Origin of the sequence: Streptomyces sp. NBC_01520 (genome assembly GCF_045040375.1) — a bacterium.
Taxonomy (GTDB): Bacteria; Actinomycetota; Actinomycetes; order Streptomycetales; family Streptomycetaceae; genus Streptomyces.
This window is the reverse complement of the sequence record NZ_CP109404.1, coordinates 6013355-6070393: the sequence shown is the minus strand read 5'-3', so window position 1 is coordinate 6070393 and position 57039 is coordinate 6013355. Positions and strand designations below refer to the sequence as shown.

The window sequence follows — 57039 nt, the reverse complement described above, 5'->3', positions numbered from 1 at the left end:
GACGGTCCGCAAGGTACCAGTCACCTTGACGATCTGGCGGTCCGTGCATTCGGAGATCCGCGTGCAGCCCGACGCGTGCGTGTCCTCCTGCAGCTCCTCGGACTCCAGGTCCTCCTGGGAGCTGGACAGCCGGTCGAGCATGCGACGGAAGCGGCCGGACGGCCGCGAAGCCTTGCCGGCCTTCTCGAATCGGGGAACAGCGCTCATACCCGAAGGGTACCGGTCTCCTGTGATAAGGGGTGTCACCCGAACGGAGGACCCGAGTGGCCGGGGGAAGCGGGTCAGCCGCGCTCGAAGCGGTACCCCATGCCGGGTTCGGTCACGAAGTGCCGGGGGTGCGCGGGATCGGCCTCCAGCTTGCGGCGCAGCTGCGCCATGTAGACCCGGAGGTAGTTCGTCTCGGTGCCGTAGGACGGGCCCCAGACCTCCTGGAGCAGCTGCTTCTGGCTGACGAGCCGGCCCGCGTTGCGGACCAGCACCTCCAGGAGGTGCCACTCCGTGGGGGTGAGCCGCACGTCGCGGCCCTCCCGGTGGACCTTCTTCGCCGCGAGGTCCACCGTGAACGCCTCGGTCTCGACGATCACGAGGTCGTCGGCGCCGTCCGGGCCGACCGGTTCGGCCCGGCGTACGGCGGCCCGCAGCCGGGCCAGGAGCTCGTCCATGCCGAACGGCTTGGTGACGTAGTCGTCGGCGCCGGCGTCCAGGGCTTCGACCTTCTCGTCGGAGGTGTGCCGGGCGGAGAGCACGAGGATCGGTACGCGGGTCCAGCCGCGCAGCCCCTTGATCACCTCGACGCCGTCCATGTCGGGCAGGCCGAGGTCCAGGACGACGACGTCGGGGTGCCGGGCGGCGGCGAGCTGCAGGGCGGTCGCGCCGTCGGGTGCGGCGTCCACCTCGTACCTGCGCGCCTTCAGGTTGATCACGAGGGCGCGTACGATCTGCGGCTCGTCGTCGACCACAAGCACCCGGGTCATCGCGGTCCTGCCTTTCCGGAGGGTGTGTACGGGGTGGGGGTGTGCCCCTGGGACCTCATGAGATGTCCTGCTCGGGCGGCCCGGGGCCGTCCCGCACCTGTCCGGGTATGGCCTTGAGCGTGAGGACCATGGTGAGACCGCCCCCGGGGGTGTCCTCGGCGCCCAGCGTGCCTCCCATGGAGTCCACGAAGCCGCGGGCGACGGCGAGGCCGAGGCCGACCCCGGCGCCGCGCGGGGCGTCGCCGTACCGCTGGAAGGGCTCGAAGATACGCTCCTTGCCCTCGTCGGGGACGCCACGGCCCCGGTCGGCCACCCGCAGCTCGACGCGTTCGCCGAGCGTGCTGGCGGCGACGGTGACTCGTTCCCCGCGGGGGCTGTACTTGACGGCGTTCTCGACGATGTTGGCGACGGCCCGTTCCAGCAGGCCGGGGTCGACGGCGACCATCGGCAGCGTCTCGGGGATGTCGAGGTCGACGCTGCCCTCGGGGACGCCGCCGAGGGCCATCGGGACGACCTCGTCGAGGTCGATCTCGCGGATCAGCGGGGTGACGGTGCCGGTCTGCAGGCGGGACATGTCGAGCAGGTTGCCGACCAGGTGGTCCAGGCGGTCGGCACCGTCCTCGATGCCCGCGAGGAGCTCGGCCTCGTCCTCCTCGGACCAGGAGACGTCGTCGGAGCGCAGCGAGCTGACGGCGGCCTTGATAGCGGCGAGGGGGGTGCGCAGGTCGTGGCTGACGGCGGCGAGCAGCGCGGTCCTGATCCGGTTGCCCTCGGCGAGCCGGCGGGCGGTCTCCGCCTCCCCCACCAGGCGCTGCCGGTCGAGCACGACGGCGGCCTGCGCGGCGAAGGCGCCGAGCACCCGGCGGTCCTCGGCGGGCAGCACCCGTCCGGACAGCGCCAGCGCCATGTGGTCGCCGACGGGCATGTCCACGTCCGCGTCGTCGGGCCTGGCCACCGGCGCGGGCCCGACGGATCCGGCGCAGGTCCACGGATCGACGTCGCTCTGCCGCTCCAGCAGCGCGACGGACTCCATGCCGAACGTCTCCCGGACCCGCTCCAGCAGGGCGTCCAGGGCCGTCTCGCCGCGCAGGACGCTCCCGGCCAGGGCGGAGAGTATCTCCGACTCGGCGCGCAGTCTGGCGGCCTGGTGGGTACGCCGGGCCGCCAGGTCGACGACGGAGGCGACCGCGACCGCCACCGCGAAGAAGATCACGATGGCGACGAAGTTCTCCGGGTCCTGCACGGTGAGGGTGTGGGTGGGCGGGGTGAACCAGTAGTTGAGGAGCATGGAGCCGACGGCCGCGGAGGCCAGAGCGGGGGCCAGCCCGCCGAGCAACGCCGCGGTGACGGTCATGAACAGGAAGAGCAGTACGTCGTTGGCGAGCCCCGGCCCGTTCTCCATGCCGTGCAGGAGCAGCGTGAGGAGTACCGGTCCGCCGACGCCCACCGCCCAGCCCCAGATGATCCGGGTGCGGCCGAGCCGGGCGCCCCGGGCGATGGGCAGCCCGCGTCCCTTGGCGACCGCCTCGTGCGTGACGATGTGGACGTCCAGGTCGGGGCCGGACTCGCGGGCGACGGTGGCGCCGACGCCCGGTCCGTAGATGTACTGCCAGGTCTTGCGACGGCTGGAGCCGAGGACGACCTGGGTGGCGTTGACGCCCCGGGCGAAGGCGAGGAGCGCCGAGGGTATGTCGTCGCCGATGACGTGGTGGAACGTCCCGCCCAGGTCCTCGACGAGGGTGCGCTGGACGGCGAGCTCCTTGGGCGACGCGGAGGTCAGTCCGTCGCTGCGGGCGATGTACACGGCGAGGATCTCGCTGCCGGAGCCCTTGGCGGCCATCCGGGACGCGCGGCGGATGAGCGTACGGCCCTCGGGGCCGCCGGTCAGTCCGACGACGATGCGTTCGCGGGCCTGCCAGGTGGTGCGGATGTCGTGCTCGCCGCGGTACTGCTGGAGGTATTCGTCTACACGGTCGGCGACCCAGAGCAGGGCCAGTTCGCGCAGGGCGGTGAGGTTGCCGGGGCGGAAGTAGTTGGACAGGGCCGCGTCCACCTTGTCGGACCGGTAGATGTTGCCGTGGGCCATGCGGCGGCGCAGCGCCTGGGGCGACATGTCGACAAGCTCGATCTGGTCGGCCCTGCGGGCGACCTCGTCGGGGATCGTCTCCTGCTGCCGTACACCCGTTATCGACTCGACCACGTCGCCGAGGGACTCCAGGTGCTGGATGTTGACGGTGGAGATCACGTCGATGCCCGCCCGCAGCAGCTCCTCGACGTCCTGCCAGCGCTTGGCGTTGCGGGACCCGGGCACATTGGTGTGGGCCAGCTCGTCCACGAGGGCCACAGCGGGCGCCCGCTCCAGGACCGCGTCGACGTCCATCTCGGAGAAGACGGTGGAGCGGTATCGGATGTCGCGTCGGCGGATCTGCTCCAGACCGTGCAGCAGGACCTCGGTGCGGTGCCGTTCGTAGTGCTCCACGAACGCGACGACGCAGTCCGTGCCCCGTTCAACCCGGCGGTGGGCCTCGGACAGCATCGCGTACGTCTTGCCGACGCCGGGTGCCGCACCCAGGTAGATCCGAAGCTTGCCGCGCGCCATGGCCCCATTGTCTTCTCTGAACCGGCCGCCGCCGATCGGGGAGCCGTCCCCCCGAAGCTACCCCGAGAATTTCCGGCATCCGGGCCGCAGGGATGTGCCCGGGGTCCGTATTGACGGGATTCTGACGCGACTCAGCAGGTCACACCTGTTCGACGATGTGCCCGTCGCTCAGCTCCAGGACCCGGTCGGCGAAGCCGAGCAGATGCGGGTCGTGGGTGGCTACGAGGACGGTGACGCCCTCGCTGCGGACCACGGCGCGCAGCAGTTCCATGACGGCGAGGCCGGTCTCCGCGTCGAGCTGCCCGGTGGGCTCGTCGGCGATCAGGAGGGCGGGCCGGTTGGCGAGCGCGCGGGCGATGGCGACGCGCTGCTGCTGGCCGCCGGAGAGCTCTCCGGGGCGCTGTTGCGCGTGGTCGCCCAGGCCCACCAGGGAGAGCAGCAGCGCGACCCGGTCCTCGCGCTCACGCGGGTCGGCCTTGCGCAGCCGCATGGGTACGCCGATGTTCTCCGCCGCGGTCAGGATCGGGATCAGGCCGAACGACTGGAAGATGAAGCCGATCCGGTCCCTGCGCAGCTCCAGCAGCCCGTCCTCGCCGAGCCCGGAGAGCTCGGTGCCGCCGACGGTGATCCGGCCGCGGTCCGGGATGTCGAGACCGCCGACCAGGTTGAGCAGCGTTGTCTTGCCGGAGCCCGACCGGCCCTTGAGCGCCACGAGCTCGCCCCGGGGAATCTCGAAGGAGACCCCGCGCAGGGCGTGCACGGCGGCGGCGCCGGTCCCGTACGAGCGGTGCAGGTCCTCGACCCGCACCATCGGCCCGTCGGCCGGGCTTTCGGCCAGGGCCGTGCCGCTCTGTCCGCCGGTGCTCTGTGTCATCGCTCTCCCCCGTGCGTACGCCGCCTCGCGCGGCGCCTTTCGGCCGCCGCCAGTATGTGCATGAGGCACGCGCCGGGGCAACGGCCCCGGGGGCCGTGACGGCCGCCGGTGCCTGGTCCTCGAACGGCGGTGGGCCGTACCCCCGTGAGGGTACGGCCCACCGGCCGGAACGTACCGCCGCGCGCGGTCAGCGCACCTCGGTGATCTCGGGTCCGCGCTGGAGCTGGCCCATGCCACCGGAGAACTTCGAGTTCTCCTGGTCCTCCTGCTGCACACCCTCGGGCACCATCTGGGCGTCGTTGGGGAGCTTGAGGACGATCGGGTCGCGCGGAGCCATCGGGCCGTCGCCACGGACCACCACGGTGTCCCGGAAGATCGTCTCCAGCAGTCCGGCGGCCTCCGGCTGCACGGCGCCCTGACCGGAGATCACACCGCGCAGGAACCAGCGCGGCCCGTCGACCCCGATGAAGCGCACGAGCTGGACGCCGTTCGTCCCGTCGGGGAGCTGTACGGGGACCTGGGCGCGCAGCTCCCAGCCCAGCGGACCCTCGACCTCGTCGATGATCCCGCCCTGCTGGGTGATGCCCGAGGCGATCTCCTCGCGCACCTCGCCCCAGATGCCCTCCTTCTTGGGAGCGGCGAAGGCCTGCAGCTGGACCGCGCTGTCACGCAGCACGACGGTCGCCGCGACGATCGCGTCGCCGGCCACCTCCACCCGCAGCTCCATGCCCTCGACCCCGGGCACGAAGATGCCGCCCAGGTCCACCCGGCCCTCGCCGGGCTGGGAGACCTCGGAGATGTCCCACGGCCCGTCCGGCCGGGGGGCCGGGGGGAGGTTCGTCCGGCGCGAGCCGCTGTCCGCGGCCCCGTCGGTACCGTCGAGCTCGTCGGCGACCTGCTCGGCCTCGCGCGTCTCGTCCGCCTTGTCCTCGGCGGAACCACTGTTCTTGCGACGTCCGAACACGTCACTGTCCTTCCCGGTCGGATACGACCGAAGCGTAGCTGTTCCCACCCTGGGTGTTACCGCCCGTGACGCCATCCACCGCGGCATGACCGCCCGTGGACCCGAAGCCACCCTCGGCCCGCGCCGAACCGGGGAGTTCCGCCACCTCGTGGAAGCGGATCTTCTCGACCTGCTGGACGACCAGTTGGGCAATCCGGTCGAACCGCTCGAACCGCACGGTCTCGCGTGGGTCGAGATTGACCACGATTACCTTGATCTCCCCACGGTACCCGGCATCAACCGTCCCGGGGGCATTCACGAGGGCCACTCCGCAGCGGGCCGCGAGGCCTGAGCGGGGGTGCACGAAGGCCGCGTACCCGTCGGGCAGTGCGATCGACACCCCGGTGGGGAGCACCGCCCGTTCGCCGGGGGCGAGCTCGGCCGCCTCGGTGGTCACCAGATCGGCACCGGCGTCGCCCGGGTGCCCGTACGCCGGAATCGGCACGTCCGGATCGACACGGCGGATCAGTACGTCGACGGGGTGGCGCATCAGGGGTTCACCTCGAAGGCGCGGGCACGCCTGACCTGGTCCGGGTCCGACATCGCGGCCTCGATCTCCTCGGGCCGGCCGTTCTCGATGAAGTGGTCCACCTTGACCTCGATGAAGAGAGCTTCGGCACGGACCGCGACGGGCCCCTCCGGGCCTCCGGTCCGGCCGGTCGCCCGGCAGTAGATCTTCCGCCGGTGCACCGCGGTGACCTCGGCCTCCAGGAAGAGCACCGTGTCGACCGGTACCGGCCGGACGTAGTCGGTCTCCAGGCGGCCGGTCACGGCGATCACCCGCAGCAGCCAGCTCAGCGCACCGAGCGTCTCGTCCATCGCCGTGGCCAGGACACCGCCGTGCGCGAGTCCCGGAGCGCCCTGGTGGGCGGGCTTCACGGTGAACTCCGCGGTGACGCTCACACCCTCTCCGGCGCGTGCCTGGAGGTGCAGCCCGTGCGGCTGTCCGCTGCCGCAGCCGAAACAGTGTTCGTAGTGCGAGCCGAGGAGCTCACCGGGTGCCGGGGCGTCGGGATGCCTGACCGGCCCCACGGCGTCGGCCGGGGGTGTCAGACGTGTAGATGTTCCACTCACAGGCGCAGACCTTACCCGCGCTGCCGACCGCGGGTCGCGCCGTGCCAAGCTTGGTTTCATGCAGCCTTCCGCACCGCCCTTCGACGAACGTCTCACCGCACCCCGTTCGTGGTGGTTCATCGCCTTCGGGGTCGGCGTCGCCTGTGCCCTGATGCTCCTGCCGCTCGGCGTCCTGCCCATGCTCGGAGGCCTGGCGGGCGGCACGGTGGCGTCGGCCCTGGCCGTGAGTTCGTACGGCTCCGCGCGCATCCGGGTCGTGGCGGGCACCCTCGTCGCGGGCGACGCGCGGATCCCGCTCTCGGCGCTCGGTGACGCCGAGGTGCTGGACGGGGAGGAGGCGCGTGCCTGGCGCTCGCACAAGGCGGACGCCCGCGCGTTCATGGTGCTGCGCAGCTACATCCCGACGGCGGTGCGGGTGAAGGTCACGGATCCGGCCGACCCGACACCGTACGTCTATCTGTCGACCCGGGAGCCGCAGACCCTGGTGGCGGCGCTCGCGGCCGTGCCTGCCTGACCCCTCAGCGGCCGGGGCCGTCGAGCCCCTTGGGCAGTTCCTCCGCGGGTACCACGGGCTGTTCCAGCGGCGGGAGCTCCGGGAGCCTGTCCCAGTCGACCCGATGGCGCCGCAGGTCGTTCCTGACCCGGTCGGCGAGCTTTCTGGTGTCCCTGCGGTTCATCATCGCGCCGACCGCGGCGCCGATCATGAACGGGATGAGATTCGGCAGGTCGCGCACCATGCGCTTCATGATCTGCTGGCGCAGCTCACGCTTCATCTGCCCGCCGAGCGCGGCGTTCAGGGTGGCGGGGCGCGAGACATCGATGCCGCGCTCCTCGGTCCAGGACGTCAGATACGCGGTGCTGCGCTGCCCGATGTTGCCCGGCGGGCGCCGGCCGTAGACCTCGTGGAGCTCGGCGACGAGCTTCATCTCGATGACCGCCACGCCGGTGATCTCGGCGGCCAGCTCGGCGAGCATGGCCGGGGGTACGGGCATCATGGCCGCTGCCCCGATGCCCGCGCCGACGGTCGCGGTGGCGTTGCACGCGCCCGCGACGAGCTTGTCGGCGAGCTCTTCGGGGCCGAGTCCCGGGAACTGCTTCCGCAGGGTCGCGAGGTCGCGCACAGGGATGCGGGGAGCCACGTCGATGATCCGGTCGGCCAGCTGGCCGACGACGGTTCCGGCGCTCTCCCCGCCCTTGCGTACGCCTCGTTTCAATGTGCGCAGACGGCCTGACCCCGTCGATTCCGTCGGGCCGTCCTGCCCGGGCCCCGGTGAAGGGCCCGCTGTCCGGACTGCTTCGAGCGAGGCCGGACGGCCCCGCTCGTCGTCAGATGCACCGGAGGCCGGCAGGGCGGCCTGATGCTCGGCAGTGGGGCTCGCGCCCTCTGCCGGGCCCGTGCCGCCCTGATGCGCCCCCGACGCCTTCGTGCGCCGCAAGCGCCGCTTCCGGAACGGTGTGTCGCCTGCCACGGCCGGCCGGCCTCAGTCGCAGTCGCGGCAGATGGGCTGGCCGTTCTTCTCGCGCGCCAGCTGGCTCCGGTGGTGAACCAGGAAGCAGCTCATGCAGGTGAACTCATCGGCCTGCTTGGGCAGGACCCGCACGGCCAGCTCTTCGTTGGACAGGTCTGCGCCGGGCAGCTCCAGTCCTTCTGCCGCGTCGAACTCGTCCACGTCGACGGCGGATGCCGTCTTGTCGCTCCGACGAGCCTTGAGCTCTTCGAGGCTGTCCTGATCGACGTCGTCGTCGGTCTTCCGTGGGGTGTCGTAATCCGTTGCCATGTCGCTCTCCCCCTCATGGGTTGCTGCGGTGTCTCAGCGCACGTAACGCGTGAGAGGCCGGACTTGTGCCCGACCTGAGGCGGAGATTTTGCCTCACATCAAGGTCTGTTACTCAATCGACACCCAACCGGACCTCTCGAGAGCGATCAGCTTGGGTGGCGATGGGGACCGTACACGGTCCGATCGCCGTGCTTTCACGGGCGCCACCCCGTGTACTTCCCGTGATAATGCCCCCTGGAAACCCGGACGTTTACCGGCTTTCGGGCAGAGCCGTGATCACGGAGAGTAGAGAGACCCAAAATCGCTCCTGTGATCGATCACACAGGGACAGAACGGAAACAGGCCTCGCAATTTCCGCCCAAAGCGAACAGAGCGATCCAATGCGGCTTCACAGGCGAAGCCTCTCAGACCGGCAGGGTGACGCGCATCACGAGACCACCACCCTCGCGGGGCTCCGCGATGATACGGCCTCCGTGCGCCCGCGCGACGGACCGCGCGATCGACAGGCCGAGCCCCACACCCTTGTCGCTGCCTGTGCGTTCCGTACGCAGCCGCCTGAACGGCTCGAAGATGTTGTCGATCTCGTAGGCGGGCACCACAGGACCTGTGTTCGATACCACCAGGAGCGCCTGCCCCGGCTGGATCTCCGTGTCGACCTCCACCCAGCCGTCGTCCGGCACGTTGTAGCGCACGGCGTTCTGCACGAGGTTCAGCGCGATCCGTTCCAGGAGGACGCCGTTGCCCTGCACGACGGCGGGTACGCGCTCCCCGCGCACCTCCACACCCTTCGCCGCCGCCTCCGCGCGGGCCTGGTCGATGGCGCGGTCGGCGACCTCCGCCAGGTCGACAGGCTTGCGTTCGACGATCTGGTTGTCGCTGCGGGCGAGCAGCAGCAGGCCCTCGACCAGCTGCTCGCTGCGCTCGTTGGTCGCCAGGAGCGTCTTGCCGAGCTGCTGGAGCTCCGGCGGGGCCTCCGGGTCGGAGAGGTGGACCTCCAGCAGCGTGCGGTTGATCGCGAGCGGTGTGCGCAGCTCGTGCGAAGCGTTGCCCACGAACCGCTGCTGGGCCGTGAAGGCCCGTTCCAGACGGTCCAGCATCTCGTCGAAGGTGTCGGCGAGCTCCTTGAGCTCGTCGTCCGGGCCGTCCAGCTCGATCCGGCGGGACAGGTCCGTGCCGGCCACCCTGCGGGCGGTGCGGTTGATCCGGCCCAGCGGGGACAGGACGCGGCCCGCCATGGCGTAGCCGAACGCGAAGGCGATGATGCTGAGGCCCACGAGGGCGAGCAGCGCCCTGTTGAGCAGGCTGTCCAGGGCGTGCTGCCGCTGGGCGGCGGTGCAGTCCTTGATCATCTCGTTGAGCTGGCCGTTGGTCTGCGCGGAGCCGAGCTGCGGACAGGTGTCGCTGGAGATCCGCACGCTCGTCCCGGAGACCTGGAAGACGAGGCCGCCGGCGTCGTTGAGTGCCTGCGCGGCCAGCATGTAGATGATCGAGAGCAGCAGGATGCCCGCGATCAGGAACATGCCGCCGTACAGCAGCGTGAGCCGTATCCGGATGGTCGGACGCAGCCAGGGGTAGGGGGCCTCCTGCTGTTTGGGCTCCCAGGTGGGCTTCGGGGGCACGGGCACCGGCCCCGGGGACGCTGCCATCAGGTCCTCAGATCCGGTAGCCGGAGCCGGGGACGGTGACGATGACGGGAGGCTCGCCGAGCTTCCGTCGCAGGGTCATGACCGTGACCCGCACCACGTTCGTGAAGGGGTCGGTGTTCTCGTCCCAGGCCTTCTCCAGCAGCTGCTCGGCCGAGACGACCGCGCCCTCGCTGCGCATCAGGACCTCCAGTACGGCGAATTCCTTCGGGGCGAGCTGGATCTCCTGCTCGTTCCGGAAGACCTCACGGCGGTTGGGGTCGAGCTTGATGCCGGCCCGCTCCAGCACGGGCGGCAGCGCGACCGTGGTGCGGCGCCCCAGGGCCCGCACCCGGGCGGTCAGCTCGCTGAAGGCGAAGGGCTTGGGCAGATAGTCGTCCGCACCGAGCTCCAGGCCCTCGACCCGGTCGCTGACGTCACCGGAAGCGGTGAGCATGAGCACCCGGGTGGGCATGCCGAGCTCGACGATCTTCCGGCAGACGTCGTCACCGTGCACCAGCGGGAGGTCCCGGTCCAGCACGACGACGTCGTAGTCGTTGACCCCGACGCGCTCCAGAGCCGCGGCTCCGTCGTAGACGACGTCGACGGCCATGGCCTCCCGGCGCAGTCCGGTGGCCACCGCATCGGCGAGCAGTTGCTCGTCCTCGACGACGAGTACGCGCACGGCGCAGTCCTTCCCTAGATCTCCAGAAATACGGCGAGCGGCCCCCGTTGTGGCCGCTCGCTGCACGTCAGCGGCACCGACTGTGCGCGTCCATCCTGCCCGTAACGCACATAAACCGGCGGTAAGACGACGCGGGCCGGACTGCGGCTCCGGGGAAACCATCGGATTCCCGGGCCAGTTGAGGTTTCTCCCGTACCCGGCCAGGGGAGGACGATTTCACACCCGCGATCACGCCATGCCTGTGGCGTACCACAGCCCGCTCTGCTCCCAGAGGGACTGCGTGATCACCCGCCCTCCGGTCACCGGCCGGGGGAATCCGGGCACACCCCCGTGCCACCGACCCACGATGAGGGGGCGCTTCATGGACGCTTTCACCGCAGGTCTGCTGCAACGAATCAAGACCACCGAATCCGATCTCACGAGGGCTCGTGAGACGGGCGACGACTTCCTCGCGGATGTCGAGCAGGGAGAGCTGGACGACCTGCACCGTCTCGCCGCCGAGCACGGCGTCGAAATCGGCGCCACAAGCGTCTGAGCCGCCAGGAGAGGGCCCAGGGTGCCGGTACCGGCACCCTGGGCCCTCTTCGCGTTCCGTGGGCTCTCAGCCCCCGCCAGGGACTCGGGAGCGGGGTCAGTCGTGCCAGGCCCCTAGGTCTTCCAGGATCACCTGCAGGGGCTCGAAGACCCCCGGCGACGCGGCGACGGTCAGGTCCCGGTCCGCGGGGCGTCCGGGGCGGCCTCCGGTGAGCGCGCCGGCCTCCCGGGCGATGAGGTCGCCGGCGGCCAGGTCCCACGGGTGGAGTCCGCGTTCGTAGTAGCCGTCGAGCCGCCCCGCGGCCACGTCGCAGAGGTCGACCGCGGCCGATCCGCCGCGCCGGATGTCGCGCAGGCGCGGGATCAGCCGCTGGGCTACGGCCGCCTGGTGGGTGCGTACCTCGGTGACGTAGTTGAAGCCGGTCGACACGAGGGCCTCGGCGAGCGGTGGTGCGGGGCGGCAGTGCAGCGCCTCCCCGTTCCCGTACGCTCCGCCGCCGAGCACCGCGTGGAACGTCTCGCGGCGCATCGGGGCCTCGACCACGCCGACGACCCGCTCGCCGTCGCGCTCGGCGGCGATGGAGACGGCCCAGGTCGGCAGCCCGTAGAGGTAGTTCACCGTGCCGTCGAGCGGGTCGATGACCCACCGGACACCGCTGGTGCCCTCGGAGCTGGCCCCCTCCTCGCCGAGGAAGCCGTCGCCCGGCCGGCGCCCGGCCAGGAAGCCCGTGATCAGCTTCTCCGCCCGGATGTCCATCTCGGTGACGACGTCGATGGGGCTGGACTTCGTCGCGTGCACCCCCAGGTCGGCGGGGCGGCCGTCGCGCAGCAGGGCTCCGGCCCGGCGGGCCGCTTCCAGGGCGAGGTCGAGCAGTTCGGTCAGGAAGGGATCGGTCACAACGCTCCAGGGTGAGGGTTCACGGGCTGACCAGGGTCCTTCGTTCGGATCGGCCCTGCATGGTCCGAACGGGAGGCCTGAGCGGGAGGCCTAGGCGTACGGGCTGTCGGCGCCCGCGGCGGCGGGCTTGAGGGCCCTGGCCTGACAGCAGCCGACCGGGCAGAGGTCGTGGGAGGGGCCGAGCTCTCCCAGGGCGCACCGTCGCGCCGGGAGGCCCTGTTCGGTGGCGGCGCGTTCCAGGAGGAGCTCGCGCACGGCCGCGGCGAACCGGGGGTCCGCGCCGACCGTCGCGGACCGGCGTACCGGCAGTCCCAGCTCCGCGGCCTTCTCGGTGGCCTCCGTGTCGAGGTCGTAGAGGACCTCCATGTGGTCCGAGACGAAGCCGATGGGGGCCATGACGACCGCCGGGACGCCGTCGGCGTGGAGGGCCTCCAGGTGGTCGCAGATGTCGGGCTCCAGCCACGGGATGTGCGGGGCGCCGCTGCGCGACTGGTAGACGAGCTGCCACGGGTAGGTGGTGCCGGTCTCCTCGCGCACGGCCTCGACGATCACCCGGGCGACGTCGAGGTGCTCGGCCACGTAGGAGCCGCCGTCGCCGTGCGTCTCCTCGGGACCCGAGGTGTCGGCCGCCGCGGTGGGGATGGAATGCGTGGTGAACGCGAGGTGCGCGCCCGCCCTTGCGTCCTCGGGGAGGTCTGCCAGCGAGGCCAGCACGCCGTCCACCATGGGCCGTACGAAGCCGGGGTGGTTGAAGTAGTGGCGCAGCTTGTCCACCCGTGGGACCGGCAGCCCCTCGGCCTCCAGGGCGGACAGCGACTCCGCGAGGTTCTCGCGGTACTGGCGGCAGCCCGAGTACGAGGCGTAGGCGCTGGTGGCGAGGACGGCGATCCGGCGGCGCCCGTCCGTGATCATCTCGCGGAGGGTGTCGGTGAGGTACGGAGCCCAGTTCCGGTTGCCCCAGTACACCGGCAGGTCGAGGCCGTGGTCCGCGAAGTCCTTGCGCAGCGCGTCGAGCAGCGCCCGGTTCTGCGCGTTGATCGGGCTGACCCCGCCGAAGAGGAAGTAGTGCTTGCCGACCTCCTTCAGCCGTTCTTCGGGGATGCCCCGGCCGCGTGTCACGTTCGCCAGGAACGGGACCACGTCGTCCGGGCCTTCGGGACCGCCGAAGGAGAGCAGCAGGAGGGCGTCGTAGGGAGCGGGATCGCGCAGATCGGACATGTACCCGATCCTGCCACTCGCCTCCGGCGGTCCGGCAACCGACATCGGCGCGGTCCGGCAACCGATGCCGGCGCGGTCCGGGGCACCCCCGCCGCCCGTAAGCTGTATCGGCCACCTGCACACCTGACAGGTTTCACCGGAGTCCTCGTGCCCAGCCCCTACCGCGCCGTCTTCGCCGCCCCCGGAACCCGGGCGTTCTCGGCGGCCGGATGCCGCTGTCCATGATGGGGATCGGTGTGGTGACGATGGTGTCCCAGATCACCGGCCGCTACGGGCTGACGGGTGCGCTCTCCGCGACGCTCGCCATGGCCGCCGCGGTGATGGGGCCGCAGATCTCCCGGCTGGTCGACCGTTACGGGCAGCGCCGTGTGCTGCGCCCCGCCGCCCTGCTCCCGGCCGCGGCGGTCGCGGGCCTGCTGATCTGCGCCCAGCAGCGACTGCCGGACTGGACCCTGTTCGTCTTCGCCGCCGGCGCGGGCTGCGTCCCGAGCATGGGGTCGATGGTGCGGGCCTCGCTGGGCGGAGATCTGCCGGGGCACGGGCCGTCAGCTGCACACCGCGTACGCCTGGGAGTCGATCGCCGACGAGGTGTGCTTCATCTTCGGCCCGATCATCTCCATCGGCCTGTCCACCGCCTGGTTTCCGGAGGCCGGGCCGCTGATCGCCGTCGTGTTCCTGCTGATCGGCGTGTTCTGGCTGACGGCCCAGCGTGCCACCGAGCCTCGTCCGCACCCGAAGAAGCACCACTCCGGCGGTTCGGCGCTGCGCTCGACCGGCCTCCAGGTGCTGGTGGTCACCTTCGTCGCGACCGGCGCGATCTTCGGCGCGGTCGCCGTGGTGACGGTGGCCTTCGCCGAGGAGCAGGGCCACAAAGCGGCGGCCAGCCTGGTGCTGGCGGTCTACGCCCTGGGGTCCTGCCTCGCGGGTGCCGTCTTCGGTCTGCTGCACCTCAAGGGGAAGCCGTCCACCAGATGGCTGCTGGGGGTCTGCGCGATGGCCGTGAGTATGATCCCCCTCCAAATGGCCGGGAGCCTGCCGTTCCTGGCCGTGGCGCTCTTTGTCGCGGGTCTCGCCATCGCACCGACGATGGTCACCACCATGGCCCTCGTCGAGCAGCACGTACCGCGCACCCAGCTGACCGAGGGCATGACCTGGACCAGTACCGGACTCTCGGTCGGGGTGGCGCTCGGCTCCTCCGCCGCCGGCTGGGTGGTCGACGCCTCCGGAGCCGAGGCGGGGTACGTGGTGCCCGTCGCGGCCGGAGCGCTCGCGGCCGCGGTGGCGTTCCTGGGGTATCGCCGGCTCACCGGGCCGGTTCCTACGGGAGGGCGCGGGGAAGATGACCGAGACCTACGCACGGACCACGAGCACGTGGCGTAACTGGGCGGGCAACGTCACCGCCCGGCCCGTACGGACCGTGTCCCCCGCCTCCGTCGACGAGCTCGCCGAGGTGCTCCGCAGGGCCGGGGAGGACGGCCTGAAGGTCAAGCCGGCCGGCACCGGTCATTCGTTCACCGCGACCGCGGCCACCGACGGTGTGCTCATACGTCCGGACCTGCTCACCGGCATCCGGGACATCGACCGTACGGCGATGACGGTGACCGTCGAGGCCGGCACCCCGCTGAAGCGGCTCAACGCCGCACTCGCGCGGGAGGGACTGTCGCTCACCAACATGGGCGACATCATGGAGCAGACGGTCGCCGGGGCCACCTCCACGGGTACCCACGGCACCGGCCGCGACTCGGCGTCGATATCCGCGCAGATCCGTGCGCTGGAGCTGGTCACCGCCGACGGCACGGTCCTGCGCTGCTCCCCGGACGAGAATCCCGATGTCTTCGCCGCCGCCCGGATCGGGCTCGGGGCGCTCGGCGTGATCAGCGCGATCACCTTCGCCGTGGAACCGGTCTTCCTGCTGACTGCGCGTGAGGAACCGATGTCCTTCGACCGGGTCACGGCCGACTTCGATCAGCTGGTCGCCGAGAACGAGCACTTCGAGTTCTACTGGTTCCCCCACACCGGCAACTGCAACACCAAGCGCAACAACCGCAGCGCGGGCCCCGCGGCCCCGCCCGGCAGGATCAGCGGCTGGATCGACGACGAGCTCCTCTCCAACGGGGTCTTCCAGGTCGCGTGTTCGGTCGGCCGTGCCGTCCCCCGGACCGTCCCGGCCATCGCCAGGATCTCCAGCCGCGCGCTGTCGGCCCGCACGTACACCGACATCCCCTACAAGGTCTTCACCAGCCCCCGGCGGGTGCGCTTCGTCGAGATGGAGTACGCCCTGCCGCGCGAGTCCGCGGTCGAGGCGCTGCGCGAGGTCAGGGCCATGGTCGAGCGCTCGCCGCTGCGGGTGGGCTTCCCGGTGGAGGTCCGCACGGCACCCGCGGACGACGTCGCGCTCTCCACGGCCTCGGGCCGGGAGAGTGCGTACATCGCGGTGCACATGTACCGGGGCACGCCGTACCAGGCGTACTTCACCGCGGTCGAGCGGATCATGACGGGGTACGAGGGCCGTCCGCACTGGGGGAAGATCCACACCCGGGACGCCGGCTACCTGGCCGGGGCGTACCCGAGGTTCGGTGAGTTCACCGCCGTACGCGACCGGCTCGACCCGGACCGGCTGTTCGCCAACGACTACCTGCGCCGGGTGCTCGGCGACTGAGCCGGGGTGCCCGGTCCGGGCACCCCGCCCCGGTCACCGAGCGGTGTCCGTCTCCGCCGTGGCCCCGTCCTGCTGCTGCGTCGGCGCTTCGCCGGTCGGGTCCGGTGCGGCCGGCACGCCTTCCTCGGGCGCCGTCGGCGTGGCGGTCGGATCGGGCGAGGAGGCGCTGCCGGAGGGTGTGGGGGCGGGCTCGTCCGTCGACGCACCGCCCGTGCCGGTGTCCGGTGTCGCGCTCGTCCCGGCAGCCGGGTCGGTCCCGGGGGCCGTCCCCGTGCCGCTGCCGGACGGGACCTCCTGATCGTCGTCCCGTTCCTGGTCGGTGCCGGACGAGGGCGTGGGGTCCGCCGTTCCGGCATCCCGGTCGCCGCGCACGACGGAGCCGACGGTCGTCGCCCCGCTGCCGCTGCCGCTGAGGCCGTTGCCGGAGACCAGTTCGTACGTGGTGATGCCGGTCATCGACACGGCGAAGACCGCGGCTGCGGCCAGGGCCGAGCGCTTCCAGCCCCGGATACGGGTGCCGTGCGTGTGCCCGTCGGAGTAGACGTCGTCGGACGGGCCGGAGCCGGGCAACCGCATCCGCTCGGGGTCGGGCCTCAGGAGCCGCGTCCGCTCCGGGCCGGATTCCTTCGCGCGCAGGAGCCGCGTCCGCTCGGGGCCGGATTCCGCCGTGTGCAGGAGCTGCGTCCGCTCCGGGTCCGGCCGCAGCAGTCGCGTCCGTCCGGGGTCCGGTTCCGCCGTACGCAGGACCGTCGTGGCGCCGTCGTCCGGTGGGGTCGCCGCCGCAGGGGCCTCCGTTCCCTCCCGGCCGCTCCGCTCCGCCGCAGCCGTCTCCCGTGTGTGCACGGTCACCTGACGGCCGCCCGGATGCTTCACCTGGACGGTGACCTCGCGGATCTGCTCCCCCGTGCGCCGGAAGAAGTGCTGGAAGACCGATCCCCCGCAGGTGGCCACCACGCTCATCACACCAGCACCGGCGATCGTGCCGTACACACCCAGCTGCGAGGCCATCACCGCTGCCGCGACGGCCGCGACGGCGCTGCCCGCGACCTGCGGGAGACTCAGATCTATGCGCCTTTCCTTGTGTTCCGCATCATTTCGCGGCTTCTGAACCATTACCAGCCCTTGCTCGACAACCACCCCACCTTGCACCAGGAAGGGACATATGAGCGAAGCGAATAGTTCCGTTCCTGGAGATTCTGTGAAGCAGCACACGCATTGAGGGCATATCGCGGGCAACTGGGTAACCCGACTCCCGTGTCCGGCGAGAACTTCGGCGGCGCGCCGGTCCACCCCGGTGGCCCGAATGGAGTACTGTGGCGAGCCCTGGGGCCGGACTCCCACATGAGTATCCGGGCTTGACGGGAGGGGGCCGAAGGCGGCACTCGAACCGGCGGCACCGCGGCATCGCACGGGCGTCTGCGAGATGGAGTGACCAGCCAGGTCAGCCTCCGTCGCGCGGCAGGCGACCGGGTCGGCGCGGCGATCCAGGGCCAATGCCCGACACGCCGGGTAACTTGGCAAGGTTGTGACAGGCTGAACCCGGGCAGGTCACACTCGACTAGCGGAAGCAGCGACGCACGTGACGTCGGCAGGCACCACCCGGGAGGTTCCCATGCCCGAACTGCGTGTCGTGGCCGTCTCAAACGACGGCACACGACTGGTGCTCAAGGCTGCGGACAGCACGGAGTACACGCTTCCGATCGATGAGCGGCTGCGCGCCGCCGTGCGCAACGACCGCGCCCGGCTCGGCCAGATCGAGATCGAGGTGGAGAGCCACCTCCGCCCCCGCGACATCCAGGCCCGGATACGAGCCGGTGCCTCCGCGGAGGAGGTCGCCCAGTTCGCCGGGATCCCGGTGGACCGTGTGCGCCGCTTCGAGGGCCCCGTGCTCGCGGAGCGTGCCTTCATGGCCGAGCGGGCCCGGAAGACTCCTGTGCGCCGTCCCGGCGAGAACACCGGCCCCCAGCTCGGCGAGGCGGTGCAGGAGCGACTCCTGCTGCGCGGCGCCGACCGGGAGACCGTCCAGTGGGACTCCTGGCGCCGGGACGACGGCACCTGGGAAGTCCTCCTCGTCTATCGGGTCGCGGGCGAACCGCACTCGGCGAGCTGGACGTACGACCCACCGCGCCGCCTGGTCCAGGCCGTGGACGAGGAAGCCCGTTCGCTGATCGGTGAGACCGACGACGTCACCGCTCCGGAGCCGAGCTTCCCGTTCGTGCCCCGGATCGCCCGGCTGCCGCGCGACCGGCCGCTGGACCGCGCGCTCGATCGCCAGATCGAGCGCCCCGCTCCCCCGGCACCGGAACCGGAGGAGCGCATCGGCGGCGTGTCGGCCGTCGAGCGCGACTCGCTGACCAGCCTCCTGGAGGCGGTGCCGAGCTTCCGCGGCGACATGGTCGTGCCCGAGCGGCCGACCCAGCCCGAGCCGCCCGCGATCGAGCCCGCGTCCCAGGATCCCGAGGTCGACGAGCCCTCGGCTCCGGCGGCCTCGGCGGGCGCCGGTTCCGCGTACGCGGACGTCCTGATGCCCCGTGCGGTGGCCGGCCACCGCGACCGGCTGACCGGTACGACGGACCGGCAGGCAGAGGCGGACGGCGTCCGTCCGGGACGGCGGGCGGCCGTGCCCAGCTGGGACGAGATCGTCTTCGGCACACGCCGGAAGAAGCAGGACTGAGGACCGGTCCGGATGGCCGTGGCATGGCGAGGGCCCGTACGCCGCTGCGTACGGGCCCTCGCCCCGTCCGGGTCCGCGGTGCGTTACCGAGGGTCCGGGCCGGTGGCGACGGGGCGGGACTCGTCCGAGGACCATTCCGACCAGGAGCCCGCGTACAGGGCCGCACGGTGTCCGGCGATCTCCAGTGCCAGCACCTGGTGGGCGCCCGAGACACCCGAGCCGCAGTAGACTCCGACCTCCGTGTCGCCGTCGGCTCCCAGGGCGGAGAACCGGGAGGCCAGCGCGTCGGCGGGAAGGAAGCGTCCGTCCTCGGCGACGTTCAGGGCGGTGGGGGCGGAGACCGCTCCCGGGATGTGGCCGCCCACCCGGTCGATCGGCTCCACGTCACCCCGGTAGCGCTCCGCGGCCCGCGCGTCGAGCAGCAGACCGGAGTCGGCCAGCGCGGCGGCCCCGTCGGCGTCCAGCAGGGGAACCGCTCCCGGAACCGGCCGGAAGTCGCCCTCGGCGGGTTCCGGCGTCTTCGTGTCGAGCTCGCCGGCCCACGCCCCGAGACCGCCGTCCAGCACCCTGACATCGGGGTGCCCCGTCCAGCGCAGCAGCCACCAGGCACGGGCCGCGGCCCAGCCCTGTCCGCCGTCGTAGACCACCACCGGAGTGTCCCGGGAGACCCCGGCCCGCCGCATGACGGCCCCGAAGGTCTCCAGGTCCGGCAGGGGGTGGCGGCCGCCGCTGCCCGCCGGGCCCGCGAGCTCCGTGTCGAGGTCGACGAACACCGCGCCGGGGAGGTGTCCGGCGTCGTAGTCGGGGCGGCCGTGCGGACCGCCCAGCTGCCAGCGGATGTCCAGGAGTACCGGCGGACGCGCTCCTGCCGACTCGCTCGCATATTCGGATGCGGTGATGATGGGCTTCATAGCTGCCATCTTCGCGCACGGGCGGCCCCCGCGGCGCGCGAATCCGAAAGGGATGTACCGCACCAAACCCGGCTTCCTGGCGACCGGTACGCCGAAACGCGGCGCGGCCGGGGTGCCTGGGGAGCCCTGTGGTGCGAGCATCTGCACGGAGCGCACACGACCGTATCCGTACCGCTGTACGGCGCACCGGCCCCTCTCCCCCTTTACGGCCGGCTCCCGCCCCCGTACGGCCGCCCCGATGGCACGAGGAGAGAGAAGAAGATGACCGAGGCTGCCACCCGGCGCACGCCCGGCGCACCGTGCTGGGTGAGTCTGATCGTGCACGGCCTGACCGCGACCCAGGATTTCTACGGCCAGTTGTTCGGCTGGGAGTTCCGGCCGGGCCCCGAGCAGTTGGGGCCGTACGTCCGTGCCCTGCTGCGCGGGAAGGATGTGGCGGGCATCGGGCAGCTTCCGCCCGACCGGCACCTTCCGATCGCCTGGACGACCTACCTCGCCACGGAGGACGCCGACGCCACCGCCGAGGCCATCCGTTCCTGCGGCGGCACCGTGGCCGTCGGGCCGCTCGACGCCGGCCGCGCGGGACGGCTCGCGATCGCCTCGGACCCGGGCGGGGCGGTCTTCGGCATCTGGCAGGCGGCCGAGCACCTCGGCACGGCCCTGGCCGGTGCTCCCGGCACCCCGGTGTGGAATGAGCTGGTGACCCGGGAGACCTCTTCGGTCGCCAAGTTCTACCAGGCCGTTTTCGGCTTCGAGACGGAGGCGGTCGTCTCGGCCGACTTCGACTACCAGACGCTGCACCTGGAGGGCCGGCCGGTGGCCGCCCTGCACGGTGTGGGGCACGCCCTACCGCGTGACCGGGGGCCGCACTGGATGACCTACTTCGAGGTCGCCGACACCGACGAGGCCGCCGCGCGCGTCGTGGAGCTCGGCGGACATGTGCTGCAGCCGCCCCGGGACGCGTCGAGCGGAAGGCTGGCCACCGTCGCGGACCCGGAGGGTGCGGTGTTCACGATGGTGCGGTCGACGGGCCGCTGAACCAGGGCCCGCCGGGACGGCGGGAAGCCGGCCGAGGTGACGGGCCGCATGCCCGGCGAGAGGGCCGCCGCGCGGGCTGCCGCGCCGGTCATCCTGCGCCGGTGGTGGCATCGGCGGAGCACCTCGTAACCGACCTCGTCCGCCTGCTGGTTGGCGTCGCCGACGATGACATGCCGGTGGAGGTTCATCTCGCGGGACGACTCGCCCGCGTCCGTCACCAGCCCCGGTGGGGGACAGCTTCCCGGCCGCCTTGCGGCTACTCGCCGCCTCCGTATGACGTCGGTGGCGGGTGCGGCGGCCCACCCGGAGGGAGCGGTGTGCTCGTCCTTCACGACACGTCCGTCCGCGAGGGTCAGCACCCGGTCCGCGTACCCCGCGGCCGCGGGGTCGTGGGTGACCGTCACGACCGACTGGCCGAGGTCGTCGACGGACCGGCGCAGCATGGTGAGGACTTCGGCACCGGCCCGGGAGTCGAGGTTGCCGGTGGGTTCGTCGGCGAAGACCACCGCCGACCGGGCCACCAGCGCACGGGCCACGGCGACCCGCTGCTGCTGGCCCCCGGACAGCTCGGCGGGGCGGTGCGACACCCGGTGGGCGATGCCGAGGACTTCGCAGAGATGGTCCACCAGCTCGCGGTCCGGGCGCCCGCCGGACATGGTGACGGGCAGCACGATGTTCTCGTACGCCGTCAGTTGTGGCAGCAGGTTGCTCGTCGAGGGTGACCAGACGCCGTGCCGGGCCGCTGTCGGCGGAGTCCGGCGGGTTTCCCTCGCGCAGCACCCGGACGATGCGGTGCATGTCGTCGATCGCGTCCCGGCCCGTCGCCGCGATCGTCTTCAGCGCGGACTGCGCCGTGTCCGGCGACTTCCGCAGCACGGACTCGGCGCCGTCGGCCTGAAGGATCATGACGGCCAGGCTGTGCGCCACCACGTCGTGCAGTTCACGGGCTGTCTCGGCCCGCTCCAGGGCCGCGGCCAGCCGGACCCGCTGCTCCTGTTCCCGCTCGACGTGCAGGGCGCGGGCCGCCTGGCTCTCGGCGTAGAGGCGCCGCGTGTGCAGGGCGAAGGCCGTCAGCCAGACCGTCAGTGTCAGTCCCCAGAAGACCAGGAGCGATTCGAGATCGACGAACGGCTCGATGCCGGGAACCTGCACCCCCACCGACCCGGCCAGCAGCACCACGCCGCCCGCGAGATACGGCATCCAGGTGGTCCGGGAATGGTGGATGACCGACATCATGGCGAACATCACAGCCACGTCGTACGAGGCCGGCGCCGACGCCAGTGGAAGTTCGGGCAGTCCGTGCAGGACGAACTGGACGACGCTCAGCGCCAGGACGGCTGCCGTCACCGTGCCGGGGAACCGTCTGCGGGCCAGCAGGCACAGTGCCATCAGCCCGCCCAACAGCAGGTCGTACTCAGCGCTGTAGTACTGCGCCGTCACCAGGACCACCAGCACGACACCCAGGTCGCATGCCCTGGCGACGGCACGTCCGTACCGACCGGACAGCGCCGTCCAGGCCGACGGGGCCGGGACCGTCCTCTCCTCAGCCAACCGTCGTGCCCTTCTCCTCCGGCGGGAGCGCAAACCCCGTGGCTGGGGGCACAAGTGCCGTCGGGCCGCGAGGACTTCGTGATGAGAGCGATCCCCTCGTGCGCCCATACTGCCTCAGCGCGGGACCGGTGTGCGGCACAGCGGTGCCGGGCGTCTCATGATCGAAGGCACCCGCCCGGCGCCGGTGGCGGTTCAGCGGTTGCGGAGCATGAACGCGCGCACCGTGCGGCACGTGGTGTCCGAAGGCGGGTGGATGCCGATCAGCTCCGCCATGGTGCGGAACTTGTCGTTACGTACCTGGTTGGGCAGGTGCACGCCTGAGTCGAGCACGCGTCCGGACGTCGCGCCGCTCCGTCCCGGTCCGGGCATCAAGCGGATGACACAGGCAGAACATCCGGAGACAGCGCACCCGTGCGAGCAGACGCGGCAGTCATCCGGCGCCGGTGATGACGGCGGCAGAGGACCTCGTAGCCGATCTCGCCCATCGGCCGGTTCACATCACCGACCACGACCTGTGCCCCCTGGACGACCATCTCGCCGTCTATGGTCCGCGCGTTGTGAGTGGCGCGGGCCCCACACCAGCAGAGGGCCTCGACCTGCAGCTGCTCGATCCGGTCGGCCAGCTCGATCAGTCGCTGCGACCCGGGAAACAGCCTCGTGCGGAAGTCCGTCGTGATACCGAAAGCGAAGACGTCCATGTCCAAGTCGTCCACGACGCGTGCCAGTTGATCGATCTGAGCCGGTGCCAGGAACTGCGCTTCGTCCACGATCACGTAGTCGACCCTGCCGCCCTTGGTCAGCTGGGCGACCAGGTACGCGTACAGGTCCATCCCCTCGTCCGCCTCGACAGCCTCCGTCACCAGGCCCAACCGCGAGGACAACTTGCCTTCACCCGCCCTGTCGTCACGGGTGAAGATCACGCCCTGCAGCCCGCGGGCCGACCGGTTGTGGCCGATCTGGAGGGCCAGCGTGCTCTTCCCGCAGTCCATCGTTCCGGAGAAGAACACAAGCTCGGGCATGAGAAGTCGAGCGCCTTTCGGGTGCGGTGCGGTTCGGGGGAGGCAGGGGTTACGAGCGTACTTCGAGGAGCGGGACAAGCTGTTCCACCGGTGTCAGCGAGCCGTGCATGCCGACCATGGCCGATTCGTGGGGCTCGTTGACCGAGGCGGTGATCACCACGTCGTCGTGGGCCGCCGCCACCACGTCGCCGATCCTGCCGTACACGCGCTCGTCGATCCGCGGGCCGAACCAGCCGGCCGCGATGGCCTCGTCCCTGCTCGCCACCCAGAACTGCTCGCCGAGCACCTCGCGCCAGACGGTCAGCACATCGGCCTCGGCCCCGGGAACCGCGTACACATGGCGGGCGCGGCCCTCGCCGCCGAGCAGGGCCACTCCCGCGCGGAGCTCCCAGTCCTCGTCGAAGTCGATCCGGGACTGCTCGTCGAACGGGATGTCGATCATGCCGTGGTCGGCGGTGACGTACAGCGCCGAGCGGGGCGGGAGCTGCTCGGCGAGGCGCCGGGCGAGCCCGTCGACGTACATCAGCTGGCCCCGCCAGGCGTCGGAGTCGACACCGAAGCGGTGGCCCTTGCCGTCGACCTCGCTGTAGTACGTGTAGACGAGGGACCGGTCACCGGCGGCGAGCCGCTCGGCGGCGAGGTCCATCCGGTCCTCTCCGGACAGCCGGCCGAGGAAGGACCCGCCGCTGAGCGCGACCTTGGTGAGCGGGGTCTGCTCGAAGTCGGGCGCGGAGACCTGGGCGGTGCGCACGCCCGCGGCGTCGGCGAGCTTGAAGACCGTGGGGTACGGCTGCCAGACCTTGGGCTCGGTCCACGGCTTCCAGCGGAGCTGGTTCATCAGCGCGCCGGTCTCCGGATTGCGCGCGGTGTAGCCGGGAAGGCCGTGCTCGCCGGGGGGCAGCCCCGTACCGACCGAGGCGAGGGAGGTCGCCGTCGTAGCCGGGAAGCCCGCCGTGATCGGGCGGCCGGTGCCACCGCGGGAGGTGGGGAGCAAGGAGTGCAGGAAGGGGGCCTCGTCCGGGTGGGCCTTGATCTGTTCCCAGCCGAGCCCGTCGATCAGGAAGACGCAGTTCCGGTCGGCGGGTGTGAGCTCCGCGATCGTCGCCTCGAAGCCGGGTACGCCCTGACCCGCGGCGAGCGTCGGCAGCAGGTCGGCGAGCGATCCGCTGCCGTACTCGGGCGCGGGAGCGGTGTCGGGAGCGAGCAGAACGGGGTCCTGCCAGGCCGGCTGGACCATCAGCGACCGGTCGCCGGCGTCGCGGCGGTGGCCTCGGAGAGCGCCTGGGCGAAGGCGAGGGTCTGGCGCACGGTGTCCGGGCCGTCCCCGGCCTCGCTGACGCGCAGGCTCAGGTCGTCGGCGGTGGAGCTGCCCGTGTAGCCGTGGTCGGCCTCGCAGTTGGGGTCGCCGCAGGCGGCGGGTTCGAGGTCGAGCCGGGAGACCGCACCCCAGCCGATCGTCAGGACGACCTCACGGGGCAGGGTGCCGGGCACGTACTTCTCGGGGTTGGCGACCACACGGGAGACCACGACGGACGAGATCCGGTCGAGCTTGACCGACTCGGTGGACGTCGTGGCGTACGGGGTCGGGGAGCTGGTGTCGGCTGCCTGTTCGTCGGTGTGGCTGACGATGAAGCGGGTGTCCGTCAGGACGAGGACCGTGACATGGCGGCGCACCTCGTTGGAGTCGAAGGTGGTCTCCTGGTGCACCAGGTACGACGCGACCGGCTCCCCGCCGACGGCGGCCTCCACCGCCTCGGCCACGAGGGCCGGGTAGTAGCCGCTGCGCTCGATCGCCGCGCGCAGCCCCTGGGTCGTCGTACCGGTCTTTGCCATGCGGACCATCCTACGGGGGGCCGGTGACTGCCGGGGACGCCGTGCGCGGCTCCGTGACGGGTGAGTGGTCAGTAACTGGAGAGGCGGCGGGGACCCAGGTCGGTGCGGGCCGGCGGCGGGGCGAGCCGGACGCTCGCCCCGAGCACGGTCAGGCCGTGTGTGGCGACGACGACGGGCTCCAGGGCGACCGAGACCACTTCGGGGTGGTCGTCGACCAGCCGGGAGACCCGCAGCAGGAGCTCTTCGAGCGCCGCGGTGTCCGCCGGCGCGGAACCACGCCAGCCGAACAGCACCGGCGCCGCCCTGATGGAGCGGATCAGCTCCGCGGCGTCGCGGTCGGTGACGGGCACGAGCCGGTGGGCGGTGTCACCGAGCAGTTCGGAGGGCGCTCCGGCCAGGCCGAAGGAGAGAACGGCTCCGGCGGCGGCGTCGATCGAGGCGCGTACGACGGTGTCCACCCCGCGCGGTGCCATGGCCTGGACGACGGGCCGCAGCTCAGTGGGGGTGCCGAGCAGGTCGGTCAGTTCCTCGTAGGCGCGGCGCAGGGCGCTCTCGTTCACGAGGTCGAGCCGGACACCGCCGAGGTCCGCGCGGTGGCGGAGATGGGGGGCGGTGGTCTTGAGTGCCACCGGGTAGCCGAGCCGCGCGGCGGCGGTGACGGCCGCCTCCGCGTCGGGGGCCGGGAGGGCGGGCCGTACGGAGATCCCGTAGAGGCCGAGCAGTTCGCGGGCCTCGTCAGGGGTGAGCGGACGGCCGCGCGGGTCGGGCCCGGGGCCGAGCAGCCGCTCGATCAGGGCGGCGGTGCCCGGCTCGTCGATGGTGTCGTCCAGGAATTCGGGGACCTTGCCGGGGGTGGCCGCCTGGCGCCGCCACTGGGCGTACTTCACTGCCTCGGCGAGGGCCCGGACGGCCCGCTCGGCCGCGGGGTAGGCGGGGATGCGCCCGACACGGGTCTCCGGGGCGCGTGCGTCGGCGTCCACCGCGCCGGTCTCGGGTCCCGCCGTGCCGGACAGGGCGGGGACGGCGGGCGGGGTTCCGGGCGGCCGGAGGGTGCTGGTCCGGGGCGCGCTCGGTGCCTGGGGCGGGCCGGAGCCGCCGGGGCCCGTGCTCGCCGGGGGGCCGTCCGTGCCGCGGCCGTCCGTGCCCTGGGCGGCCGTGTCGCGGACGTCCGTGCCCTGGGCGCTCGTGTCCCGCCCGTCCGTGCCCTGGGCGCTCGTGTCCCGGGCGCTCGTGTCCGCGGTCGCTTGCGATGGCGGCGCGCCCGCTGGGGCCGAGCCCGTTCCCGCGCCCAGGCCCGCGCCCGCTGGGGCCGAGCCCGGACCTGTGCCGAGGCCCGGACCCGCTGGGGCCGAGCCCGCGGGGCGCGTGGGGCCGCTGTCCGGTCCGGGCTCCGGGACAACGCCGGGTGACGGGGCGCCGTTCACGGGCGGGGTGGCCGTGCTCGCCGCGGCGGCCAGGGCTTGAGCCAGGCCGCCCATCTCCACGTGCACGACCGCCACCGGCTTGGCCGGCCCCGTGGCCGCGGCCTCGCGCAGCGCGGCGGCGAGCACCTCGCCGTCGCCGGTCTCCGCCTCGCCGTTGTCCCCCACCCACGGGATCGCCGTCACGATCACGGCGTCGCAGGTCCGGTCGGCGAGCGCCTCGGCCAGCGCGTACCGGAAGTCCTTGGGGCCCGCCGCCGTGGTGAGGTCGCGGGGCGGTCGCGGGCGCAGCCCCTCGGCCAGGCAGGCGTCGTACGTGAGGAGGCCGAGGGACTCGGAGTTGCCGAGGATCGCCACCCGGGGACCGGCCGGCAGTGGCTGGCCGGCGAGGAGCAGCCCCGCGTCGACCATCTCCGTCACCGTGTCGACGCGGATCACCCCGGCCTGGCGCATCAGGGCGGAGACCGTCGCGTCGGGGATCCGGCTGACCGGCACAGCGTGTCCGGGCGGGGTGGAGCCGCTGTGCCGGGCTCCCTTGACCACGACCACGGGCTTCACCGCGGCGGTCCGGCGCGCGAGCCGGGTGAACTTGCGCGGGTTGCCGAGCGACTCGAGGTAGAGCAGGGCCACGTCGGTGTCCTGGTCCTCGAACCAGTACTGCAGGAAGTCGTTCCCGGAGACGTCGGCGCGGTTGCCCGCCGAGATGAAGGTCGACAGCCCCGCGCCGCGCCGGTACAGGCCGGACAGGACGGCGATGCCGATCGCGCCGGACTGGGTGAAGAGGCCGATGCGCCCGGCCTCGGGCGACTCGGGAGCGAGGGAGGCGTTCAGGCGGACGGAGTCGGAGGTGTTGATGATGCCGAAGGCGTTCGGGCCGATGATCCGCATGCCGTACGAGCGTGCCTGCCGGACCAGTTCGCGCTGCCGTTCCCGTCCCTCGGCACCGCGCTCGGCGTAGCCGGCGGAGAGGACGACGAGGCCCTGGACCCCGTGTTCACCACAGTCGGCGACGGCCTCCGGGACCCGGTCGGCGGGGACGGCGACGATCGCGAGGTCGACCTGTTCGCCGATCTCACCGACGGAGCGGTGCGCGGGGACGCCGTCGACCGTGGCCGTGCCTTCGCCGAAGGACCGGTTCACGGCGTACGTGCGTCCGGTGAAACCGGATCCGAGCAGGTTGCGCAGGACGGTGCGGCCGACTCCGCCTGGCGCGCGCCCGGTGCCGACGACGGCGACGGAGCCGGGGGCCAGCAGCCGCTGCACGGAGCGCGACTCGGCCCGCTGCTCACGACCGCGCTGGACGGCGAGGGACTCGGCGGTCGGTTCCAGGTCGAGCGTGAGGTGGACGGACCCGTCCTCGAAGCTCCGCTGCTGGGTGTATCCGGCATCCCGGAACACCTTGATCATCTTGTTGTTCGCGGGCAGCACCTCGGCGGCGAACCGGCGGATGCCCCGCTCGCGGGCGACCGCCGCGATGTGTTCGAGGAGCGCCGAGGCCACGCCGCGGCCCTGGTGGGCGTCCTGGACGAGGAAGGCGACCTCGGCCTCGTCGGCGGGTGCCGTGGCGGGTCTGCCCTGTTCGTTGATCCGGTCGTAGCGGACGGTGGCGATGAACTCCCCGCCGATCGTGACGGCCAGACCCACCCGGTCGACGTAGTCGTGATGGGTGAAGCGGTGCACGTCCTTGGCCGAGAGACGCGGATACGGGGCGAAGAAGCGGTAGTACTTCGACTCGTCGGAGACCTGCTCGTAGAAGCTGACCAGCCGGTCGGCGTCGTCCGTGGTGATGGGCCTGATCCGCGCGGTGCCACCGTCGCGGAGCACCACGTCCGCCTCCCAGTGATCGGGGTACGCATGGTGCGGACTCTGCTCCGGCGTGGGCTCCATGGGCAAAGCCTACGGCTCGTCGCACCGGTAGCGGAGGGTTCGGTGCGCGGGCACGCTGAGGGGGCCGATCGGCGGTGGCCCGCCGGGCCGGAGGCCGGGCACAGCAGTACGCACTGCATGAGAGACTGGTCTAGACAACCTATTGATACGTGAAGGGCAGAACCAATGGCTGAGCGCCGCGTCAACGTCGGTTGGGCCGAGGGCCTGCACGCCCGCCCCGCTTCCATCTTCGTCCGTGCCGCCACGGCCTCCGGCGTGCCCGTGACGATCGCCAGGGCCGATGGCTCCCCGGTGAACGCCGCGTCCATGCTCGCGGTGCTCGGCCTGGGCGCGCAGGGTGGCGAGGAGATCGTGCTCGCGTCCGAGGCGGACAACTCGGAGGCCGCCCTGGACCGTCTGGCGAAGCTGGTCGCCGAAGGGCTCGAGGAGCTTCCGGAGACCGTCTGAACCGGCCGGCCCGTGCCGGAATTCTTTCTGCGGCAAAGCCGCGGTACCCCTCGGGGTACCGCGGCTTTTCTGTTCACGCAAGGACGGGCGGGCCAGCGGGGAAAATGCCCGGCCGACCCGAATTAGGGCAGCAAAAAGAAAGCCCCTCGACAATTACCTTCTTTGTATACGGTGCAATTGTTAATGGCGGACGCCCGCGGTGTTTACGGCGTGTTGCGAAGCCCTCACCCGGGACGGACCCGCCGCGTTCCCCGGCCGGTCCGTGCGGCGCAGCCGGTGTGCGGCCGTGGCGCGCTCCGCGTGCTGGGCGGCGATCGTCCTGGCCCGTTCCGCGTCGCCGCGTGCCACGGCGTCCACGAGGGCACCGTGCTCGGCCCAGGAGTCGGCAGGGCGGCCCGGCTGATCGACCACGTACATCCAGGCGATCTTGTGCCGGAGCTGGGTGAGCAGCGCGATCAGCGCCGGGCTGCCCGAAGCCTGGGCAAGTGTCTCGTGGAACCAGCCGCCGAGGGAGCGCAGATCCTCCCCCTCACCCCGGCGCACGCGCTCCTGCCCCAGCCTGACCAGGCCGCGGAGCACCTTGAGGTGTGCCTCCGTGCGGCGCTGCGCGGCGCGTGCGGCACCCAGCGGCTCCAGGAGCATCCGCATCTCCAGGAGGTCGGCGGCCTCCTGCTCCGTGGGCTCGGCGACGCAGGCCCCGGCATGCCGACGGGTGACGACGAACCCCTCGGACTCCAGGGTGCGCAGTGCCTCGCGTACCGGGACACGGGAAACCCCGTAGCGACGCGCGAGCACCTCTTCGGTGAGGCGGCTACCACGCTCGAAGCCACCGGAGACGATGTCGTCACGGATTGCCGTGCATACCGAATGCGCGGGAATGCGCATGTCCGAACCTCCGCCTTAATCCCCGCGAAACGCGGCCGATCGACGCCTGTTCTGTGACTCTATTGCAATCCGTCGGAATTTCCGACGGCAGAGCAAAATCCATGCATATCTTCTGACCGGAAATCACTTCCGCGGAGCTTCGGCGCGCCTCCCCCGGTGGTACGACGAAGGCCCCGGCGGGTGCCGGGGCCTTCGTCGTCGCTGCGGGGCGAGGCGGGGTCAGACCTGGACGCCGTGCGCGCGGAGGTAGGCGACGGGGTCCATGTCGGAGCCGTACTCGGGGGTGGTCCGCGCCTCGAAGTGCAGGTGCGGTCCGGTGGAGTTGCCGGTCGAGCCGGACAGGCCTATCTGCTGGCCGGACGTGACGCTCTGACCGACCGAGACGCCGATCGACGAGAGGTGGCCGTACTGGGTGTACGTGCCGTCCGTCATCCGGAGCACGATGTTGTTGCCGTACGCCCCGCCCCAGCCGGCCTCGACGACCGTGCCGGCGCCCACCGCGACGACGGAACTGCCGGACGCGGCCCGGAAGTCCACGCCGGAGTGGCTGCCGGAGGACCAGAGGGCGCCGCCGGACTTGTAGCCGGTGGTCACCTGGGAGCCGGCAACCGGGAGGTGGAAGGCGTTCAGCCGGGCTCGCTCGGCCGCGCGGGCGGCGCGCGCCTTGGCCTCACGGGCCTCGGCCGCACGGGCTTCGGCCTTGCGCTCGGCCTCGGCCTTCGCCCTGGCTGCCGCCTTCGCCTTCGCTTCGGCCTTGGCGGCGAGGTCGGCCTGGTGCTGCTGGGCCTTCGCCTGGGCGGCGATCTGGTCGGCGAGGGTGGAGTCGATCGCGACGGCCTGGGTCAGGCCGGTGCTGCCCGCGGTGGGGGCCTCGGAGTCCGCGGCGAGGGCCGGGGAGGACACACCGCCGATGACGCCGGTGGTGGCCAGAGCCGCGATGCCGGCGACCTGGGCGCTCCTGCGCGTCAGGCGGCTCGGGGCACGGTGCTTCCCGGTGGCACGGGTGAACGCCATGGAGGGGCTGGTCCTTTCCTTCCTTCTCGCCTACCGGGTTAGCTGACGGGTTCGGAGCAGGAAGGTCTCCTACGGACTCCTCCGCCCCGTGCGGGGGCGCAGGCATCCGATTCACCCCAGGGACTTCGTGGGTCCCCGGCTCCCCAGGCTCGCGCCTGACGGGGACTCGGCGATGACTGTCCGGCGCCGCGGACGCGGCATATGTCTGGCGGACAGCCGGGCCGACGCTAGGCCGGGCAGCTTTCCGACGCCAAACGGATCAGGCCTTTTGTCGCACATCCCACAACAGATCGGGCGATATTCCACGCGAACACGGACAAATAGGAGGACCCCGGCGAGAACGTCCTCACCGGGGTCCGGATCTGCTCCGATAGGTCAGCCGCTGACGACCGACACCTCGCCGATGCCGAGCGCCCTGACGGGGTCCGCGATCTGTGCGGCGTCCCCGACGAGGACGGTGACCAGCCGGTCGACGGGGAAGGCGTTGACCACCGCGGCGGTGGCCTCCACCGTGCCGGTCTCGGCCAGGCGGGCGTACAGCTGGGCCTGGTAGTCGTCCGGGAGGTGCTGCTCCATCTGGTCGGCCAGGGTGCCGGCGACGGAGGCGGCCGTCTCGAACTTCAGCGGAGCGACGCCCACGAGGTTCTGCACGGCGGTCTCGCGCTCGGCGTCCGTGAGCCCCTCGGCCGCCAGGGTGCGCAGGACCTTCCAGAGGTCGTCCAGCGCGGGTCCGGTGGACTCCGTGTCCACGGAACCGCTGATGGCGAGCATCGCGGCACCGGTCGCCCCGGAGGCCGATCCGGGTGCGGTCGAGCGCAGCACCTGCCCGAAGGCGCGGACCCCGTAGGTGTAGCCCTTCTCCTCGCGCAGCACCCGGTCCAGCCGGGAGGTGAGGGTGCCTCCCAGGCAGTACGTGCCGAGGACCTGGGCGGGCCACACACTGTCGTGCCGGTCGGCGCCGATCCGGCCGATCAGCAGCTGGGTCTGTACGGCTCCCGGACGGTCGACGATGACCACACGACCGGTGTCGTCCGCGGTGATGGGCGGTACCGGGCGGGACACGGCGGCGTTGCCCGACCAGTCACCGACGGTGTCGGCGAGCAGCTCGTCCAGGTCGACCCCGGTGAGGTCACCGACGATCACGGCCGTCGCGGTGGACGGGCGGACATGCGCGTCGTAGAAGGCACGTACGGCCGCGGCGTCGATGCGGCGCACCGTCTCCTCGGTCCCCTGGCGCGGTCGCGACATCCGCGCCGTCTCGGGGAAGAGCTCCTTGGAGAGCTGCTTGGCGGCGCGGCGGGCCGGGTTGGCCTGCTCGTGCGGGATCTCGTCGAGCCGGTTGCCCACCAGGCGCTCCACCTCGCTCTCGGTGAAGGCCGGGGCCCGCAGCGCCTCGGCGACCAGGCCGAGCGCCTTGGCCAGCCGGGAGACCGGGACCTCCAGGGAGACCCGGACACCCGGGTGGTCGGCGTGCGCGTCGAGCGTGGCACCGCAGCGCTCCAGCTCGGCGGCGAACTCCTCGGCGGAGCGCTTGTCCGTTCCCTCGGACAGCGCACGCGCCATGATCGTGGCCACGCCGTCCAGGCCCTCGGGCTCGGTGTCCAGGGGGGCGTCCAGGAAGATCTCCACGGCGACGACCTGCTGGCCGGGGCGGTGGCAGCGCAGGACGGTCAGGCCGTTGGGCAGAGCGCCGCGCTCGGGCGCGGGGAAGGCCCAGGGCCTGGCCTCGCCTGCGGTCGGCTGCGGGTGGTACTCCATCGCTACTCCAGTCACGGCGGCGTCGCTCACTTGTCGGCCCCCTCGGGCGCGTCGGTGCCGTCCGTCTCGTCGGCGTCGACCGGCTCGTACACCAGGACGGCACGGTTGTCGGGACGCAGATGCGCCCGGGCGGCCTCCTGGACCTCCTGGGCGGTGACGTCGAGCACCCGCCCCACCGCGGTCAGGGCGAGCTGCGGGTCACCGAACAGCACGGCGTACCGGCACAGTTCGTCGGCGCGGCCCGCGACCGTACCGAGCCGGTCCAGCCACTCCCGCTCCAACTGGGCCTGTGCCCGTTCCATTTCCTCGGGCGTGGGGCCCTCGGCGGCGAACCGGGCGAGCTCCTCGTCGACGGCCGTCTCGATCTGCGGCACCTCGACGCCACCGGACGTCTTGACGTCCAGCCAGCCCAGCGAGGGTGCTCCGGAGAGCCGGAGCAGCCCGAATCCGGCGGCCACCGCCGTACGGTCGCGGCGGACCAGGCGGTTGTGCAGGCGGGACGACTCGCCGCCGCCCAGCACGGTCAGCGCCAGGTCCGCGGCGTCGCACTCACGGGTGCCGTCGTGCGGCAGCCGGTAGGCGGCCATCAGGGCGCGCGCGGGGACCTCCTCGTGGACCACTTCGCGCAGTTGCTCACCGATGGTGCCGGGCAGTGTGCCGTCGCGCGGCGGCTGCTTGCCGTCGTGGGAGGGGATCGAACCGAAGTACTTCTCGATCCAGGCGAGCGTCTGCTCCGGGTCGATGTCCCCGACCACGGAGAGCACCGCGTTGTTCGGCGCGTAGTACGTGCGGAAGAACGCCTGCGCGTCGTCCAGCGTGGCTGCGTCCAGGTCGGCCATCGACCCGATCGGCGTGTGGTGGTACGGGTGGCCCTCCGGGTACGCGAGGGCTGTGAGCTTCTCGAACGCCGTGCCGTACGGGACGTTGTCGTACCGCTGGCGGCGCTCGTTCTTGACGACGTCGCGCTGGTTCTCCATGGACTCCTCGTCGAGCGCGGCGAGCAGCGAGCCCATCCGGTCGGCCTCGAGCCACAGGGCCAGCTCCAGCTGATGCGTGGGCATCGTCTCGAAGTAGTTGGTGCGCTCGAAGCTGGTGGTGCCGTTGAGGGAGCCCCCGGCCCCCTGAACCAGCTCGAAGTGCCCGTTCCCCTTGACCTGGCCGGAGCCCTGGAACATCAGGTGCTCGAAGAGGTGGGCGAGGCCGGTACGCCCCTTGACCTCGTGGCGGGAACCGACGTCGTACCAGAGGCAGACCGCGGCGACCGGGGTCAGATGGTCCTCGGAGAGCACCACGCGCAGGCCGTTGGCCAAGCGGTGCTCGGTCGCCGTCAAGCCGCCGGAACCGGCCTGGGCTGTGGCCGTGTGACCCATGGGCATGTACGTCCCTTCGATCGATACAGGATTTCCTGCCGGACCTGCCACTGTAAGCAAGCGCACGGGCACCTGGCGAAGTTCCCGTTCCGTGAATGTTGTCGTAGATGCTGCCGTAAACAGGGGCTCCGCGGAGGCCCTGGAGACCACTTCGGACGGGTCGAGGTCGGCGTTGTCGGTGCGGCGGTCCACAATGGTCGGCGTCAGAACCTGAGGTTGCCCGACAGAATCTGTGAAGGAGTCGCAGCCGCGATGGCCCGCCGCAGCACGAAAACCCCGCCGCCGGACGACTTCGAGGAGAAGATCCTCGACATCGACGTCGTCGACGAAATGCAGGGCTCCTTCCTCGAGTACGCGTACTCGGTGATCTACTCCCGCGCTCTGCCCGACGCCCGCGACGGCATGAAGCCCGTGCACCGCCGCATCGTGTCCCAGATGAACGAGATGGGGCTGCGCCCCGACCGCGGCTATGTGAAGTGCGCCCGCGTCGTCGGCGAAGTGATGGGCAAGTTGCACCCGCACGGTGACGCGTCGATCTATGACGCACTGGTGCGCATGGCACAGCCGTTCTCGATGCGTCTGCCCCTCGTCGACGGTCACGGCAACTTCGGCTCGCTCGGCAACGACGACCCGCCGGCCGCCATGCGGTACACCGAGTGCCGGATGGCCGACGCCACGTCACTGATGACGGAGTCCATCGACGAGGACACCGTCGACTACCAGGCGAACTACGACGGCCAGGAGCGGGAACCGGTCGTCCTCCCCGCGGCGTACCCGAACCTCCTGGTCAACGGCGCGTCCGGGATCGCCGTCGGCATGGCCACCAACATGCCCCCGCACAACCTCGGAGAGGTGATCGCCGCCGCCCGCCATCTCATCAGGCATCCGGCCGCCGACCTCGAGACCCTGATGCGCTTCGTCCCCGGTCCCGACCTGCCGACCGGCGGGCGGATCGTCGGTCTCGGCGGCATCAAGGACGCGTACGCGGCCGGGCGTGGCACGTTCAAGATCCGCGCCACCGTCGCCATAGAGAACGTCACGGCCCGCCGTAAGGGTCTCGTCGTGACGGAACTCCCCTTCAGCGTCGGCCCGGAGAAGGTGATCGCCAAGATCAAGGACCTGGTCGGGTCGAAGAAGCTCCAGGGCATCGCGGACGTCAAGGACCTCACGGACCGGGCGCACGGACTGCGTCTGGTGATCGAGGTCAAGAACGGCTTCGTGCCGGAGGCCGTGCTGGAGCAGCTCTACAAGCTGACGCCGATGGAGGAGACCTTCGGCATCAACAACGTGGCACTGGTCGACGGGCAGCCGCTCACCCTGGGGCTCAAGGAGCTCCTGGAGGTCTACCTCGACCACCGCTTCGAGGTCGTGCGCCGGCGCAGCGAGTTCCGCAGGACCAAGCGCCGTGACCGGCTGCACCTGGTCGAGGGCCTCCTCGTCGCCCTGCTCGACATCGACGAGGTCATCCGCCTCATCCGGGACAGCGACAACTCGGCGCAGGCGAAGGAGCGCCTGATGGAGCGCTTCTCGCTGAGCGAGATCCAGACGCAGTACATCCTGGACACGCCGCTGCGCAGGCTCACCCGGTTCGACCGGATCGAGCTGGAGGGCGAGCGCGACCGGCTCGCCGACGAGATCGCCAAGCTGACGGCGATCCTGGACTCGGACGCGGAGCTGCGCAAGCTCGTCTCCGCCGAACTGGCCGCGGTGGCGAAGAAGTTCGGCACCGACCGGCGCACGGTGCTGCTGGAGTCGGCCGGTTCGCAGGTTGCCTCCGTGCCGCTGGAGGTCGCCGACGACCCGTGCCAGGTGCTCCTCTCCTCGACGGGCCTGCTGGCCCGTACGGCCAACGCCGACCCGATCGTCGTGGCCGAGGACGCCAAGCGCACCAAGCACGACGTGATCGTCTCGGCCGTCCCCGCGACGGCACGCGGTGACGTGGGCGCGGTGACGTCCACCGGGCGGCTGCTGCGGCTGTCGGTGATCGATCTCCCGCAGCTGCCGGACACCCACGCGGCTCCCAATCTCTCGGGAGGGGCGCAGGTCTCGGAGTTCCTCACGCTGGGGACGGACGAGGAGCTGGTCTGCCTGACCACCCTGGACGAGGAGTCGCCCGGGCTGGCCATCGGCACCCTGCAGGGGGTGGTGAAGCGCGTGGTGCCCGACTATCCGGCGAACAAGGACGAGTTGGAGGTCATCACCCTCAAGGACGGTGACCGCATCGTCGGCGCGACGGAGCTGCGTACGGGCGAGGAGGACCTGGTCTTCATCACGTCCGACGCCCAGCTGCTGCGCTATCCGGCGGCGCAGGTGCGTCCGCAGGGCCGTCCGGCGGGTGGCATGGCGGGCGTCAAGCTCACGGCGGGGGCCACGGTGCTCTCGTTCACGGCGGTGGATCCGGCGGTGGACGCCGTGGTGTTCACGGTGGCCGGGTCGCACGGCACGCTGGACGATTCGGAGCTGACCTCGAAGCTCACCCCGTTCGACCAGTACCCGCGCAAGGGCCGGGCCACCGGCGGGGTGCGCTGCCAGCGCTTCCTCAAGGGGGAGGACGTCCTGGTGTTCGCCTGGGCGGGCGGTGTTCCGGCCCGGGCCGCGCAGCAGAACGGCGCGCCGGCGGAGCTGCCGGCCCCGGATCCGCGTCGCGACGGTTCGGGGACACCGCTGATCGGACCGGTCGCGGTGATCGCCGGACCGCTGTAGCCGTCCGGCGGGCCGGCGGCGGGGGCCTGAGCGGGCCCCGTCGCCGGGCCCGCCGTCGCACGGTCCCGGGCGTGGCCCGGCCCTGTCGCCGTCCGGTCGTCACACGGTCCCGTCGGCGTCCGGCTGTCGCTCCGGATGCTCGCCCGGCCGATGTTCGGGATCCTGCTGTTGTTCGGGCTGTTCTCCCGGCTCTTGTTCCTCCGGCTGTTGTACGTACCGCAGGACGCCCCACATGCTGCGCTCCAGCGCCTCGGGGGCGTCCTGCGGTGTTTCCCGGCAGGCCGCGAGCTCCTTGTGCAGTGCCTCGGCGTCGATGCCGGAGCCGATCAGCACCAGTTGCGTGAGCCGTGCTTCGTCCCGTGCCCACGACTGCGGGACGAAGCGCAGGAACCTGCCGACGGCGTGCACGGTGTAGCGGTTGCCCCGGTCGGCCGCGCCGAAGTCGGCGAAGCCCTTGATCCGGTAGAGGCCTTCGGGCCTGGAGTCGAGGAACGCCATGAAGCGGCGGGGGTTCATCGGCACGCCGGCGGTGAAGGAGACGCTCTCATACGCCGTGTGCAGGTGGCTGCCGTGATCGTTCTCCGTCTCCTGGAGCAGGTCCTCGAAGGTCAGTTGGCGGACGGTGTCGTCCTCGTCCGCCCTGAGCGCCGGATCGAAGAGCAGCTCCGGGTCGATCCGTCCGTACGCGGCGCCGATGACCGCCGCCCGCCCCCCGGACGTCGCCACGGCCTCCCGGACGGCGTCCATATCCGCTTCCGTCACCCGGTCCGTCTTGTTCAGTACGACGAGGTCGGCGACCGTGAGGTGGCGGGCGATCTCGGGGTGGCGCTCCCGCGTGGTCATGAATTCGGCGGCGTCGACGACCTCGACCAGTCCCCCGTACCGGATGCGCGGGTTGTCGCTGGCCAGCAGCATCCGTACGAGTTCCTGGGGCTCGGCGAGGCCGCTCGCCTCGATGACGATCACGTCGAGGCGGGCGACGGGCCTGGTCAGGGTCTCCAGGAAGGTGTCGAGCTCGCTCGCGTCAACGGCGCAGCACAGGCAGCCGTTACCCAGGGAGACGGTCGAGCCGACCTGCCCCGCGACGGTCATGGCGTCGATCTCGATGGACCCGAAGTCGTTGACGATCACCCCGATCCGGTTGCCCGCGCGATTGCGCAGCAGATGGTTGAGCAGGGTCGTCTTGCCGGATCCCAGGAACCCCGCCAGGACGACGACCGGGATCTGCGGGGTGCGGGGCGGTGTCAACAGGGGCCTTCCTCGGGGTCGGTCAGGGTGCCGGTACGGGGTGCGGCGGCGGGGTCCCTACGTAGCGGGCCGCCGGGCGGATGATCTTCGAGTCCTCCGCCTGCTCCAGGATATTGGCGCTCCAGCCGACCACCCGCGCCGCGCAGAAGGTGGGGGTGAACATCTCGCGCGGCAGCCCGCAGAGCTCCATGACGACCCCGGCGTAGAACTCCACGTTGGTGTGCAGCTCACGCCCCGGCTTGAGCTCGGCGAGGATGGCCTCCACCTGGCGTTCCACCTCGACGGCGAAGTCGACGAGCGGGCCGCCGAAGCCCTGGGCGATCGAGCGCAGCATCCGTGAGCGCGGGTCCTCGGTGCGGTAGACGGGGTGGCCGAAGCCCATGATCCGGCCACCGGCGAGGACCTGTTCACGGATCCAGCCGTCGATGCGGTCCGGGGTCCCGATGGCGTCCAGGGTGTCCAGGGCCCGGCTGGGCGCTCCGCCGTGCAGCGGGCCGGACAGCGCGCCGACCGCGGCGACCAGGCAGGCCGCCGTGTCCGCGCCGGTGGAGGCGACCACCCTGGCGGTGAACGTCGAGGCGTTGAAACCGTGGTCGACGGTGGAGATGAGGTACTGCTCGACGGCCCCCGCCCGGGCGGCGTCCGGTTCCGCGCCGGTGAGCATGTAGAGGTAGTTCGCGGCGAAGGGCAGGTCGTCGCACGGTTCGACCGGTTCGAGGCCCTGGCCGAGCCGGTGCAGGGCGGTCAACAGGGTGGGTACGGCGGCGCAGAGGGCGAGCGCGTCGTCGCGGCGGCGGTCGGCGTCGATGTCGTACACGGGGCGGAATCCGGCCGAGGCCCCGAGCAGCGACAGCGCGGTGCGCAGTCCGGCCAGCGGACCGGAGACGACGCCCGCCCGGGCGATGCCGGGCAGCGCCTCCCGCACCTCGGCGGGCAGGTGGCGCAGGCGCGCCGTACGGGCGGCGAAGTCGGCGCTCGCGGGCCGGGTGGGGAGCTCGCCGTGGAACATCAGGTACCAGACGTCCTCGAAGCTGCGCCGCTGCGCCAGCTCGATCGCCGAGTAGTGCCGGTAGTGGTAGAAACCCTCGCGCCCTCGGACGTCGCCGAGCGCGGTGTCGGTCACGATCACGCCGGCGAGGCCGCGGGGCACGTCGAGCGGGGCGGTTTCGGTGCTCGGAGCAGGCATTTCCGGTCTCTCCCTCAACCATGAGTCGAACATTGATTCAACAGTCCATGATTGACTTCAGGCGTGTCAATATTGATTGAATCAATGTAAAGCCATGATGGATGCCGATGGATATGGATACGGTGGGGGCATGACGCACGACGCGGCGCACGGGGCCGGTACGGAACACGCGGAAGAATCGACATCGGGACCCGAATCCGGGAACGCCGGGGAGGCACGCCGGCTGACGACCCGGGAGACGGCCGGGCTGCTCGGTGTGAAGCCCGAGACCGTGTACGCGTACGTGAGCAGAGGGCAGCTCAGCAGCAGACGCGCTCCCGGCGGGCGCGGCAGCACGTTCGACGCCGCCGAGGTCGAAGCGCTGGCGCGGCGCACCGGGCGCCGGGATCCCTCCCTCGCGGCCGGTGACCTGACCTTCCGTACGGGCATCACCATCATCGAGCACGACCGGTACTACTTCCGCGGCGTCGACGCGACGGAACTGGCCCGCCACCACGGCTACGAGGAGGTCGCCGAGTGGATCTGGACCGGTGAGCTGCGCCCGGACGTCCGCTTCCGGGCGCCCGCCGAATCCCTCACGGCCGCACGACGGACGGTCGCGGCCCTGCCGGCGCACAGCGGCCCGACGGACCGGCTGCGGGTGGCCGTCGCCGCTGCCGCCGCCGCCGATCCACTCCGGTTCGACCTCTCCCCCCGGGGGGTGCTGAGCAGTGCACGCGGCCTGATCCCCACGCTGGTGGGCGCCCTGCCGGTGACGGGCGAGGAGGCCGGTGACGGCGACCGGCTGGCCCGCAGGCTGTGGCCGAGGCTCTCGGGCCAGCCGGCCGACGCGGCGGCACTGACCGTGCTCGACACCGCTCTGGCGCTGCTGGCCGATCACGATCTGGCGGCCTCGACACTGGCGGCACGCGTCGCCGCGTCCGCCCACGCACATCCGTACGCGGTGGTCTCCGCCGGGCTGGGCGTCCTGGAGGGGCCGTTGCACGGCGCCGCTAGCGGCCTGGCGCACCGGATGCTGTCCGAGGTGATGGAGCGGGGCGGCGCCGCGCCGGTCGTCGCCGACCATCTCCGTACCGGCCGCCGGGTGCCGGGGCTGGGACACCGTCTCTACACGGGCGAGGATCCGCGGGCCCGACTGCTGTTCGCCCTGCTCGCGGACGTACCGAGGGCGGCACCGGCACTGGAGGCGGCCCGTGACGTGGTCGCCACCGCTGCTCGGCACACACCCCTGCACGCCAATGTCGACCTCGCGCTGGCCGTCCTCTCGGTCGCGTGCGGCATGCCCGCGGAGGCCGGCGAGACGGTGTTCGCGGTGTCCCGCACGGCCGGCTGGATCGCCCACGCGCTGGAGGAGTACGCGGAACGGCCCCTGCGGATACGGCCCAGCGGGCAGTACACGGGGCCGCGCCCGCCGCAGCCGCTACCCATCCCGGCAGGGGCCGGTCCTGCAAATTAGCTACAATCAGCGGGAATTTTCGCGGGGCGGTTGGGCCGTCGAACCGCGTACGACCAGTTCCGGTTCGAAGAGGAGCTCGTCGGACGGCACCGTACGCCCCCCGATCTGTACCGAAAGCAGCTCGACCGCGGCCCGGCCCATGGCCTCGATGGGCTGGCGCACGGTGGTCAGCGGCGGCTCGGTGCAGTTCATGAACGCCGAGTCGTCGTAGCCGACGACCGAGACGTCGGCGGGCACCGACAGCCCGCGGCGGCGCGCCGCGCGCACGGCGCCCAGGGCGAGCGGGTCGCTGGCACAGATGATGCCGGTGACCCCCTGGTCGAGCAGCCGCATGGCGGCGGCCTGCCCGCCCTCCAGCGAGAACATCGCCCGGGCCACCCACTCGTCGGGCACGGTGGTCCCGGACTCCTCGGCGAGCGCCCGGGCGGCGGCGAGCTTGCGCTGCGAGGGCACGTGGTCGGACGGGCCGAGGACCAGACCGATCCGTTCGTGTCCGAGCGAGACGAGGTGGCGCCAGGCCTGTTCGACGGCGACCGAGTCGTCGCACGAGACGCCCGGGAATCCGAGGTGTGCGATGGCGGCGTTGATCAGAACGACCGGGATCTTGCGGTCGGCGAGCACCTTGTAGTGGTCGTGCGGGGCGTCGGCCTGGTGATAGAGCCCGCCCGCGAAGACGACCCCGGAGACCTGCTGCTGGAGGAGGAGTTCGACGTAGTCGGCCTCGGAGACGCCGCCCTTGGTCTGCGTACACAGCACCGGGGTCAGCCCCTGCTGGGCGAGCGCGCCGCCGACCACTTCGGCGAAGGCCGGGAAGATCGGGTTCTGCAGCTCTGGAAGGACCAGCCCGACCAGCCGCGCCCGCTCGCCACGCAACTGCGTGGGACGCTCGTAGCCGAGGACGTCGAGCGCGGAGAGGACGGACTGCCGGGTGGCGTCGGAGACGCCCGGCTTGCCGTTCAGCACCCGGCTGACCGTGGCCTCGCTGACTCCTACCTTCTTGGCAACTTGAGCAAGTCGTCGCGTCATGAACGCAAGATTAGCGCAAAAAACGCAAGATGATTGCGTTGAGGGTGAACCCGTTGAACGCTCACAGACGGAAGGGCCGGAGGCAAGGGGTTCGCCGCGTATGGATGCCTGCGGGCCCTCTCCAGGCCTGCCTGCGGTCCTGCACTGTGGGCTGCTTGCGGTCCTGCTCTGCGGGCTGCTTGCGGTCCTGCTCGGCAGCCTGCCTTCGGTCCTGCCTGCGGGGGAGGGCCGCAGGGACTCCCCCGCAGGAGCGGAGATCATCGGGCGGCAATTTCAGGAACGCCGGATCGCCCCTTACCGTTCGTACGATGAGTGCCTCACCGACCACCCCGCGGGTCTTGCGCCGGCTCGGCTGGCCGAAGCGGGTCTTCTCCCAGGTCCTGCTGATGCAGCTGGCCATCATCACCGGTGTCACGGTGCTGGTCACCGGCCTCTTCCTGGCGCCGCTCAGCGCCCAGCTCGACGACCAGGCGATGCGCCGGGCCCTGGCGATCGCGCAGAGCACGGCGGCGCAGCAGCAGATCGCTGTGTCGCTGCTCACCACCGAACCGGCCCCCGGCGGCCCCGTTCAGACCGTGGCCGAGCGGATCAGGCGCCTCACCGGCGCGGAGTACGTCGTGATCATGGACAAGCGGGGCGTGCGCTGGTCCCATACGGACGCCGCCCGGATCGGCCAGGTCGTGTCCACCGACCCCAGTACCGCGCTCGCGGGCAGGTCGGTGATGGAGATCGACAACGGCACCCTCGGACGCTCGGCCCGCGGCAAGGTGCCACTGCGTGACGGATCGGACCGGATCGTGGGTGCCGTGTCGGTCGGGATCGCGTACGACAGCGTCCGCGCCCGGCTCCTCGCGACGATCCCGGGGCTGCTGGCCTACGCGGGCGGGGCGCTGGCCGTGGGGGCGCTGGCCGCCTATCTCATCTCCCGCCGCCTCCAGCGGCAGACACACGACCTGGCGTTCTCCGACATCTCGGCCCTGCTGACGGAGCGCGAGGCCATGCTGCACAGCATCCGTGAGGGCGTCGTCGCGCTCGACCGCACGGGGCGCATCCGGCTGCTGAACGACGAGGCGCAGCGCCTGCTCGGCCTTGGCCCCGACGCCGCCGGCCGGCCGCTCACCGAGGCCCTGGGCGCAGGCAGGACCGCCGACGTACTGGCAGGACGGGTCGTCGGGGACGACCTCGTGGCGGTCAGCGGCAGCCGTGTGCTGCTCGTCAACCGGATGCCCACCGACGACGGCGGGGCCGTGGCCACTCTGCGCGACCGTACCGAGCTGGAATACCTCGGCCGCGAACTCGACTCCACCCGCGGCCTGATCGACGCGCTCCGCGCCCAGGACCACGAGCACGCGAACCGGCTGCACACCCTCCTGGGGCTGCTGGAGCTGGAGATGCACGAGGACGCGATGGAGTTCGTCACGGAGGTCGTCGGCGTCCACCGGGCCACCGCCGAGCAGGTCACCGAGAAGGTCCACGACCCACTGCTGGCCGCGCTCCTGGTCGGCAAGGCGACAGTGGCCGCGGAACGGGGCGTCTCCCTGCGCATGGCGCCCGGAACCCTCCTGCCGGACCGGTTGGTGGACCCACGCGGCCTCGTCACGGTCGTCGGCAACCTGGTGGACAACGCCCTGGACGCGGCCGCGGGGTCGACGGACGCCCGGATCGAGGTCGGGCTGCGGGCCGAAGGCCGTACGGTGGTGCTGCGGGTGCACGACAGCGGTCCGGGCGTGCCGTCCGGCCGCCGTGAATCGATCTTCGTCGAGGGCTGGTCCACCAAGGATCTCCCCGCCCACGGCAAGCGCGGCCTGGGCCTGCCGCTCGTGCGCCGCCTCGCGGAACGTCAGGGCGGCAGTGTGTCCGTGTCGGACTCGCCCGACGGCGGGGCGGTGTTCACCGTCGTCCTCCCGGAAGCGCTGCGCGAACCGGACCCGGACGGTGGCCCGTCGGCACGCGTACAACCGGCGGCAACAGGAGACTCCCCGTGATCCAGGTCCTGGTCGTGGACGACGACGTCCGGGTCGCGCAGATCAACGCGGCCTACGTCGCGAAGGTACCCGGATTCCGGGTGGCCGCCCTGGCCCACTCCGCCACGGAGGCCCTCACCAGGATCGACGAGGTGCCGATCGACCTGATCCTGCTCGACCATTACCTGCCGGACCGCAACGGCCTGGCCGTGGTGCGCGAGCTGCGCGCGCTCGGACACCACACCGACGTGATCATGGTGACGGCGGCACGCGATGTCGCGACGGTGCAGGCCGCGATGCGCCACGGTGCGCTGCAGTACCTGGTGAAGCCGTTCGCGTACACGGGGCTGCGCACCAAGCTGGAGGCGTACGCCGAGCTGCGCCGCACCTTCGAGGGCGGCGGCGAGGCCGAGCAGACGCAGGTGGACCGGCTGTTCGGCGGCCTGTGGGCGACGGAGGGGGCCGATCTGCCCAAGGGCCATTCGCCGACGACCGCGGAGCTGGTCCGCCAGGCCCTGCGCACCGCCGGCGGGCCGCTCTCCGCGCAGGAGATCGCGGAGAGCGCGGGAATGAGCCGGCAGACCGCCCAGCGCTACCTGAAGCTGCTGGAACGCACCGGCCGGGTACGACTGTCCCTGCGGTACGGCGAGACCGGCCGCCCGGAACACCGCTACACCTGGGCCGCGGACTCCTGACGCCGCCGCCCGGCCGAAGCCCGACGCCCTGGCTGGAGGCCGTTGACCAGCCAGGAGCTCGTCTCCCTGCCGCGGGAGCCCGTGGCCCTGCCGGAGCCGGGTCTAGGCCGCGCCCGCTCCGGTGAGCGACCGGACCTCCGTCTCGGCGTGCTTGGCCTCGTCGGAGGGCTCGTGCGAGGTGACCGTGCCGATCCAGCCGGCGAGGAAACCGGCCGGAATGGACACCAGCCCGGGGTTCTCCAGGGGGAAGAGCTGGAAGTCCACCCCCGGGAAGAGGGAGGCCGGGCTTCCCGACACGACGGGCGAGAGCAGGACGAGCAGAACAGCGGGGATCAGCCCCCCGTACACGGCCCAGACCGCCCCCCGTGTGGTGAAGTTCCGCCAGAACAGCGCGTAGAGCAGCGCCGGAAGGTTGGCCGAAGCCGCGACCGCGAAAGCCAGCCCCACCAGGAACGCGACGTTCAGATTCTGGGCGAGCAGACCGAGGCCGATGGCCACCGCTCCGACGCCCGCCGCGGCGACCCTGGCCACGGCGACCTCGCTGCGCTGCTTGGCCCCCGGACGCCTGAACGTCGCGTAGAGGTCATGGGCGACGGACGCGGAGGAGGCCAGGGTGATCCCGGCGACGACCGCGAGGATCGTCGCGAAGGCGATGGCGGCGACGACGGCGAAGAGCACCGTGCCCCCGGTGGATCCCTCACCGCCTCCCAGTACGAGGGCCAGGAGCGGGACCGCGGTGTTCCCCGAGGCGTTGGAGGCCCGAAGGTCCGCGGAACCCACGAGGGCGGCCGCTCCGAACCCGAGCACGATCGTCATCAGGTAGAAGCTGCCGATCAGCCCGATGGACCAGACGACGGAACGCCGGGCCGCGCGGGCGGTGGGCACGGTGTAGAAGCGCGACAGGATGTGCGGCAGGCCGGCGGTGCCGAGCACGAGTGCCAGGCCGAGGCTGATGAAGTCGAACCGCGCGGTCCAGCTCCCGCCGTACCTGAGCCCGGGTGAGAGGAAGTCCCTGCCGTGCCCGCTGCGTTCGGCGGCGGTGTCGAGGAGGGTGTTGACGTTGCCGTGGAAGTGCGCGAGGACGAGCACGGTGAGCACGACGGCTCCGGACATCAGCAGGACGGCCTTGACGATCTGGATCCAGGTCGTGGCGCGCATACCGCCGAGCGACACGTAGATCACCATGAGCGCCCCGACGCCGACCACGGTCCAGGACCGTGCAGTGCCGCTCGTGCCGCCCAGGAGCAGGGCGACGAGGCTGCCTGCACCGACCATCTGCGCCACCAGGTACAGCACCGAGACGGTGACGGACGACGTGCCCACGGCGGTGCGCACCGGACGCTCGGCCATGCGCGCGGCGACCACGTCGGCGAGGGTGAACCGTCCGCAATTGCGTACGAGTTCGGCGACGAGGAGCAGGACGACGAGCCAGGCCACGAGGAAGCCGACCGAATACAGAATGCCGTCGTAGCCGAAGAGGGCGATCAGACCGGAGATACCGAGGAAGGACGCGGCGGACATGTAGTCACCGGCGATGGCGAATCCGTTCTCCATGGGCGAGAACAGCCTCCCGCCCGCGTAGAACTCCTCGGCGGATCCCTGCCTGTTCCGGCTCACCCATGTGGTGATGCCGAGCGTCACGGCGATGAACACGCTGAACAACAGCAGCGCCAGCGTCTGGTGGTCCCCGCTCACCGGCCGATCCCTCTCGTCATCTCCTGGGTGTCCCAGCGCAGTTCCAGCGCAGCCCGGTCACGGTGCAGTCGCGCATGACGCGCATACGCCCAGGTGAGCAGGAACGTGGTGAGGAACTGTCCGAGCCCCGCGATCATCGCCACATTGAGAGCGCCGACGACGGGACGTGCCATCAGACCGGGGGCGGTGGTGGCGGCGACCACGTAGGCGAGGTACCAGAGCAGGAAGGCTGCCGCCGCAGGAACCACGAACCTCCGGTAGCGGCGGCGCACGTCGCGGAAGGGCGCGCTGCGCTGCACCTCCAGATAGATGTCGGCTGCGCTGCGGCCTTGCTGCGCCGCCGGTCCGGGCCGCGCGTCGGGCACGGAGCCCTCCGTGCCGTCTGGCTCGCCCCACCCCGCGACCGGCGCGTCGTACCACGGGTCGTCGAGCCGCGTCGCTGCGGCATCCGGCCCTGCTTCCTTCTCCACCGAACAACTCCCTTGTCCACGAGCCTTTTCGGCCGCGTAGCCAAGAATGGGCAGATCGGGAAGATCCCGGGCACTTCATTCGCCGGGCTTCACCAGTTCAGGTGAAGGAAGCCCCGGGCGGCTGTGCGAGACCCCGGCCGTACGCGTAGCGCACGGCCTGTGCTCGGTCACGTGTTCCCGTCTTGGCGAAGAGGTTGTTGATGTGGGTCTTCACCGTGGCCTGCGAGATGTGCAGGGTCCGGGCGATCTCGGCGTTGGAAAGTCCTTCGGCGATCAGCACCAGCACCTCGGCCTCCCTGGGGGTGAGCCCGTCGGGCAGCCCGGCCGGAACCGGAAAGCCGGCCGGAACGGTCTGCGCGGTGACCCGCTCCAGCAGCCGTCGCTGCACCTTCGGCGAAAGGCCGGCCTCTCCCGACACCACGGCCTCGATGGCCCGCACGATCTCCTCGCCGCGCGCGTCCTTGGTCAGATAGCCCCGCGCACCGGCCTGCAGCGCGGTGAACAGCGAATCGTCGTCCGCGAAGGTCGTGAGCACCACCACCTGTGTCCGTGGATGGTCCCTGCGGATCCGGCGGGTCGCCTCCACTCCGTCGCAACGGGGCATCCGCAGATCCATCAGGACCACGTCGGGCGCCTTCTCTGCAACGAGCGCGACGGCCTCGTCACCGTCCTTCGCGGCGCCGACCACCTCGATGCCGGGCAACAGGCCCAACAGCATGACGATGCCTTCACGCACCACCGCCTGGTCATCGGCCACCACCACCCGCGCAGTCACGCAGGCACCCACAGACTCACCACGAAGCCCTCCTCTTCCGGTCCTGCATCCAGCGTCCCCCCGAGCAGTTCCGCGCGTTCCCTCATCCCCAGAAGACCGTATCCGGACCCACCGACAGCGAGCTCGTCCTCCCGGCGCCGGCCCCCCGGATCCCGCACCTCCAGTACCACCGCATCCGGCAGGTACTCCAGCAGTACGGAGACCGCGGCCCCCGGAGCATGTTTCCGGGTGTTGGTCAGGGCCTCCTGCGCCACCCTTCGCACCGCCTGCGAGGCCTCGGCGCCCAGCGGTCTCGGCTCCCCCGTCACGCGGACATCGGCGGACTCCCCGGCCACGAGCTGCCGCAGGAAGTCCTCCACCGGGGTCATCTCCCCACGGAGCGCGGAGAGCGCCTGGCGCGTCTCGGCGAGCCCTTCAGCGGCCATGGAGCGCGCCGCGACCACTCTCTCCAGCACCTGGTCGCGGAATCCTCCGGACGGCTCCCGCTCGATCAGCAGCCGGGCCGCTTCCAGATGCACCAGCTGCGCGGAGAGGCTGTGGGCGAGCACGTCGTGGATCTCCCTGGCGATTCTGGAGCGCTCCGCCAGAGCGGCAGTCCCGGCCTCCGCCGCCCTCGCCGCCTTCTCCTGGGCAAGGAGCCGCTGGGCATTGCCACGGGCCTCGGCGTCGAGCCGCAGAACGTATCCCCCCAGGCACAGGCTGCCCGTGGTGATCACCGTGGTGAGCCAGCCGTCGTCCTTGCCGACCGCGTAGGCCGCGAGTGCCGCCGCGGTGAGCGGCACCGCGGCGGAGAGCGGGAGCCTCTCCAGGGCGGTCACGGCGCACCCGCACCACACGCGGTCCCGGCCGGCAGCGACAGCCCGCCGCCGGTCACGGCGGCCGGAACGACGTACTGCCCACGCAGGCCCCTGGCCCGCAGGGCGGCAAGCACGCCGCTGCGCGCCAGCAGCATCACCGCGAGCGACATGAGGAGGGCCCCGGATCCCTGGTGTATGCCGAGCAGCACCGCGGCCCCGGCCAGCGAAGCCCCCAGAGCGAGACCTCCCGCCCAGACGAAGACGGTGACCCTGGTACCTCTGCTCCAGACCGAGTCGTCCGGACCGCGCCACAGCCGTGCGGTCCGGTGCCGGCCTGCCCCGGTGACCAGCCCCAGCAGGAGCCCGGCACCGAGAATCACGGCCGGCAGAGCCTCGTGGTGCGGATCGAGCCCCCCGTCCTCGCGGGCGGCGACCAGGAGCAGGATCCCCGGCAGAACCCACCAGCGCTTCTCGTCGCCGGTCCGCCGATCGGAGAACTGACGGACCACGGTGATCGCCACGACCGCAGCGATCACCAGAACATTGAAGAACCCGGGCATGACGGCCTCCGAGACACGGGAAGGTTCGATGCCTTCGACGCTACGGAAACGTCCGGATCAGGGGATCGGCTCACGGGTTGATCGTGGGTGGAGACATCGTCTCCACCCACGGGTGGAGACGATTCAGACGTCGATACGCGAGCGGTCCAGTGTGGCAGCCGAGCTGGTGATGAACTCCTTGCGCGGCGCGACCTCGTTGCCCATCAGCAGGTCGAAGATCTGTTCGGAGGATTCCAGGTCGCCGATGTTGATCCGTCGCAGCGTGCGGTGGCGCGGGTCCATCGTGGTCTCCGCCAGCTGGTCGGCGTCCATCTCGCCGAGACCCTTGTAGCGCTGGATCGAGTCCTTGAACCGGACGTTCTTGCGCTGCAGCTCCAGCAACGTCTGCCGCAGTTCGTTGTCGGAGTAGGTGTAGACGTACTTGTCCTGGCCCTTCTTGGGCTGGACGAGCTCGATCCGGTGCAGCGGGGGCACCGCGGCGAAGACCCGCCCCGCCTCGACCATCGGCCGCATGTAGCGCTGGAAGAGCGTGAGCAGCAGGCACCGGATGTGGGCGCCGTCGACATCGGCGTCGACGAGCAGGACGATCTTGCCGTAGCGGGCGGCGTCGATGTCGAAGGTGCGTCCGGAACCCGCTCCTATGACCTGGATGATCGCACCGCACTCGGCGTTCTTGAGCATGTCCGACACGGACGACTTCTGGACGTTGAGGATCTTCCCGCGGATCGGCAGCAGAGCCTGGAATTCACTGTTCCGGGCCAGCTTGGCGGTACCGAGCGCGGAGTCGCCCTCCACGATGAAGAGCTCGCTCCGCTCCACGTCGTCGCTGCGGCAGTCGGCGAGCTTGGCCGGCAGCGAGGAGGACTCCAGTGCGGTCTTACGGCGCTGCGCGTCCTTGTGCTGCCGGGCCGCGATGCGGGTACGGGCGGCGGCCACCGCCTTGTCCAGCACCGCCCTGGCCTGGGCCTTGGCGTCGCGCTTGGTGGAGGTCAGGAATGCCTTGAGCTCCTTGGACACCACGTTGGCCACGATCCGGTTGGCCGCGGAGGTGCCCAGCACCTCCTTGGTCTGCCCCTCGAACTGGGGCTCCGCCAGCCGTACGGTCACGACAGCGGTGAGGCCTTCGAGGGCGTCGTCCTTGACGACGTCGTCCTCGGCCACGCGCAGCATCTTCGCGGAGCGCAGGGCCTCGTTGACCGTCCTGGTGAGGGAACGCTCGAAACCGGAGACATGGGTGCCGCCCTTGGGGGTGGCGATGATGTTGACGAAGGACTTGACGTTGGTGTCGTACCCGGTGCCCCAGCGGAGCGCGATATCGACGGCCAGCTCACGGGTGACCTCGGTCGCCGTCATGTGACCGCGCTCGTCCAGGACCGGGACGGTCTCCTTGAACGTCCCCGTGCCGGTCAGGCGCTGGACGTCGCAGACGGCCTTGTCCTGGGCCAGGTACTCGCAGAACTCACTGATTCCGCCGTCGAAGCGGAACGTCTCCTCGGTCTTGCCCTCGCCGTCGATGCCCCGCTCGTCCCGCACGACGATGGTGAGGCCGGGGACGAGGAACGCGGTCTGGCGGGCCCGCTGGTACAGCGTCTCCAGGTTGAGCTTGGCGTCCTTGAGGAAGATCTGCCGGTCCGCCCAGTACCTCACCCGGGTACCCGTACGGGTCTTCGGGACGCGCTTCCCCTTGCGCAGGCCGTTGGCCGGGTCGAAGGGACTGTCCGGCCCCTGCTCGGTGAACATGCCCGGAACGCCGCGCCGGAAACTGATCGAGTGCGTCGAGCTGTTGCGGTCGACCTCGACGTCGAGCCGCGCGGAGAGCGCGTTCACGACCGAGGCCCCGACGCCGTGCAGGCCGCCGGAGGCGGCGTAGGAGCCGCCGCCGAACTTTCCGCCCGCGTGCAGCTTGGTCATGACGACCTCGATGCCGGAGAGGCCCGTCTTGGGCTCGACGTCCACCGGGATGCCACGGCCGTTGTCGCGGACCTCGACGGAGGTGTCGTCGTGGAGGATGACCTCGATGGTGTCGCAGTAACCGCCGAGAGCCTCGTCGACCGAGTTGTCGATGATCTCCCAGAGGCAGTGCATGAGTCCGCGGCTGTCCGTGGACCCGATGTACATCCCGGGGCGTTTGCGGACCGCTTCGAGCCCCTCGAGTACGAGAAGGTGCCGCGCGGTGTAGTTGGAGCTGTCCCTGTCTGCGCCGCCTGCTCCGGTCAGCAGCGCAGTGGACGGCACGGAATCGGCGGTCACGCGGTTCGCTCCTCGCTGAATTTCATTTGGGGCCCAGTGGGTAACGGGCTCGGCCTCGGTAGCCGCTGAGAGCCTACCGAGGCCTGGTAGAGCGGTTGTAACGCCACCCAGGGGGGAATCCTTATGCTAGTCCAGCTTCGTATACGCGTTCGATCATTCGTGGGAGTGACGTGCACATCACGTTCCCTTCGAGGCATGAACCATTTAGGCTCCGGGCACGTCCTCATGAACAACCGGCAAGCCAGCCGGCGGACGAGCCCACACAAGCAACGCGAAACCGTAGCGCTACGCAATACGGCACATTCGCCGCCAACCGGCAACGGACAGCCATCCCGAGAAGAAGTTTCGAAGAAAAGCCACGAGCGGGAACGTTTTCGGCCTGGTTGGATGTTGACCCTGGTACGACAGCTCGTCGAGCTAGAGAAGAGGCGACGTGACTACTGTTCTGACCCCCGCGAGCCCGCTGACCGCAGCAGACCGCTGTGACCGTTGCGGCGCCCAGGCATATCTGCGCGTCGTCCTGATCAGCGGCGGTGAACTGCTCTTCTGCGCCCACCACGGACGCAAGTTCGAGCCGGAACTCAAGAAGATCGCCGCGGAAATACAGGATGAGACAGATCGGCTCACTGCCGTGCAGGCAAGTGCCGCCGACGAGGAACAACACTGACACCTCGCATCCACGACGAGCCAGGGGTCCGGTCCAGGACCGGCCGACGGGCGGCCTCCCCACGGGGAAGCCGCCCGTTCTCGTACCTCCGGACCGAGGCGACCGGCAGGCCTGGCAGTCAGCGCTGAGCGGCCATCCACCGGATGGCTGCCGAGACGCGCGTGTACACACCGGGGCTGCCCGGGCTCCCGCAGCCGCTGCCCCAGGAGACAAGGCCGACGAGGCGCCCACGGGCCACCAGCGGGCCTCCGCTGTCGCCCTGGCACGCATCCCGCCCCCCGGCCGTGTTACCGGCGCAGAGCATCGTCGAGGCGTCGTACGAGCCCTGCAGGCCGCCGGGGTACGCCCGCTTACAGGCGCTGTCCGACAGCACCCGCACTTTCGCAGCGTGCAGGACGGACGCGTAAGCCCCGTAGCCGGTCGTGTCCCCCCAGCCGTACACCGTCGCGGCCGTGCCCGGCTCGTAGGCCGCGTTCCCGGCCCCTGCCATCGGGATGACGTTTCCCTCCGGCAGCGCCCGGTCCAGGGTGAGCACCGCCAGGTCGGCGGCGTTGGTCCGCGGGTCGTACCGAGGATTGACCCGGGCCGAGCGCACCGGGATCTCCTGGCCGCCGGGTCCGCTCAGCTCGTCCCGGCCGCTGATGACACGCAGATCGGGTACCTCCGGGACTGCGGCACCCAGGACGTCCTGCCTCAGGCAGTGCGCAGCCGTGAGGACCTTCGTGGGCGCGATCGCCACCCCGCCGCAGAACTGCCCGGCGCGGGTTCCTCCGAACCGGGCACGGCTCGACAGAGCCACGACCCAGGGGCTGTCGGCGACGGGGACCGGCCTGCCGCCCACCACGATGCTGTCCGCGGCGGCAGGAGCCGGTGGACCGAGCGGTATGAGGGTCGCACCGACCGCCAGGGCAAACGCCACAGGGAGGGCACGGACGACAACGCGGGACATGGAAACTCCTGACGCCGAGGTGAACAGTGCCCACTCAGCGTCATCCGCACGGGTGCGGACCGCACCCGCACACGAACGGAGGGCCCGGAACCTCACAAGGTTCCGGGCCCCCGTCGTGTCCGTCCTCGGTCTAGTCGAGGTAGTCGCGCAGTACCTGCGAACGCGACGGGTGACGAAGCTTGGACATCGTCTTCGACTCGATCTGACGGATGCGCTCGCGCGTCACGCCGTAGACCTTGCCGATCTCGTCCAGCGTCTTCGGCTGACCGTCGGTGAGGCCGAAGCGCATCGAGACCACGCCCGCCTCACGCTCGGAGAGCGTGTCGAGAACCGAGTGCAGCTGCTCCTGGAGCAGCGTGAAACTGACCGCGTCGGCCGGGACGACCGCCTCGGAGTCCTCGATGAGGTCTCCGAACTCGCTGTCCCCGTCCTCGCCCAGCGGCGTGTGGAGCGAAATGGGCTCACGGCCGTACTTCTGGACCTCGATGACCTTCTCCGGGGTCATGTCGAGCTCCTTGGCCAGTTCCTCCGGGGTGGGCTCACGGCCCAGGTCCTGGAGCATCTGGCGCTGCACCCGCGCGAGCTTGTTGATGACCTCGACCATGTGCACCGGGATACGGATGGTGCGGGCCTGGTCGGCCATGGCGCGGGTGATCGCCTGACGGATCCACCAGGTGGCGTACGTGGAGAACTTGTAGCCCTTGGTGTAGTCGAACTTCTCCACCGCGCGGATCAGACCGAGGTTGCCCTCCTGGATCAGGTCCAGGAAGAGCATGCCGCGACCGGTGTAGCGCTTGGCCAGCGAGACCACGAGCCGGAGGTTTGCCTCCAGCAGGTGGTTCTTGGCCCGGCGGCCGTCCTCGGCGATGATCTCCAGCTCGCGCTTGAGCTTCGGTGCGAGCTTGTCGGAGTTGGCCAGCTTGTCCTCGGCGAAGAGGCCTGCCTCGATGCGCTTGGCGAGCTCCACCTCCTGCTCGGCATTGAGGAGGGGGACCTTGCCGATCTGCTTCAGGTAGTCCTTGACCGGGTCGGCCGTGGCGCCGGCGACGGCGACCTGCTGCGCAGGTGCGTCGTCCTCGTCGTCGTCGGAGAGGACGAAGCCCTTGTTCTCGCCCTCGCCCTCCTCTTCCTCACCCTTGCCGGCCTTGACTTCCTCGGCCGCCTCGTCGCCGTCGAGGAGCTCGTCGTCCTGCTTGCCGGACTTCTTGGCAGCCGTCTTCTTGGCTGCGGTCTTCTTCACGGCGGTCTTCTTGGCAGCCGTCTTCTTGGCTGCGGTCTTCTTCGCCGGAGCGGCAACGGCAGCGTCGTCGGCCGCCGCGTCCGCACTCCCGGCCGCCGGGGCGGCAGTGGCCGCGACGGTCCGCGTCACGGTCGTCTTGGCCGCGACGGTCTTGGTGGCGGTGCGCTTGACCGGGCTCTTCGCTGCGACGCTCTTGCGGGCGCGCTTCGGCGACTCCGCGGCACTGACCATCAGCGTCACACCCTCTTCCTCGAGGATCTGGTTGAGGCTGCGCAGAACGTTCTTCCACTGGGTTGGCGGAATCTGGTCAGCCTCGAAGGCCCGACGCACGTCATCGCCGGCGATCTGCCCATCAGCCTTTCCCCGCTCGATGAGCGCCATCACAGACTCGGACTCGGCGATCTCCGGCGGGAGCGTACGGGATGTGCTGGCCGACACGAACAACCTCTCGGAACGATGGAAACGGCTTCCGGCCCGGCCCTGGAGAGAGCTGGAACCGACGACCGGCGGCTGGGGATGTCGCCGACGGCGCGGGCTTGGCCTCAGAACTGCACAGCGCACTGTGTGGCTGCTGTATTCCTTCCGCGGCGGTCACCTCTTAAGTCATCGCACTGTTTCGAGGAGTGTTACGCCCAAACCGCGTGGCCCCAGTCACACCTCATTTGCGACAAACAGAACCAGACTTCACATATACGTATAATTATGCCGCCGGACTATGAGAGTCCGGCGGCATACGGTCCGCACGCCCCGGCCGTGTCGCGCTCAGTGCTCGCGAGGCGCGGGAACCACGGGCTCCCCGTCCAGGTGGACGACGAGCAGCTGCCTCATCGCCGCCTCGGCGGCGGCAGAGTCTCCGGACGCCAGAGCCTCGACGATCCGCGCGTGGTGTCCGAGCGACGCCTCCGTGGGCCGGTCGCATCCCGTGACGGGCCCACCGGAAACATGCAGAGCCGCGGACACGATGCCGGACAGATGCTCCAGCATGCGGTTGCCCGCCGCCTGGATGAGCAGGGAGTGGAACTCCGCGTCCGCTCGGGAGAACGTGATGGCATCCCCGTGCCCCATCGCGTGGCCCATGATCTCGATCATCTCGCCGAGGCGCTGCTGAATGTCCTCACGCCCATGACCGGCGGCCAGCCGGGCGGCCAGCGGCTCGATCGTCCAACGGAGCTGAGCCAGCTCGCGGCGCTGGTCGTCGCGCTGGGGACCGAAGGCCCGCCATTCGATGATGTCGGGGTCCAGGAGGTTCCAGTCGCTGACCGGCCGGACCCGGGTGCCCACGTTGGGCCGGGCGCTGACCAGGCCCTTCGCTTCGAGGACGCGCAAGGACTCCCTCACAACGGTGCGGGAGACCTCGAATCGCTGGCCGATCTCCTCCGGAACGAGCGGCCGGTCGGCACCGAGGTCACCGGAAACGATCATCTGGCCGAGCTGCTGGACCAGTTGGCCGTGAAGCCCACGGCCGCGACTGGCCGTGCCGCGCCGGCTCGCCCGCCCCAGTTCGGAATCGGAACCGCCCCAGGAACGGAGGGCGGCGCGCTCGCCGGCCGGCGCCTCCGTGTAGGGATAGCGGTCGAGTTCGCCCGGGCCGGAGTCGGCGGAGCGGGCGGCGGTCATCATGGTGTGCGCAAGGGTACTCACGCATCCTTTGTCGGCGTGGCTCGCGCAGCCCTTGAGGTCTTTGGTGAAAAGCACACGAAAGGGTGATCGGCACCCGCCACACAATTGACGCGTTATAGGGAGAAATCGCACGTTTCCGGGAGAGTTGCGTGCGCTCGGCCGCCATACCGGCGCACCGCGCTCACCAACGGGCTCTCCCTCGAAGACTGGTGAACGCATACGCGCAGATCAGGGCGGACAACGACAGGGAGAGCGCCACCCCCACGGGGTGCGCCACGACCCTCACCGCGGCCATGGCCCACCGGTCGGTTTCGTACGGCCATTGCAGCCAGGCGAGTTCACGCAGTCGGCCGGGGAGCCCCGCGATCGAACGGACGGACGGTCCCGCGAGCAGCTTCTGCACCAGCGGAACGACCAGGACGGGAACGGCGAGCACCGCGGCGACCCCGGCGCCCGTCACACGGAAGACGCCGGCGGCCAGCAGCCCGGCCCAGGCACATCCGACCGACAGACCTGCCCAACCGGCGGCCAGCTGCGGAGCGTTGGCCGGTACGTGGACCAAGTCACCGCCGTAGACGAGGCGCAGCGCCTCGGCATCCGCCAGGACGGACAACAGGGCAAGCAGCAGCGCGACAACGGCGGACACCCCCAGCTTGGCCAGCAGGAGCCCGAGGCGCCGCGGGACCGTCCCCCGCCCCGCGGCGAGCGCCGGGTAGCGGAACTCGTCACCGAAGGAGAGGGCGCCGAGCAGACCGGCGCCGAAGGCCGCGGGCGGGAGAGGCAGCAGATCCGGCCAGGCGACCAGGAGATCGGGCAGGGGCGTGCGGCCCGAGCGGGCCAGGAGGACGGAGAGGCCCGCCGATGCCAGTAGGACGGCCACCATGATCAGGGTGGTCGTCCTGACGCCGAACAGGCGGCGCAGTTCGTATCGCACGGGCCGGAGCGGGCCGCGGGCTGGACGGACGGGAATCGGCGGAGGCAGCTCCGAGACCGCCACCGACGACGCGGGGCCCGGTACGACCGTTCTCGCCGGACCTGCGCCGGGAACCGTGACCGGACCCGTATCGCCGGTCTCGTCGGCGAGTTGGTGCAGGGGCACGCCGTGCCGGTACGCCGCGTCCCCGACCTCTGCGCAACTACTGCCGTACACCGACAGCCGACTGCCGTCCTCGGCGACGACTTCGACGGAGCGCCTGGCCGCGCGCGCCTCACGGCTGACCACGGCGGCCAGCCTGGCTGCGTGCGGTGTCCGCACGGCGACCCTGGGCCGCAGACGGGTGCGGGAGAAGTCGGCGACGTCCTGGTCGGCGACGAGGCGTCCGTCGTCGATGGTGACCACACGGTCGGCAGCGCGGGCGGCCTCCTTGGGGTCGCTGGTGGTGTGCAGGACGGTGCCGCCCTCGGCAGCATGCGCGCGCAGCAGGCCGTGCAGCCAGCCCTTCTCCCGCGGAGAGAGGCCCTTGGCGGGCTCGTCGAGAACGAGCGTGTGCGGATCTCCGAGCAGCGCGGACGCGATCCCGAGACGACGGTCCATGCCGGCCGAGAGGGCGCCGATGCGCTGGTCCCCGAGCCCCGCCAGACCGACGACGTCGAGCAGTTCGTCGGCTCGTGACGCGGGAACCCCCGCAGCGGCGCAAAGCATCCGGAGCTGGCCGCGGGCGGTGCGCGCGGGGTGGCCGGGTACGTCACCGAGAAGCACACCCACCTCGCGGGCGGGGTGGCCGATGCGGTGCAGGGGCCGGCCTCGGAAGTAGGTGACGCCCCGTCCGGATTCGAGTTCGAGCATCAGACGAAGGGCGGTGGTCTTGCCGGAGCCCGGAGCGCCGAGAAGTACGGTGACGCGGCCGGAAGGGGCTTCGAAGGTCAGGTCGTCCACGGCGGAGGGGAGGTCGCGGCGGGGGGTGCTGGTGAGTCCGATGGCCTGGAGCATCGCTTCTCTCGCGGAGGGTGAGACCGCTCAGCGGCAGGGTGGGGTACCCAGGCAAGATAACGCGACATTTCAGACTTTTGGT

Annotated in this window: 47 protein-coding genes, 5 pseudogenes and 1 riboswitch (1 of these 53 running past the window's edge); of the genes and pseudogenes, 13 read left to right on the top strand and 39 right to left on the bottom strand. The window is 71.1% G+C overall.

Features of this window, described 5'->3' with window-relative positions; genetic code table 11:
• The 7 genes from OG524_RS27640 to OG524_RS27610 all read right to left on the bottom strand — a co-directional run.
• A protein-coding gene (locus OG524_RS27640) for an OB-fold nucleic acid binding domain-containing protein (RefSeq protein WP_405388014.1) crosses the window boundary here: on the bottom strand, positions 1-207 show its 5' end (the start). It extends 210 nt beyond the left edge of the window; 207 of the gene's 417 nt are visible here — the first part of the coding sequence; the start codon lies at positions 205-207; the stop codon falls past the left edge of the window.
• Positions 208-281: 74 nt separating this feature from the next.
• A complete protein-coding gene (locus OG524_RS27635) occupies positions 282-974 on the bottom strand; it encodes a response regulator (RefSeq protein WP_405388015.1) in 693 nt (230 codons plus the stop codon).
• 55 nt (positions 975-1029) lie between these two features.
• Positions 1030-3573 carry an ATP-binding protein gene (locus OG524_RS27630; RefSeq protein WP_405388016.1) on the bottom strand — a complete coding sequence of 848 codons (2544 nt, stop codon included), beginning with the start codon at positions 3571-3573 and terminating at the stop codon, positions 1030-1032.
• Between the two features lie 139 nt (positions 3574-3712).
• Positions 3713-4447, bottom strand: a complete 735-nt coding sequence (locus OG524_RS27625) for an ABC transporter ATP-binding protein (RefSeq protein WP_405811844.1) — start codon at positions 4445-4447, stop codon at positions 3713-3715.
• 187 nt (positions 4448-4634) lie between these two features.
• The gene (locus OG524_RS27620) at positions 4635-5411 is read right to left on the bottom strand and encodes a DUF3710 domain-containing protein (protein ID WP_405388018.1); all 777 of its coding nucleotides are present in this window, start codon (positions 5409-5411) and stop codon (positions 4635-4637) included.
• Position 5412: 1 nt separating this feature from the next.
• Positions 5413-5940, bottom strand: a complete 528-nt coding sequence (gene dut, locus OG524_RS27615) for a dUTP diphosphatase (protein WP_405388019.1) — start codon at positions 5938-5940, stop codon at positions 5413-5415.
• Positions 5940-6524, bottom strand: a complete 585-nt coding sequence (locus OG524_RS27610) for a PaaI family thioesterase (protein ID WP_405388020.1) — start codon at positions 6522-6524, stop codon at positions 5940-5942. Before OG524_RS27610 ends, dut begins: the two co-directional genes overlap by 1 nt.
• Positions 6525-6582: 58 nt before the next feature.
• Here OG524_RS27610 and OG524_RS27605 point away from each other — a divergent pair, with 58 nt between their 5' ends.
• Positions 6583-7038, top strand: coding sequence for a DUF3093 domain-containing protein (locus OG524_RS27605; RefSeq protein ID WP_405811843.1), 456 nt, complete (start codon positions 6583-6585; stop codon positions 7036-7038).
• Between the two features lie 4 nt (positions 7039-7042).
• Here OG524_RS27605 and OG524_RS27600 read toward each other — a convergent pair whose 3' ends face one another.
• The 4 genes from OG524_RS27600 to OG524_RS27585 form a co-directional block, all read right to left on the bottom strand.
• Positions 7043-7993, bottom strand: coding sequence for a hypothetical protein (locus OG524_RS27600; protein ID WP_405388022.1), 951 nt, complete (start codon positions 7991-7993; stop codon positions 7043-7045).
• A 12-nt stretch (positions 7994-8005) separates the two neighbouring features.
• Positions 8006-8302 carry a DUF4193 domain-containing protein gene (locus tag OG524_RS27595; protein ID WP_003965732.1) on the bottom strand — a complete coding sequence of 99 codons (297 nt, stop codon included), beginning with the start codon at positions 8300-8302 and terminating at the stop codon, positions 8006-8008.
• Between the two features lie 404 nt (positions 8303-8706).
• Positions 8707-9948 carry a sensor histidine kinase gene (locus OG524_RS27590; protein WP_405388023.1) on the bottom strand — a complete coding sequence of 414 codons (1242 nt, stop codon included), beginning with the start codon at positions 9946-9948 and terminating at the stop codon, positions 8707-8709.
• A 7-nt stretch (positions 9949-9955) separates the two neighbouring features.
• Positions 9956-10609, bottom strand: a complete 654-nt coding sequence (locus tag OG524_RS27585; RefSeq protein ID WP_056790703.1) for a response regulator transcription factor — start codon at positions 10607-10609, stop codon at positions 9956-9958.
• Positions 10610-10970: 361 nt separating this feature from the next.
• On the opposite strand from OG524_RS27585, the gene OG524_RS27580 reads away from it, so the two are divergent.
• Complete coding sequence (locus OG524_RS27580; RefSeq protein ID WP_164992724.1) at positions 10971-11144, top strand: hypothetical protein; 174 nt, start codon at positions 10971-10973, stop codon at positions 11142-11144.
• Positions 11145-11240: 96 nt separating this feature from the next.
• On the opposite strand, the gene OG524_RS27575 is transcribed toward OG524_RS27580, so the two are convergent.
• Positions 11241-12041: an inositol monophosphatase family protein gene (locus tag OG524_RS27575; RefSeq protein ID WP_405388024.1), complete on the bottom strand. Its 801-nt coding sequence runs from the start codon at positions 12039-12041 to the stop codon at positions 11241-11243.
• 90 nt (positions 12042-12131) lie between these two features.
• Positions 12132-13259 (bottom strand): ferrochelatase, encoded by a 1128-nt coding sequence (locus OG524_RS27570; protein ID WP_405388025.1) that lies wholly within the window; start codon positions 13257-13259, stop codon positions 12132-12134.
• A 147-nt stretch (positions 13260-13406) separates the two neighbouring features.
• Between OG524_RS27570 and OG524_RS27565 the strand changes: the two are divergent.
• Both OG524_RS27565 and OG524_RS27560 read left to right on the top strand, forming a co-directional pair.
• A pseudogene (locus OG524_RS27565) lies at positions 13407-14639 on the top strand (MFS transporter).
• Positions 14599-15918: a D-arabinono-1,4-lactone oxidase gene (locus OG524_RS27560; protein WP_405388026.1), complete on the top strand. Its 1320-nt coding sequence runs from the start codon at positions 14599-14601 to the stop codon at positions 15916-15918. The pseudogene OG524_RS27565 and the gene OG524_RS27560 overlap by 41 nt, the downstream one beginning before the upstream one ends.
• Before the next feature lie 33 nt (positions 15919-15951).
• Here OG524_RS27560 and OG524_RS27555 read toward each other — a convergent pair whose 3' ends face one another.
• Complete coding sequence (locus OG524_RS27555; RefSeq protein WP_405811842.1) at positions 15952-17031, bottom strand: hypothetical protein; 1080 nt, start codon at positions 17029-17031, stop codon at positions 15952-15954.
• A gap of 499 nt (positions 17032-17530) precedes the next feature.
• Between OG524_RS27555 and sepH the strand changes: the two genes are divergently transcribed.
• Complete coding sequence (gene sepH, locus OG524_RS27550; protein WP_405388028.1) at positions 17531-18592, top strand: septation protein SepH; 1062 nt, start codon at positions 17531-17533, stop codon at positions 18590-18592.
• Between the two features lie 83 nt (positions 18593-18675).
• Here the strand turns inward: sepH and OG524_RS27545 are convergent, their stop codons facing one another.
• Entirely contained in the window at positions 18676-19503 is an 828-nt protein-coding gene (locus OG524_RS27545) for a sulfurtransferase (RefSeq protein ID WP_405393062.1), read from the bottom strand.
• Positions 19504-19764: 261 nt separating this feature from the next.
• Here OG524_RS27545 and OG524_RS27540 point away from each other — a divergent pair, with 261 nt between their 5' ends.
• On the top strand, positions 19765-20541 hold the full coding sequence (locus OG524_RS27540) for a VOC family protein (protein ID WP_405388029.1): 777 nt from the start codon (positions 19765-19767) through the stop codon (positions 20539-20541).
• A gap of 305 nt (positions 20542-20846) precedes the next feature.
• Here OG524_RS27540 and OG524_RS27535 read toward each other — a convergent pair.
• Both OG524_RS27535 and OG524_RS27530 read right to left on the bottom strand, forming a co-directional pair.
• Positions 20847-21248, bottom strand: a pseudogene (locus tag OG524_RS27535) (ABC transporter ATP-binding protein); the annotation flags it as partial.
• A 118-nt stretch (positions 21249-21366) separates the two neighbouring features.
• A pseudogene (locus OG524_RS27530) lies at positions 21367-21447 on the bottom strand (hypothetical protein); the annotation flags it as partial.
• A gap of 229 nt (positions 21448-21676) precedes the next feature.
• Here OG524_RS27530 and OG524_RS27525 point away from each other — a divergent pair.
• Positions 21677-21967: a hypothetical protein gene (locus tag OG524_RS27525; RefSeq protein WP_405812551.1), complete on the top strand. Its 291-nt coding sequence runs from the start codon at positions 21677-21679 to the stop codon at positions 21965-21967.
• 317 nt (positions 21968-22284) lie between these two features.
• Here the strand turns inward: OG524_RS27525 and OG524_RS27520 are convergent.
• From OG524_RS27520 to OG524_RS27500, 5 genes and pseudogenes are all read right to left on the bottom strand, one after another.
• Positions 22285-22422 (bottom strand): annotated as a pseudogene (locus tag OG524_RS27520) (hypothetical protein); the annotation flags it as partial.
• Positions 22423-22460: 38 nt separating this feature from the next.
• Entirely contained in the window at positions 22461-23111 is a 651-nt protein-coding gene (locus OG524_RS27515; protein ID WP_384497721.1) for a thymidine kinase, read from the bottom strand.
• A 49-nt stretch (positions 23112-23160) separates the two neighbouring features.
• Positions 23161-24348 (bottom strand): alkaline phosphatase family protein, encoded by a 1188-nt coding sequence (locus OG524_RS27510; protein ID WP_405388031.1) that lies wholly within the window; start codon positions 24346-24348, stop codon positions 23161-23163.
• Positions 24348-24944 carry a DUF5998 family protein gene (locus tag OG524_RS27505; RefSeq protein ID WP_384497718.1) on the bottom strand — a complete coding sequence of 199 codons (597 nt, stop codon included), beginning with the start codon at positions 24942-24944 and terminating at the stop codon, positions 24348-24350. Before OG524_RS27505 ends, OG524_RS27510 begins: the two co-directional genes overlap by 1 nt.
• Positions 24945-25012: 68 nt before the next feature.
• Positions 25013-28252 carry a GNAT family N-acetyltransferase gene (locus tag OG524_RS27500; RefSeq protein WP_405811841.1) on the bottom strand — a complete coding sequence of 1080 codons (3240 nt, stop codon included), beginning with the start codon at positions 28250-28252 and terminating at the stop codon, positions 25013-25015.
• Between the two features lie 165 nt (positions 28253-28417).
• Here OG524_RS27500 and OG524_RS27495 point away from each other — a divergent pair, with 165 nt between their 5' ends.
• Positions 28418-28699, top strand: coding sequence for an HPr family phosphocarrier protein (locus OG524_RS27495; RefSeq protein WP_384497714.1), 282 nt, complete (start codon positions 28418-28420; stop codon positions 28697-28699).
• 180 nt (positions 28700-28879) lie between these two features.
• On the opposite strand, the gene OG524_RS27490 is transcribed toward OG524_RS27495, so the two are convergent.
• The 4 genes from OG524_RS27490 to OG524_RS27475 form a co-directional block, all read right to left on the bottom strand.
• Positions 28880-29584 (bottom strand): GntR family transcriptional regulator, encoded by a 705-nt coding sequence (locus OG524_RS27490; protein ID WP_405388033.1) that lies wholly within the window; start codon positions 29582-29584, stop codon positions 28880-28882.
• Positions 29585-29803: 219 nt separating this feature from the next.
• Complete coding sequence (locus OG524_RS27485; RefSeq protein ID WP_405811840.1) at positions 29804-30598, bottom strand: M23 family metallopeptidase; 795 nt, start codon at positions 30596-30598, stop codon at positions 29804-29806.
• Between the two features lie 13 nt (positions 30599-30611).
• A riboswitch (cyclic di-AMP (ydaO/yuaA leader) is annotated at positions 30612-30780 on the bottom strand.
• Positions 30781-30973: 193 nt separating this feature from the next.
• On the bottom strand, positions 30974-32356 hold the full coding sequence (locus OG524_RS27480) for a M16 family metallopeptidase (RefSeq protein ID WP_405393063.1): 1383 nt from the start codon (positions 32354-32356) through the stop codon (positions 30974-30976).
• Between the two features lie 26 nt (positions 32357-32382).
• Positions 32383-33732 (bottom strand): M16 family metallopeptidase, encoded by a 1350-nt coding sequence (locus OG524_RS27475; protein WP_405388035.1) that lies wholly within the window; start codon positions 33730-33732, stop codon positions 32383-32385.
• A 246-nt stretch (positions 33733-33978) separates the two neighbouring features.
• Here OG524_RS27475 and OG524_RS27470 point away from each other — a divergent pair, with 246 nt between their 5' ends.
• A complete protein-coding gene (locus tag OG524_RS27470) occupies positions 33979-36429 on the top strand; it encodes a DNA topoisomerase (ATP-hydrolyzing) subunit A (RefSeq protein WP_405388036.1) in 2451 nt (816 codons plus the stop codon).
• A gap of 99 nt (positions 36430-36528) precedes the next feature.
• Here the strand turns inward: OG524_RS27470 and OG524_RS27465 are convergent, their stop codons facing one another.
• Entirely contained in the window at positions 36529-37677 is a 1149-nt protein-coding gene (locus OG524_RS27465; RefSeq protein ID WP_405811839.1) for a CobW family GTP-binding protein, read from the bottom strand.
• A gap of 22 nt (positions 37678-37699) precedes the next feature.
• A complete protein-coding gene (locus tag OG524_RS27460) occupies positions 37700-38863 on the bottom strand; it encodes a citrate/2-methylcitrate synthase (protein ID WP_405388038.1) in 1164 nt (387 codons plus the stop codon).
• A 130-nt stretch (positions 38864-38993) separates the two neighbouring features.
• Between OG524_RS27460 and OG524_RS27455 the strand changes: the two genes are divergently transcribed.
• Complete coding sequence (locus tag OG524_RS27455; RefSeq protein WP_405811838.1) at positions 38994-40319, top strand: citrate/2-methylcitrate synthase; 1326 nt, start codon at positions 38994-38996, stop codon at positions 40317-40319.
• 6 nt (positions 40320-40325) lie between these two features.
• Here OG524_RS27455 and OG524_RS27450 read toward each other — a convergent pair whose 3' ends face one another.
• Complete coding sequence (locus OG524_RS27450) at positions 40326-41345, bottom strand: LacI family DNA-binding transcriptional regulator (RefSeq protein WP_405388040.1); 1020 nt, start codon at positions 41343-41345, stop codon at positions 40326-40328.
• Between the two features lie 308 nt (positions 41346-41653).
• On the opposite strand from OG524_RS27450, the gene OG524_RS27445 reads away from it, so the two are divergent.
• Both OG524_RS27445 and OG524_RS27440 read left to right on the top strand, forming a co-directional pair.
• Positions 41654-43330 (top strand): ATP-binding protein, encoded by a 1677-nt coding sequence (locus OG524_RS27445; RefSeq protein WP_405811837.1) that lies wholly within the window; start codon positions 41654-41656, stop codon positions 43328-43330.
• On the top strand, positions 43327-44004 hold the full coding sequence (locus OG524_RS27440) for a response regulator (RefSeq protein WP_405388042.1): 678 nt from the start codon (positions 43327-43329) through the stop codon (positions 44002-44004). Before OG524_RS27445 ends, OG524_RS27440 begins: the two co-directional genes overlap by 4 nt.
• Positions 44005-44106: 102 nt before the next feature.
• Here the strand turns inward: OG524_RS27440 and OG524_RS27435 are convergent, their stop codons facing one another.
• From OG524_RS27435 to OG524_RS27410, 6 genes and pseudogenes are all read right to left on the bottom strand, one after another.
• Complete coding sequence (locus tag OG524_RS27435) at positions 44107-45699, bottom strand: cation acetate symporter (RefSeq protein WP_405811836.1); 1593 nt, start codon at positions 45697-45699, stop codon at positions 44107-44109.
• Entirely contained in the window at positions 45696-46169 is a 474-nt protein-coding gene (locus OG524_RS27430) for a DUF485 domain-containing protein (RefSeq protein WP_405388044.1), read from the bottom strand. The genes OG524_RS27435 and OG524_RS27430 overlap by 4 nt, the downstream gene beginning before the upstream one ends.
• Before the next feature lie 97 nt (positions 46170-46266).
• The gene (locus OG524_RS27425) at positions 46267-46944 is read right to left on the bottom strand and encodes a response regulator (protein WP_405388045.1); all 678 of its coding nucleotides are present in this window, start codon (positions 46942-46944) and stop codon (positions 46267-46269) included.
• Positions 46941-47780 (bottom strand): annotated as a pseudogene (locus OG524_RS27420) (sensor histidine kinase); the annotation flags it as partial. The gene OG524_RS27425 and the pseudogene OG524_RS27420, both read right to left, overlap by 4 nt.
• The gene (locus OG524_RS27415) at positions 47759-48301 is read right to left on the bottom strand and encodes a DUF1453 domain-containing protein (RefSeq protein WP_405811835.1); all 543 of its coding nucleotides are present in this window, start codon (positions 48299-48301) and stop codon (positions 47759-47761) included. The gene OG524_RS27415 and the pseudogene OG524_RS27420, both read right to left, overlap by 22 nt.
• A 123-nt stretch (positions 48302-48424) precedes the next feature.
• Complete coding sequence (locus tag OG524_RS27410) at positions 48425-50551, bottom strand: type IIA DNA topoisomerase subunit B (RefSeq protein ID WP_405388049.1); 2127 nt, start codon at positions 50549-50551, stop codon at positions 48425-48427.
• A gap of 433 nt (positions 50552-50984) precedes the next feature.
• On the opposite strand from OG524_RS27410, the gene OG524_RS27405 reads away from it, so the two are divergent.
• A complete protein-coding gene (locus tag OG524_RS27405) occupies positions 50985-51218 on the top strand; it encodes a hypothetical protein (protein WP_014153643.1) in 234 nt (77 codons plus the stop codon).
• A gap of 118 nt (positions 51219-51336) precedes the next feature.
• On the opposite strand, the gene OG524_RS27400 is transcribed toward OG524_RS27405, so the two are convergent.
• The 4 genes from OG524_RS27400 to OG524_RS27385 form a co-directional block, all read right to left on the bottom strand.
• On the bottom strand, positions 51337-52167 hold the full coding sequence (locus tag OG524_RS27400; protein WP_405388050.1) for a S1 family peptidase: 831 nt from the start codon (positions 52165-52167) through the stop codon (positions 51337-51339).
• Between the two features lie 130 nt (positions 52168-52297).
• The gene (locus tag OG524_RS27395) at positions 52298-53845 is read right to left on the bottom strand and encodes an RNA polymerase sigma factor (protein WP_384497690.1); all 1548 of its coding nucleotides are present in this window, start codon (positions 53843-53845) and stop codon (positions 52298-52300) included.
• A 324-nt stretch (positions 53846-54169) separates the two neighbouring features.
• Positions 54170-55027, bottom strand: coding sequence for a FadR/GntR family transcriptional regulator (locus OG524_RS27390; protein ID WP_405393064.1), 858 nt, complete (start codon positions 55025-55027; stop codon positions 54170-54172).
• A 181-nt stretch (positions 55028-55208) separates the two neighbouring features.
• The gene (locus OG524_RS27385) at positions 55209-56957 is read right to left on the bottom strand and encodes an ATP-binding cassette domain-containing protein (protein ID WP_405811834.1); all 1749 of its coding nucleotides are present in this window, start codon (positions 56955-56957) and stop codon (positions 55209-55211) included.
• Positions 56958-57039: the final 82 nt, after the last annotated feature.

What these genes read in the sequence shown, in the direction of transcription:
- OG524_RS27485 (WP_405811840.1), bottom strand. Translation starts at nt 30,598, where the DNA reads ATGGCGTTCACCCGTGCCACCGGGAAGCACCGTGCCCCGAGCCGCCTG.
- OG524_RS27635 (WP_405388015.1), bottom strand. Translation starts at nt 974, where the DNA reads ATGACCCGGGTGCTTGTGGTCGACGACGAGCCGCAGATCGTACGCGCC.
- OG524_RS27385 (WP_405811834.1), bottom strand. Translation starts at nt 56,957, where the DNA reads ATGCTCCAGGCCATCGGACTCACCAGCACCCCCCGCCGCGACCTCCCC.
- OG524_RS27470 (WP_405388036.1), top strand. Translation starts at nt 33,979, where the DNA reads ATGGCCCGCCGCAGCACGAAAACCCCGCCGCCGGACGACTTCGAGGAG.
- OG524_RS27390 (WP_405393064.1), bottom strand. Translation starts at nt 55,027, where the DNA reads ATGATGACCGCCGCCCGCTCCGCCGACTCCGGCCCGGGCGAACTCGAC.
- OG524_RS27590 (WP_405388023.1), bottom strand. Translation starts at nt 9,948, where the DNA reads ATGGCAGCGTCCCCGGGGCCGGTGCCCGTGCCCCCGAAGCCCACCTGG.
- OG524_RS27510 (WP_405388031.1), bottom strand. Translation starts at nt 24,348, where the DNA reads ATGGTCCAGCCGGCCTGGCAGGACCCCGTTCTGCTCGCTCCCGACACC.
- OG524_RS27500 (WP_405811841.1), bottom strand. Translation starts at nt 28,252, where the DNA reads ATGGAGCCCACGCCGGAGCAGAGTCCGCACCATGCGTACCCCGATCAC.
- OG524_RS27495 (WP_384497714.1), top strand. Translation starts at nt 28,418, where the DNA reads ATGGCTGAGCGCCGCGTCAACGTCGGTTGGGCCGAGGGCCTGCACGCC.
- dut (WP_405388019.1), bottom strand. Translation starts at nt 5,940, where the DNA reads ATGCGCCACCCCGTCGACGTACTGATCCGCCGTGTCGATCCGGACGTG.
- OG524_RS27455 (WP_405811838.1), top strand. Translation starts at nt 38,994, where the DNA reads ATGACGCACGACGCGGCGCACGGGGCCGGTACGGAACACGCGGAAGAA.
- OG524_RS27505 (WP_384497718.1), bottom strand. Translation starts at nt 24,944, where the DNA reads ATGGCAAAGACCGGTACGACGACCCAGGGGCTGCGCGCGGCGATCGAG.
- OG524_RS27480 (WP_405393063.1), bottom strand. Translation starts at nt 32,356, where the DNA reads ATGGAGTACCACCCGCAGCCGACCGCAGGCGAGGCCAGGCCCTGGGCC.
- OG524_RS27625 (WP_405811844.1), bottom strand. Translation starts at nt 4,447, where the DNA reads ATGACACAGAGCACCGGCGGACAGAGCGGCACGGCCCTGGCCGAAAGC.
- OG524_RS27595 (WP_003965732.1), bottom strand. Translation starts at nt 8,302, where the DNA reads ATGGCAACGGATTACGACACCCCACGGAAGACCGACGACGACGTCGAT.
- OG524_RS27540 (WP_405388029.1), top strand. Translation starts at nt 19,765, where the DNA reads ATGACCGAGGCTGCCACCCGGCGCACGCCCGGCGCACCGTGCTGGGTG.
- OG524_RS27560 (WP_405388026.1), top strand. Translation starts at nt 14,599, where the DNA reads ATGACCGAGACCTACGCACGGACCACGAGCACGTGGCGTAACTGGGCG.
- sepH (WP_405388028.1), top strand. Translation starts at nt 17,531, where the DNA reads ATGCCCGAACTGCGTGTCGTGGCCGTCTCAAACGACGGCACACGACTG.
- OG524_RS27525 (WP_405812551.1), top strand. Translation starts at nt 21,677, where the DNA reads ATGCCGGGAACCTGCACCCCCACCGACCCGGCCAGCAGCACCACGCCG.
- OG524_RS27545 (WP_405393062.1), bottom strand. Translation starts at nt 19,503, where the DNA reads ATGAAGCCCATCATCACCGCATCCGAATATGCGAGCGAGTCGGCAGGA.
- OG524_RS27450 (WP_405388040.1), bottom strand. Translation starts at nt 41,345, where the DNA reads ATGACGCGACGACTTGCTCAAGTTGCCAAGAAGGTAGGAGTCAGCGAG.
- OG524_RS27415 (WP_405811835.1), bottom strand. Translation starts at nt 48,301, where the DNA reads ATGCCCGGGTTCTTCAATGTTCTGGTGATCGCTGCGGTCGTGGCGATC.
- OG524_RS27630 (WP_405388016.1), bottom strand. Translation starts at nt 3,573, where the DNA reads ATGGCGCGCGGCAAGCTTCGGATCTACCTGGGTGCGGCACCCGGCGTC.
- OG524_RS27605 (WP_405811843.1), top strand. Translation starts at nt 6,583, where the DNA reads ATGCAGCCTTCCGCACCGCCCTTCGACGAACGTCTCACCGCACCCCGT.
- OG524_RS27555 (WP_405811842.1), bottom strand. Translation starts at nt 17,031, where the DNA reads ATGGTTCAGAAGCCGCGAAATGATGCGGAACACAAGGAAAGGCGCATA.
- OG524_RS27490 (WP_405388033.1), bottom strand. Translation starts at nt 29,584, where the DNA reads ATGCGCATTCCCGCGCATTCGGTATGCACGGCAATCCGTGACGACATC.
- OG524_RS27515 (WP_384497721.1), bottom strand. Translation starts at nt 23,111, where the DNA reads ATGCCCGAGCTTGTGTTCTTCTCCGGAACGATGGACTGCGGGAAGAGC.
- OG524_RS27445 (WP_405811837.1), top strand. Translation starts at nt 41,654, where the DNA reads ATGAGTGCCTCACCGACCACCCCGCGGGTCTTGCGCCGGCTCGGCTGG.
- OG524_RS27460 (WP_405388038.1), bottom strand. Translation starts at nt 38,863, where the DNA reads ATGCCTGCTCCGAGCACCGAAACCGCCCCGCTCGACGTGCCCCGCGGC.
- OG524_RS27580 (WP_164992724.1), top strand. Translation starts at nt 10,971, where the DNA reads ATGGACGCTTTCACCGCAGGTCTGCTGCAACGAATCAAGACCACCGAA.
- OG524_RS27570 (WP_405388025.1), bottom strand. Translation starts at nt 13,259, where the DNA reads ATGTCCGATCTGCGCGATCCCGCTCCCTACGACGCCCTCCTGCTGCTC.
- OG524_RS27400 (WP_405388050.1), bottom strand. Translation starts at nt 52,167, where the DNA reads ATGTCCCGCGTTGTCGTCCGTGCCCTCCCTGTGGCGTTTGCCCTGGCG.
- OG524_RS27475 (WP_405388035.1), bottom strand. Translation starts at nt 33,732, where the DNA reads ATGCCCATGGGTCACACGGCCACAGCCCAGGCCGGTTCCGGCGGCTTG.